The organism is Massilia sp. DJPM01 (assembly GCF_030348125.1).
Lineage (GTDB): Bacteria > Pseudomonadota > Gammaproteobacteria > Burkholderiales > Burkholderiaceae_D > Telluria_A > Telluria_A frigida.
Genome location: NZ_JAQOZV010000061.1, coordinates 1 through 43,942, shown reverse-complemented (window position 1 = coordinate 43,942; position 43,942 = coordinate 1). Strand labels below are relative to the sequence as shown.

At 61.0% G+C, this 43,942-nt stretch carries 41 protein-coding genes and 5 pseudogenes; 25 read left to right on the top strand and 21 right to left on the bottom strand.

What is annotated here, in order from left to right; genetic code table 11:
* The first annotated feature begins 218 nt into the window (after positions 1-218).
* Positions 219-1,640: an FAD-binding oxidoreductase gene (locus PO883_RS28560; RefSeq protein WP_289312776.1), complete on the top strand. Its 1,422-nt coding sequence runs from the start codon at positions 219-221 to the stop codon at positions 1,638-1,640.
* 279 nt (positions 1,641-1,919) lie between these two features.
* Positions 1,920-2,564 (top strand): hypothetical protein, encoded by a 645-nt coding sequence (locus tag PO883_RS28555; protein ID WP_289312775.1) that lies wholly within the window; start codon positions 1,920-1,922, stop codon positions 2,562-2,564.
* A 139-nt stretch (positions 2,565-2,703) separates the two neighbouring features.
* Here PO883_RS28555 and PO883_RS28550 read toward each other — a convergent pair whose 3' ends face one another.
* A complete protein-coding gene (locus tag PO883_RS28550; RefSeq protein ID WP_289312774.1) occupies positions 2,704-2,949 on the bottom strand; it encodes a hypothetical protein in 246 nt (81 codons plus the stop codon).
* A pseudogene (locus PO883_RS28545) lies at positions 2,946-3,557 on the bottom strand (transposase); the annotation flags it as partial. The pseudogene PO883_RS28545 and the gene PO883_RS28550, both read right to left, overlap by 4 nt.
* Positions 3,558-3,846: 289 nt before the next feature.
* On the opposite strand from PO883_RS28545, the gene PO883_RS28540 reads away from it, so the two are divergent.
* Together PO883_RS28540 and PO883_RS28535 are read left to right on the top strand one after the other, a co-directional pair.
* Positions 3,847-4,227 carry a hypothetical protein gene (locus PO883_RS28540; protein ID WP_289312773.1) on the top strand — a complete coding sequence of 127 codons (381 nt, stop codon included), beginning with the start codon at positions 3,847-3,849 and terminating at the stop codon, positions 4,225-4,227.
* A 189-nt stretch (positions 4,228-4,416) separates the two neighbouring features.
* Entirely contained in the window at positions 4,417-4,830 is a 414-nt protein-coding gene (locus tag PO883_RS28535) for a hypothetical protein (RefSeq protein WP_289312777.1), read from the top strand.
* Between the two features lie 8 nt (positions 4,831-4,838).
* Here PO883_RS28535 and PO883_RS28530 read toward each other — a convergent pair.
* Positions 4,839-5,326 (bottom strand): annotated as a pseudogene (locus PO883_RS28530) (helix-turn-helix domain-containing protein); the annotation flags it as partial.
* 499 nt (positions 5,327-5,825) lie between these two features.
* Here PO883_RS28530 and PO883_RS28525 point away from each other — a divergent pair.
* Both PO883_RS28525 and PO883_RS35245 read left to right on the top strand, forming a co-directional pair.
* Positions 5,826-6,725 carry a hypothetical protein gene (locus tag PO883_RS28525; RefSeq protein ID WP_289312772.1) on the top strand — a complete coding sequence of 300 codons (900 nt, stop codon included), beginning with the start codon at positions 5,826-5,828 and terminating at the stop codon, positions 6,723-6,725.
* A 279-nt stretch (positions 6,726-7,004) separates the two neighbouring features.
* A pseudogene (locus PO883_RS35245) lies at positions 7,005-7,758 on the top strand (IS5 family transposase); the annotation flags it as partial.
* Between the two features lie 130 nt (positions 7,759-7,888).
* Here the strand turns inward: PO883_RS35245 and PO883_RS28520 are convergent.
* The 8 genes and pseudogenes from PO883_RS28520 to PO883_RS28485 all read right to left on the bottom strand — a co-directional run bounded on the left by PO883_RS28520 (position 7,889) and on the right by PO883_RS28485 (position 16,877).
* Positions 7,889-8,605: an anaerobic ribonucleoside-triphosphate reductase activating protein gene (locus PO883_RS28520; protein ID WP_289312771.1), complete on the bottom strand. Its 717-nt coding sequence runs from the start codon at positions 8,603-8,605 to the stop codon at positions 7,889-7,891.
* 1 nt (position 8,606) lies between these two features.
* Positions 8,607-10,817, bottom strand: a pseudogene (locus PO883_RS28515) (ribonucleoside triphosphate reductase); the annotation flags it as partial.
* A gap of 127 nt (positions 10,818-10,944) precedes the next feature.
* Positions 10,945-11,535: an SCO family protein gene (locus tag PO883_RS28510; protein WP_289312770.1), complete on the bottom strand. Its 591-nt coding sequence runs from the start codon at positions 11,533-11,535 to the stop codon at positions 10,945-10,947.
* The gene (locus tag PO883_RS28505) at positions 11,532-12,329 is read right to left on the bottom strand and encodes a formylglycine-generating enzyme family protein (RefSeq protein WP_289312769.1); all 798 of its coding nucleotides are present in this window, start codon (positions 12,327-12,329) and stop codon (positions 11,532-11,534) included. Before PO883_RS28505 ends, PO883_RS28510 begins: the two co-directional genes overlap by 4 nt.
* A gap of 7 nt (positions 12,330-12,336) precedes the next feature.
* A complete protein-coding gene (gene nirK, locus PO883_RS28500) occupies positions 12,337-13,755 on the bottom strand; it encodes a copper-containing nitrite reductase (RefSeq protein ID WP_289312768.1) in 1,419 nt (472 codons plus the stop codon).
* A 119-nt stretch (positions 13,756-13,874) separates the two neighbouring features.
* Positions 13,875-14,255 (bottom strand): SirB2 family protein, encoded by a 381-nt coding sequence (locus tag PO883_RS28495; RefSeq protein ID WP_289312767.1) that lies wholly within the window; start codon positions 14,253-14,255, stop codon positions 13,875-13,877.
* Positions 14,256-14,274: 19 nt separating this feature from the next.
* Positions 14,275-14,532, bottom strand: coding sequence for a DUF2249 domain-containing protein (locus tag PO883_RS28490; RefSeq protein ID WP_167088708.1), 258 nt, complete (start codon positions 14,530-14,532; stop codon positions 14,275-14,277).
* A gap of 68 nt (positions 14,533-14,600) precedes the next feature.
* Entirely contained in the window at positions 14,601-16,877 is a 2,277-nt protein-coding gene (locus tag PO883_RS28485; protein WP_289312766.1) for a nitric-oxide reductase large subunit, read from the bottom strand.
* 178 nt (positions 16,878-17,055) lie between these two features.
* On the opposite strand from PO883_RS28485, the gene PO883_RS28480 reads away from it, so the two are divergent.
* On the top strand, positions 17,056-17,505 hold the full coding sequence (locus PO883_RS28480) for an Rrf2 family transcriptional regulator (protein WP_289312765.1): 450 nt from the start codon (positions 17,056-17,058) through the stop codon (positions 17,503-17,505).
* 15 nt (positions 17,506-17,520) lie between these two features.
* Here the strand turns inward: PO883_RS28480 and PO883_RS28475 are convergent, their stop codons facing one another.
* A complete protein-coding gene (locus PO883_RS28475; RefSeq protein WP_289312764.1) occupies positions 17,521-18,828 on the bottom strand; it encodes a hypothetical protein in 1,308 nt (435 codons plus the stop codon).
* A gap of 218 nt (positions 18,829-19,046) precedes the next feature.
* Between PO883_RS28475 and PO883_RS28470 the strand changes: the two genes are divergently transcribed.
* From PO883_RS28470 to PO883_RS28430, 9 genes are all read left to right on the top strand, one after another.
* Entirely contained in the window at positions 19,047-20,300 is a 1,254-nt protein-coding gene (locus PO883_RS28470; RefSeq protein WP_289312763.1) for a nitrate/nitrite transporter, read from the top strand.
* Positions 20,301-20,317: 17 nt separating this feature from the next.
* Positions 20,318-21,703, top strand: coding sequence for a NarK family nitrate/nitrite MFS transporter (locus tag PO883_RS28465; protein WP_289312762.1), 1,386 nt, complete (start codon positions 20,318-20,320; stop codon positions 21,701-21,703).
* A gap of 14 nt (positions 21,704-21,717) precedes the next feature.
* Positions 21,718-22,398, top strand: coding sequence for a Crp/Fnr family transcriptional regulator (locus tag PO883_RS28460; RefSeq protein ID WP_167088702.1), 681 nt, complete (start codon positions 21,718-21,720; stop codon positions 22,396-22,398).
* 12 nt (positions 22,399-22,410) lie between these two features.
* Positions 22,411-23,097 (top strand): carbonic anhydrase, encoded by a 687-nt coding sequence (locus PO883_RS28455; RefSeq protein ID WP_167088701.1) that lies wholly within the window; start codon positions 22,411-22,413, stop codon positions 23,095-23,097.
* A 95-nt stretch (positions 23,098-23,192) separates the two neighbouring features.
* Positions 23,193-24,353: a hypothetical protein gene (locus PO883_RS28450; RefSeq protein WP_289312761.1), complete on the top strand. Its 1,161-nt coding sequence runs from the start codon at positions 23,193-23,195 to the stop codon at positions 24,351-24,353.
* 238 nt (positions 24,354-24,591) lie between these two features.
* Positions 24,592-25,104, top strand: a complete 513-nt coding sequence (locus PO883_RS28445) for a hypothetical protein (protein ID WP_289312760.1) — start codon at positions 24,592-24,594, stop codon at positions 25,102-25,104.
* A 228-nt stretch (positions 25,105-25,332) separates the two neighbouring features.
* Positions 25,333-25,974, top strand: a complete 642-nt coding sequence (locus tag PO883_RS28440) for a hypothetical protein (protein WP_289312759.1) — start codon at positions 25,333-25,335, stop codon at positions 25,972-25,974.
* 167 nt (positions 25,975-26,141) lie between these two features.
* Complete coding sequence (locus tag PO883_RS28435) at positions 26,142-26,417, top strand: ADP-ribosylglycohydrolase family protein (RefSeq protein ID WP_289312758.1); 276 nt, start codon at positions 26,142-26,144, stop codon at positions 26,415-26,417.
* A gap of 73 nt (positions 26,418-26,490) precedes the next feature.
* Positions 26,491-27,018 (top strand): hypothetical protein, encoded by a 528-nt coding sequence (locus PO883_RS28430; protein ID WP_289312757.1) that lies wholly within the window; start codon positions 26,491-26,493, stop codon positions 27,016-27,018.
* Here the strand turns inward: PO883_RS28430 and PO883_RS28425 are convergent.
* The gene (locus tag PO883_RS28425) at positions 27,015-28,784 is read right to left on the bottom strand and encodes a methyl-accepting chemotaxis protein (RefSeq protein WP_289312756.1); all 1,770 of its coding nucleotides are present in this window, start codon (positions 28,782-28,784) and stop codon (positions 27,015-27,017) included. The genes PO883_RS28430 and PO883_RS28425 overlap by 4 nt on opposite strands.
* A 580-nt stretch (positions 28,785-29,364) precedes the next feature.
* On the opposite strand from PO883_RS28425, the gene PO883_RS28420 reads away from it, so the two are divergent.
* Positions 29,365-29,829, top strand: a complete 465-nt coding sequence (locus PO883_RS28420; RefSeq protein WP_289312755.1) for an ATP-dependent Clp protease adaptor ClpS — start codon at positions 29,365-29,367, stop codon at positions 29,827-29,829.
* A 93-nt stretch (positions 29,830-29,922) separates the two neighbouring features.
* Here PO883_RS28420 and PO883_RS28415 read toward each other — a convergent pair whose 3' ends face one another.
* Positions 29,923-30,333 carry a ribonucleotide reductase subunit alpha gene (locus PO883_RS28415; protein ID WP_289312754.1) on the bottom strand — a complete coding sequence of 137 codons (411 nt, stop codon included), beginning with the start codon at positions 30,331-30,333 and terminating at the stop codon, positions 29,923-29,925.
* A gap of 210 nt (positions 30,334-30,543) precedes the next feature.
* Here PO883_RS28415 and PO883_RS28410 point away from each other — a divergent pair, with 210 nt between their 5' ends.
* The 5 genes from PO883_RS28410 to PO883_RS28390 are packed head-to-tail and all read left to right on the top strand — an operon-like array spanning position 30,544 to position 37,927.
* Positions 30,544-34,254, top strand: coding sequence for a nitrate reductase subunit alpha (locus tag PO883_RS28410; protein ID WP_289312753.1), 3,711 nt, complete (start codon positions 30,544-30,546; stop codon positions 34,252-34,254).
* Positions 34,251-35,807 (top strand): nitrate reductase subunit beta, encoded by a 1,557-nt coding sequence (gene narH / locus PO883_RS28405; protein WP_289312752.1) that lies wholly within the window; start codon positions 34,251-34,253, stop codon positions 35,805-35,807. The genes PO883_RS28410 and narH overlap by 4 nt, the downstream gene beginning before the upstream one ends.
* Positions 35,807-36,472: a nitrate reductase molybdenum cofactor assembly chaperone gene (narJ, locus tag PO883_RS28400; RefSeq protein ID WP_167088690.1), complete on the top strand. Its 666-nt coding sequence runs from the start codon at positions 35,807-35,809 to the stop codon at positions 36,470-36,472. Before narH ends, narJ begins: the two co-directional genes overlap by 1 nt.
* Positions 36,473-36,482: 10 nt before the next feature.
* Positions 36,483-37,166 carry a respiratory nitrate reductase subunit gamma gene (gene narI, locus PO883_RS28395; RefSeq protein ID WP_289312751.1) on the top strand — a complete coding sequence of 228 codons (684 nt, stop codon included), beginning with the start codon at positions 36,483-36,485 and terminating at the stop codon, positions 37,164-37,166.
* Between the two features lie 14 nt (positions 37,167-37,180).
* The gene (locus PO883_RS28390; RefSeq protein ID WP_289312750.1) at positions 37,181-37,927 is read left to right on the top strand and encodes a peptidylprolyl isomerase; all 747 of its coding nucleotides are present in this window, start codon (positions 37,181-37,183) and stop codon (positions 37,925-37,927) included.
* Positions 37,928-37,946: 19 nt separating this feature from the next.
* Here PO883_RS28390 and PO883_RS28385 read toward each other — a convergent pair whose 3' ends face one another.
* From PO883_RS28385 to PO883_RS28360, 7 genes and pseudogenes are all read right to left on the bottom strand, one after another.
* A complete protein-coding gene (locus tag PO883_RS28385; protein ID WP_289312749.1) occupies positions 37,947-38,825 on the bottom strand; it encodes a hypothetical protein in 879 nt (292 codons plus the stop codon).
* A gap of 20 nt (positions 38,826-38,845) precedes the next feature.
* Complete coding sequence (locus tag PO883_RS28380; RefSeq protein WP_289312748.1) at positions 38,846-39,505, bottom strand: suppressor of fused domain protein; 660 nt, start codon at positions 39,503-39,505, stop codon at positions 38,846-38,848.
* A gap of 85 nt (positions 39,506-39,590) precedes the next feature.
* On the bottom strand, positions 39,591-40,082 hold the full coding sequence (locus tag PO883_RS28375) for a hypothetical protein (protein ID WP_289312747.1): 492 nt from the start codon (positions 40,080-40,082) through the stop codon (positions 39,591-39,593).
* A 62-nt stretch (positions 40,083-40,144) separates the two neighbouring features.
* Positions 40,145-41,116, bottom strand: a complete 972-nt coding sequence (locus PO883_RS28370; protein WP_289312746.1) for an NPP1 family protein — start codon at positions 41,114-41,116, stop codon at positions 40,145-40,147.
* Positions 41,117-41,177: 61 nt separating this feature from the next.
* Positions 41,178-41,411 (bottom strand): hypothetical protein, encoded by a 234-nt coding sequence (locus tag PO883_RS28365; protein WP_289312745.1) that lies wholly within the window; start codon positions 41,409-41,411, stop codon positions 41,178-41,180.
* Positions 41,336-41,521: a hypothetical protein gene (locus PO883_RS35240; RefSeq protein ID WP_373890111.1), complete on the bottom strand. Its 186-nt coding sequence runs from the start codon at positions 41,519-41,521 to the stop codon at positions 41,336-41,338. Before PO883_RS35240 ends, PO883_RS28365 begins: the two co-directional genes overlap by 76 nt.
* 25 nt (positions 41,522-41,546) lie before the next feature.
* Positions 41,547-41,858 (bottom strand): annotated as a pseudogene (locus PO883_RS28360) (transposase family protein); the annotation flags it as partial.
* 482 nt (positions 41,859-42,340) lie between these two features.
* Between PO883_RS28360 and PO883_RS28355 the strand changes: the two are divergent.
* The 3 genes from PO883_RS28355 to PO883_RS28345 form a co-directional block, all read left to right on the top strand.
* Entirely contained in the window at positions 42,341-42,625 is a 285-nt protein-coding gene (locus PO883_RS28355; RefSeq protein ID WP_289312744.1) for a class II lanthipeptide, LchA2/BrtA2 family, read from the top strand.
* A 91-nt stretch (positions 42,626-42,716) separates the two neighbouring features.
* Positions 42,717-43,241, top strand: a complete 525-nt coding sequence (locus PO883_RS28350; RefSeq protein ID WP_289312743.1) for a CPBP family glutamic-type intramembrane protease — start codon at positions 42,717-42,719, stop codon at positions 43,239-43,241.
* 38 nt (positions 43,242-43,279) lie between these two features.
* On the top strand, positions 43,280-43,942 hold a 663-nt coding region (locus PO883_RS28345; protein ID WP_289312742.1), incomplete at its 3' end, for a lantibiotic dehydratase.

The following is a 43,942-nucleotide window of genomic DNA, read 5'->3' as shown; positions in this document are numbered from 1 at the left end:
GGTCATTTGAACGTGCGCTGGTCAAATGCGAACTTGGAAAAAATCCGATATCGAGCAGGTATCAACCAACGCTACCCAATGGAGCACTTTCACGAACTTGAAACATGAGGACAAAGCGCTGAGCGGCCGGGTAACGATTCGGTGCTAGAGTGGTCTTCTTCACCACATTGCAAGCATGCGCGGCGCCGGTAAACGTCGCATCCTGCTTGCTACGCCCAATGTTTATGTCGACGACTCGCCGCACTTTCCTAGCCCAGGCATTAGGGTCTGCGGGGCTGCTTTCACTCTGCCACGTTTCGGTGCTGGCCCGGCCTACGTTCGGGATCTCCAACGTCAGCCAGCTGTACCGCGTCGAAGTAGCCCGCATCGTCGTCCCGTTGTCTACCGAAGAAGTAGCGCGTGAAGTCTTGGGATGGACAGGAAAAGTGGCAGTCGGCGGGGGACGATACAGCATGGGCGGCCAGACTGCCGTCGCCCTTGGGTTGCACCTCGACATGCGGCGGATGGATCGGTTACTGCACTTTGACCCGACAGCGCGCACGGTGAGGGTACAGGCAGGCATGACCTGGCGCGACCTGCAAGACACACTCGATCCCGCTGGACTGGCGGTGAAAAGCATGCAAAGCTTTTCGAACTTCACGATTGGCGGCGCCGTCTCTGTCAATGCGCATGGGCGATACACTGATACCGGTCCGGTAGGGAGCACGGTGCGATCGCTGCGCCTTGTGCTGGCCGATGGTTCGATCATCGACGCGAGTGCCAATGAAAACATCGAACTATTTCGCGCCGCTATCGGCGGATACGGCGCTATCGGCGTCATCACAGAGATTGAACTTGAATTGACGGAGAACTGCCGTATCGAACGCCTAGTTGTGCCGCTCAAGCTGGCAACCTATCGTGCGTACTTCACCCGTCACGTGCGCGATGCGGCCGATGTCATTATGCATAACGCAGACCTGCTACCGCCTCGTTTCGATCAACCAGTAGCCGTCTCGTGGCGCCGCACCGGCAAAGCGTTGACCGAATCGGCGCGTCTGGTCCCACGCGGCCTGTCCTATCGACTTAGCCAAAGCGCGCTACAAGTGGCCACCGAGGTGCCGGGCGGTGATCTCTTGGTCCGACACGTATTGCATCCTTTGTTTCGCTCGCAAGGCACGGTAAAGTGGCGTAACCACGAGGCCAGCCTGGACGTGCGCGAACTAGATCCACCATCGCGCGCAACTTCCACTTATGCCCTGCAGGAATACTTTATTCCAGTAGTTCATTTCGAGTCCTTTACCCGAGCAATGGCAGCGCTGATCCTTCAGCATCGTGCGCAAGTGTTGAGCGTATCTGTGCGACACGCAAACCCTGATCCAGTTCCACTTCTGCCATGGGCTAAAGAGGAAGTATTTTCGTTCGTGGTGTACTACAAGCAAAAGACCAATGCAGCTGCATGTGCCGCCGTGGGTGAGTGGACGCGGGCAATGATCGAGATGGCATTGCAGTATGGCGGACGGTACTATCTCCCCTATCAGTTGCACGCTACGAGAGCCCAATTTGCACTCGCATATCCCGAAATTGAAGCGCTCCGACGCTTGAAGCGGACGGTGGACACTGATGGAAAATTCTCAAACGCGATGTGGGCGAAATACCTCTGATTGGGCGCCGACCGAATCCCTACACATCTCGCTTAGCTTGAGCTATTCCAGCTTGACGATTGAAAGGTGAATTTCTGTTCAGGGCGGTATCGGCCGAGATTTGTCACCGCAGCGCAAGCGTCAAGTACAATTGGCAGGAATCGGCCAGAAGCGGTCATCGGGCACTTGACGGGGGCTAGTTCTTAAGAATTCAGCTCCATCGCCCCTACGACCGCAACCTTCGCGGGAAGTGGCGGAAGGTACCCATCGTTCGGTGACGGACGAGACGGCGTGTGACGAATGTTGAAGACCATGAGAAAATGCGCCCATTTTTCTCGTCATTTAGAGGCAACGATGCCCGGCATATCAATCCAGCTCGATGGAATCCACATCGCAACAATCAACCTCTCTGGAATGGATGTTGTGGATGTATCAGCTCATGGCGCGCTCGATCAGAATCCGAAAGCAGCGCTCGGCGCTATGGGAGGCAACTACGCAGAAGGCGGGTGCGGGCATCTGATCTGGGTATCCGATCAGACTCTATTGCCCGGTGAAGTGTTGAGCGTGAAGTTGAACGCGGCGTGCGATAGCTCGGATCAAGGCAAGACAATTCAAGAGCTTTTCCCTGATGACGAGCCATGCACCCAAACTGACTTTACGATCAACGACGAAATGGCCGCAGAAATACGTGCCCGGCCCAGGCTGCATGACGAATTTGCTGTGCAGGTCGAGACGTCACAAGGTCAGCGGGCGGTGGCAGTGAGCAACGAACACAACACAAGTTTCTCTTTCGGGGTGCTGTGGGATTTCACGCGCCCAACACAGGCACGCGTTCGCCTGACGACCCATTGCCTTAACGATGTGCTAGCACGACAAACTGGCACCAATCATTTCGAGGCCATCCTTTCATTTGGCGATAGCGCATCATTTATGCTCGCCCGTTAATTAAAACCTCGATTGGCGGACTTCGTTAAGGGTTGTCCGATGCCGGCCGCCGTCACGGGCCCGAACTGATGCACGCAAGCGTCACCGGCCGGCGTTGGGCAAGCCGCGAAGGAGGAAACCGCGGGATGGATCGTTGGCGTCAGCCTGTGCCACTGGCTATGGCGATTTGAATGGCGCCGCTATCCAGGTAGGTGTCAATTGCGGCGACCGATCTGTTGGCGATGACGCCCAGGATGCCTTTCATGACCGTGAAATGGCCGTCTGCGCCACGGTCGGTCGCGTGCAATCGAGTCGTCTTGACGGGGAAGATAAAGCGTCCCCGCATCGGCCTTGACCGACGGCCTGGGCGCTGCCCGTACGAACAAGTTTGGTATGCGACGTTCATGGCGGAGCGCCTTGATGTCGTGGTGGCGCGTGAATCGGATGGATCGGCAAGAAGATGGCTGTGATCGCCATCGGCGCGCCACAATGCCGGCAGGTGAACGTTGGCGCAATTCGTTCGGTAGCCTGTACTGCGGCGACGGGAGCTGGCACTTGCAGCAGTGCGCGCGCCAGCGCCAGGTTGGCCTTGCGTCCGGCGTTGGCAAGGATTCCGTAGTGGCGGATTCGGTGGAAACCTGTGGGCAGGACATGCAGCAGGAAGCGGCGCATGAACTCGCCAATGTCGAGCGTCCTCGTCTTGTGCATCGCGTCCTTGGCGCGATAGTCTTTCCAGCGAAACGTCACGCCACGTTCGTCCATGGCGACCAGGCGCCGGTTTGAGATGGCAACCCGGTGCGTGTAGCGCGACAGGTAGGCCAATGCCGCCTCGGGTCCGGCGAACGGGCGCTTGGCATGGACCACCCACTCGCAGTGCCGCAGCGGCGCCAGCCAGCGCGCGAGGGCGCTCGATTGCGCCAACGCGGCATACTCGCCGAACAAGCGGATCTGGCCGGCGTGGTGGGCCGTAGCCAGCGCATCCAGGAAGCGCCGCCGGAACAAGCGCCGGAGCACCGGTTGTCGGCCAGGAGCGGTCAGTGGTGCGCTATTTTTTGGGCGACGCCGAATCCGAGTTCACATGAGGAGTGTCAAAACATCGACGACATCAAACCTAAGTATCAGTGCCCAAGCTGGCATCGCGGCGTATTGAATCGCAGTGTGCCGTGCTGCTTATGTTGCCGCGACAGGCTACCCGTGGCCGTTCGCTTCAGCCCGGATGAAATCGCGCCATCGTCCGGCGATACTGCCTTTCAAAGACGCCCCTTGGAAGGAGCCCGCTTTGATGTCACCAGGGTCTGGAGAAATGATGATGCCTTCTAATAAGCACGATAACCGCGCTGGGCCGCTTCCTCCGAGCTGGCTGTTTTCATTAATCACAGGCGCACTGACGGTCGTCGCCGCAGTCTTTGGCATGTATCTCAACGCCTGCGGTGGGATTGGCGAAGCCATGGCTTTCACCTTGATTCTGTTCGTCCTTTTCATGCCCGCAGTTCCTCAGATACTGATCGGCGTGACTGCGATTGTGCTCGCGGTGACCCTCTGCGTGCGCTGGGCGTCGACAAACGTATGGATGAACGAGCGCATTAGCCTGCTCGTTTTTGTTTTGCCGGTTCTGGGTCTCGTCGTGGGAGTGATATACGGATGGCAAATACCCTCATCGAACGCTTGCGTGCTTAAAACCTGAGCGCGAGCGGCTGTTTCGTATGCGAGTTGCGTAAGCGTTTCACAGCGGGAGTCTCACATCAAAAATTACGGACAGGCTGTTGTCACTGTTGAAGATGAAGTAAGGCCTTCTGTTCTTTTTGAACAAAACGTCCGGTAAGGGGCGGGAAGCAGACCTTGACCTGGAAGATAAACGTATGGAAATTCACCTATGGTTGTCAAAATGATTGACTTCGCAACTGTTGAAATGGCCGGTGATGACTTCTGGGCGGATCATGAATCCGAGATCGTGTCAAAACAGTTGGAATGCTTTTCTGCCGCTGATTGGGATGCTCTTTCGTTTGAGTTAGGTACTCGAGGCGTAGTTTTCCAAGAGCGAATTGCGCAGCTTCTTGGCGAGCGCGATATCGGTCAGGCAGCAGATATCCTTCTTCCTATGGCGGCCTCAAAAGACCGCGAGTTGGCGTTAACCGCACGCGAGTCATTAAGAGGAATGAGTTTTCAAGTGGTAGCATCTGGGGCTTGCCGTTTGTCGGCCCAGGGAAAGCTGGCAACAGAAGTGATCGCCTGCGAATCGATCAATGAAATTCTGGATGCTATTGAACACAGGTCTAGCATCTTTTGATCCGGCCAGCGTTTGATACTCGTTTCATCGATGCCGACCACCTTGATCCCCGTCATCACGTCGCATCCACGTAGTGTTCGATCCGCCGCCACAGGCGCTTCGACGCCCCCCGCAATTGCATTGCCGCTTGCGCCACCGGCAGCGCCTGGCACAGCGACAGGGCCAGGGCTTCGAACAGCAGGGTGAAGCCGCTGCCGGGGCGCGCCCACGGTACTTCGACGAGCGAGGTCTTGCCGCAGACGCCTCAATCGACCCGCGGCACTTCGGCGTGCAGCCAAACCTCGAACTGGATGAAATCGAGATGGCGCCAGTCGCGCCGGATGCGGTCGTGGACCCCTTGCCCGTTCACGCCGCAGGCCGGACACGGTAACTTCTTCGCGTCGCAGGCCACCTCGAAGTCGATACGCCGCTTGGCAGTATCGAGCTCGACTTTGGTCACCGACCACGGTGCTTGCAGGCCTAGCAGTCTGTCGGACTTAGAAAACGAAAACGCGATGGCGCGCCTCAAACGAAAAAATATGAACTGCGGACACCATCCGAGGCATTTAAATGCCGAAATTCAGCCTAAATTTTCAGCAGTGGGGGCAAAATATTTCTTTTGTACCCATAGTCCGACAGGCTGCTAGCGTGCTTGTAAACAGGGCTTCAACGGCAATACTCATCAGGCGTTCTTTGTCTTCAAAATGGCAGTGCCCGCTATGGTACTAGAAGTCAAGTTCCATACAAAACGGCATAGAGCCAAAAAATCTCACTGGCTGAGCAGTTTATGCTTGTCATGTCAATTTTTTATTGCGTTTGAAGCGTATTTTTAAGGGGAATCCTCAACTTGGGTGGATTGCATCGGGGAGGGAAATAATCATATAATTCATTATATCAAAATAGCAATTTTATTGCGCAAAATGGCGTCATACTTGTTTTGTTAGAATTATATCAACTATGATATTTTTATCATTAATCTCATCAGGAAACCATCTAAGGTAAGGTAACGAACGACCATGAAGAAATCGATTCAGAAGAAAAGTCAGCTGGCAAATCACTCGACACGTCTGTCCAAATTTGCCGTATTTGGTTTCTCTGCCACGCTTGCGCTGGCAGGCTGCGGTGGCGGTGGCGGCGGCTCGCCGGCATCTCCGGTACCAACGCCAACGCCGACACCAACGCCGACACCAACGCCGACACCAACGCCGACACCAACGCCAACGCCAACGCCAACACCAACACCGACGCCAACAGGTAGCAGCAGCGCTTGCAGCTTCGACGGCAGCCCCCTCTTCGTTGCAGGCAATATCATTCAAACCGACGGCAATATGTACAATACCGATGGATCGATCATCGGCACCGAAAGGCACATGCTGACGATTGCCGACGGAACGAGTTTTCACGGTTCAAGTGGTTTGAAGGAACAAACCGACGACCTTACATTGACCTATTCCAGTGCCGTTGGCGGTAGCACATCGAACACCAAGAACAAGGCCTACAGTAATTTTGTTGGCGGTGAATTCTTTAACTATGGATTTACGTCTTCGACCACGCTTGCGGGAAATACCTCCAACGTCCTCACTTACTTCTCGCCACCGGCATCGACTGCACCGTTTCAACCGGCGTTGAATACACCGTACTCGCGCACTTATACGACGGTGACCGAGGTCGATGGCAAGGCGCAACCGGCATCGACGCAAACAGTTACCACGACATTTTCGGTGGAGCAGATCACAGTGCTCGCTGGCACTTTCCAAGCGTGCAAGCTCAAATCTGAAGTGTCGGGACCGCAAGCAAATGTGTACTATACGTGGACGGTAGGCAGTGGCCGCCTGAAGGGGATCACGCTGAAGCAGGCGGGCGGCGACGGTGTCAAGCGCTCGGAAGCCAAAGTCATATTGCTGAACGGCCAGTAACGCTAGCTTGACGCATCGATGGCGGGAATTCTGGCGGTCGCATTGTCAGCCAGAATTCCCGTCAATACGAGTGATTGCCAATTTTGCCAGGAAGCGCCAGTGCCATCGAGGCATGGTTGAATGAAAAATCCGGCACAATTTGCCAATTTAAAGATGAGAAAGTATGTTTTTGAACATTGACAATGCTGCTATGCCAATGAGGCTTGTGCATCGTCTTTCAAGTATTGACGCTTACTGTGTTTGCAGACGGACTGATTCCGTGACCCAAGCACTTCTTCTATAGCAGATCATCTCCCGGCACATAGCCGATCGCCGAAAGGCAGACGGCCACGTATCAATGACCGCGCCACCCTGACCGGGATCCTGTTTATCCTCAAGACTGGAATACCGTGGGAGTACCTGCCGTGCGAACTCGGCTGCGGCAGTGGCATGACATGCTGGCATCGACTTCACGAAGGGATGCGAGCCGGCGTTTGGCAGCATATCCACGAGGCGTTTCTGCGACGGCTCCGCGAGCACGACCAGATCATGTGGGATCGAGCTGGCGTTGACGCCGCCAGTGTACCGGCACCTGCCGGTGGCGAGCATGAGGGCCGAAACCCGGCAGATCGTCGCAAACCCGGCTGCAAACACCATCTGCTGGTGGATCAGCGTGGGCTATCGCTAGTTGCCCATATCTCGGGCGCGCAGGTGCATGACGCGCGTTTCCTCATCCCGCGCGTTGAGTCAATCCCTGCAATTAATGGGCTGGCAGGCCGTGCGCGCAAACGTCCAGGCAAGCTGCATGCCGATAGAGCGTACGCTTCGAGAGCACATCGGGCTTGGCTACGCCGTCGGGGAATAGCTGCATGGATCGCGCTATGGCGTGGAGTCGCGGGAATGGCTTGGCCGATGGCGTTGGGTCGTTGAGCGCACTTTAAGCTGGATACACCGCTTTCGCAGGCTGCGCATCCGACATGCGCGACGAGCAGGCATCCATCAGGCGTTCCTTGCGCTTGCCTGCTCGCTCATCTGCTGGCGGTATGCCGAACGGGTTTTGTCAGGCGTTCTTAAGCTCCGTCTTTCCCGCGCACAGGCGGGAATGACGGTTTCGCGGTCGGTTGTCGCAAAGCTGCTTGACCTGGCGGCAAAGGCTAGTTCCTGGAGCGGCGGGAACCGCAGTTCTATGCGGGCCGCAGCACAAACTTTTCAAAGCGCGCCGCAACGCGCTCAAGCGCCGCGGCGCCCATGACCGTAGCAGCCGTTGCGTTCAAGCTGGCGTCCGCGCAACCCTGCGCGCGGAAGGTCTGGAGCGCGTAATTGCGCACGCCGGCATCGGCCAGCGTCGTGGCCAGCGCTTCCACATCGGCCTCGGACAGCAAGGCCGGATGCAGCGTGGTCCTGCATTCATGCGCCACGCCGCTGTCGACGATCATCTCCAGGCAGGCGCGCGCCGGTTCGCCGCTGCCGAACACCCCCGTCACGCGCTGGTAAGCCTCGAACGGCGCCTTGATATCGAAGCCCACCCAATCGACCAGCGGCAACACCGCCTTCAACTGGCGCGGATAGATGCACGCGGTGTGCAGGCCGACCGCAAGCCCCATCTGGCGCACGACCGCCATGGCATCCGGCAGCGCCGGATCCATGGTCGGCTCGCCGCCGCTGAACACCACGCCATCGAGCAAACCGGCGCGCCGCTCCAGCAGCGCCATCACCGAATCCCACGACAGCTGCCCGCGCCGGCGCGGCTGAAGGTGCGGGTTATGGCAATAGCCGCAGCGCCACGGGCATCCCTGGATGAACACCGCGGCTGCCAGCTTGCCGGGAAAGTCGGTTGCGGTGAAGGCGGTCACGCCGCCCACCCGCAGCGCGCCGGCGCCCACGCTAGCTGCGCGCCGCAATGGCGCGCTCGGTGAACCAGGTACGCTCGTGGAACTCGCCCTTCTTGCCGGTATTGAAGGACGACACCGGGCGGTGATAGCCCATCACGCGGGTCCAGACTTCGCAGGGCTGGCGCTCGGCATCGGTCAGGGTGATGGTTTGGGGGGCGAGGAAAACGGCTTGGCTCAGGTCTGACATGGATGACTCCTTGGTTGGTTACGCAACTTCGCGTTGCTTGCGCGCGATCAGGTCAAGATCGCATTTGGGACAAAATGGATGGCTGCCGCCGAGGTAGCCGTGTTTCGGGCAGATCGAAAACGTCGGCGTGACGGTGATGTACGGCAGGCCGAAGCGGCCCAGCGCGCGCCGCACCAGTTCGCGGCAGGCGTCGGCCGTGGACAGCGGCTCGCTCATGTACAGGTGCAGCACGGTGCCGCCCGTGTATTTGCGCTGCAGCGGATCCTGCCGCTCCAGCGCCTCGAACGGGTCGTCCGTAAAGCCGACCGGCAGTTGCGAGGAGTTGGTGTAGTAAGGCATGGCGTCGGTGCCGGCCTGCAGGATGCCCGGATGGCGCTTGCGGTCTTCGCGCGCGAAGCGGTAGGTGGTGCCTTCGGCGGGCGTCGCTTCCAGGTTGTACATATGGCCGGTCTGGTCCTGGAACTCCAGCATGCGCGCACGGACATGGTCCAGCAGGCGCAGGGCGAAGGCGTGGCCCCATTCGCTGGCGATATCCTGCTCGCCCCAGGTGAAATTGCGGATCATCTCATTGACGCCATTCACGCCCAGGGTCGAGAAGTGGTTGCGCAAGGTGCCCAGGTAGCGCTTGGTGTACGGGAACAGGCCATTGTCCATATGCCGCTGGATCACCTTGCGCTTGATTTCCAGGCTGTCGCGGCCCAGGTCGAGCAGGCGGTCGAGCGCCGCGAACAGGCCGTCCTCGTCGTCGGCGTGCAGGTAGCCCAGGCGCGCGCAGTTGATGGTCACCACGCCGAGCGATCCGGTTTGCTCGGCCGATCCGAACAAGCCGTTGCCGCGCTTGAGCAGTTCGCGCAGGTCGAGCTGCAGGCGGCAGCACATCGAGCGGATCATGTTCGGCTTGAGTTCCGAGTTGAGGAAATTCTGGAAGTAGGGCAGGCCGTAGCGCGCCGTCATCTCGAACAGCAGCTCGGCGTTCGGGCTATGCCATGCGAAGTCCTCGGTGATGTTGTAGGTCGGGATGGGAAAGGTGAATACGCGCCCCTTGGCGTCGCCGGTCATCATGATTTCGATGTAGGCGCGGTTGATCATGTCCATTTCCACTTGCAGATCGCCGTAGGTGAACGGCATTTCCACGCCGGCGATGAACGGCACCTGCTCGCGCAGGTCTTCCGGACACACCCAGTCGAACGTCAGGTTGGTGAACGGGGTCTGGGTGCCCCAGCGCGAAGGCACGTTCAGGTTGTAGATCAGCTCCTGGATGTACTGCTTGACGCTCTCGTAACTGAGGGAATCGGCGCGCACGTAGGGCGCCATGTAGGTGTCGAAGGAGCTGAAGGCCTGGGCCCCGGCCCACTCGTTTTGCAGGGTGCCGAGGAAGTTGACGATCTGGCCGATCGCGCTCGACATGTGCTTGGGCGGTGACGATTCGATCTTGCCCGGCACGCCGTTCAAGCCTTCATTGAGCAGCGTGCGCAGCGACCAGCCGGCGCAGTACCCGGCCAGCATGTCGAGGTCGTGGATGTGCAGGTCGGCGCTGCGGTGGGCGGCGCCCACGGCCGGCGGATAGACGTGATCGAGCCAGTAGTTGGCGATCACCTTGCCGGAGACGTTGAGTATCAGCCCGCCCAGCGAGTAGCCCTGGTTGGCGTTGGCGTTGACGCGCCAGTCGCGCTGCTCCAGGTATTCGTTCATCGACGCTTCGACGTCGATCAGGCTTTTGCGGTCGCGCCGCAGGCTGTGGTGCTGCTCGCGGTAGACGACGTAGGCGCGCAGGGTGGCACGGTGGCCGGCCGCGAACAGGGCTGCCTCCACGGCGTCCTGGACTTGCTCGACGCCGGGGGTAGCGGTGTCCAGTGCGCACAGCGCGGGCAGGACTGCGTTCCAGGTCAGCAGGTGGGCGGCGGCGGCATCGAACTCGCCGCTGGCCAGTGCGGCGCGCTGCATGGCCGATTCGATGCGGGTGGCGTCGAACGGCTTGATGGCGCCGTCGCGCTTGCGGATGTGGGTGGGTAAGTGAAGCGGTGGAATGGTCATTTGCTCTCCGTGAAACACAATATGTGGTGCATGGAGAGAGATTATTGACTATATGTAGTGGGGTCAACGGCGTTTTGCGGCGATCGTGAAATCCTTGATCCAGGTTGGTTTTTGGCGTGCGCGCCGCCTATTTGAGCGCCAGCCGGATCTGCGCGACGAAGGCTGGATCGGGCAGGGGACTCAGTTGCGTGCTTGCCGCCAGCAGTTTGCCGCCGGCGTCGAGCAGGCACACGCGCGTGGTGTGGTTGATTTCGCCGTTGCTGACGGCGCGGTACTTGATTTGCAGCGCGCCGGCCATGGCGCGCGTCTGGGTTTCACCGGCGGCCACCGCCAGCCGGAAGATGGCGGGATCGAGCTTGTGCGAGCTGGCCAGGCGCGCCAGCGAAGCGGGCGTGTCGTACAGCGGGTCGAGGCTGACCATCAGTACCGCCAGGCGGCCGGGCGCGGGCTTGACCTGCTCGACCGTGCGGCGCAGGTTTTCGATGATGATCGGGCAGGCCGCGTTGCAGTCGCCATAAAACATGGTCACCAGCAGGGGACGGCCGGCCAGTGCACGCCAGTCGAACTGGCGGCCCTGGCTATCCTTGAGCGCTACCGGCAGGCGATACAGCGAGTCGGCCGGCAGCGGGTCGGCGCCGGCCAGCGGGGCCGCCAGTGCGACGGCGGCCAGGGCGCCCGCGCGCAGCAGGACGCGGCGCAGGGGATTGAAGCGGTTCATGGTGATTCCTTCGGTGTGGGTGCATCGTTGTCGGTGCCGCGCGCGCAGCGAAAGCCCAGGTAGCCGCCATCCTGCGCGCCTTCCATCGCGGCCAGCAGCGCGATGCGCATCAGCACCGCGTAGTTGCGCCGGTCGCCCAGCGAGAGGGCCGCGCCGCCGCAGTAATCGAGCTGCTTGCGCGGGTCCTGGGTGCGGCTGTCGGCGCTGACGAACAGCGCGCTGTAATCCTCGACCCATTCCCATACCAGTCCGTGCATGTCGTACAGGCCGTGGAAATTGGGCGCGGCGCCGCGCACGCCCGGCGGCGGCGTGCTGGCCGGATGGGCGTACCAGTTGAGGATCTGCTCCAGCCATTGCGGGTCGTCGCGCGCGTCGGCGCGGGTGGCATCGGCCGCAGCGGCGTATTCCCATTCGTGCCAGCGCGGCAAACGCGCACCCTCGCTGGCGCAAAAGGCGTTGGCCGCGTGCCAGCTGACGTTGGTCACCGGCGCGCCCGGCGCCAGCGCGCCATGGTCGGCCGCGCCGCGCCAGCCAGACAGGTAGGTGGACGAGGCCAGCACCGCCGGCGCCTGGCCGCGCTGCCATTGCGGATGCGCGAGCACGAATTGACGGAACTCGGCGTTGGTGACCGGCGCGGTGCGCATCGAAAACGGCGCCACGATGGCGGGTGCCTCCTTGCCGTCGGCCGGCAGGACGGAGCGCAGCACGCCGCCCGGCAGCGCCGCGTACTGGCCGGCGCAAGCCGCCGCGCACAGCATCGCGCTGCAGGCGAAGGCGGTCAATTGAGCGTTCATGGCAGGTTCAATTGGCTTTGACCTGGCGCATCTGCTTGACCTGCGCCGGCGTGATGACGGTTTTACCGGCATTCATGTCGGTGCTCACGTAGTTGATGACGGCGGCGACATCGTCGTCGTCGAGGTCTTGCGCCGGCATGACGGAGTTGTAATGCTCGCCGTTGACGACCAGCTCTCCGCTGCGTCCGTGCAGCACGATGTGCGCCATCTCGTAAGGACGCTGCTGGAAGAAGTCGGAATTGGCCAGCGGCGGGAAGACGCCGGGAACGCCTTTGCCGTCGGCCAGATGGCAGGCGGAGCAGGTGTTGTCGTAGACGGCCTTGCCGCGCACGCGCTGGGCGTTGGTGGCGGGCGGCACCGCAGGCGTCTTGGGCGCGGCGGGCGGCGTCTTGGCGCCGCCCAGGGCAGTCTTGATGCCCTTGCCGTAGATCTCGGGCCGATCGGGGCCGCTCACCGCCATCAGGCCAACCGCGCCCTTGTTGAAGGCGCGCGTGAGCGAGTGGTCGACCAGGGTCAGGTTGCCCGGTACTTTCGGCACGAATTCGAGGATGGTCGAGCCGCCTGCCGGCACCATGGTGGTCTGGACGTTTTCCTGGAAGTGGGTGCCGCCTTCGGTGTACACCTTGTCGAAAATGGCGCCGATGATGTGGAAGCTCGACACGGTATTCGGTCCGCCCACGCCGAAGAACATGCGCACCTTCTCGCCGGCGGCGGCGGTCAGCGCGCCGGGGCCGGTGAGGGCGCCGTCGGCGCCGTTGAACAGCACGTAGGTCGGCCGCTCGTCGATCGCCTTTTGCAGGTCGAAGCCCTGCAGGCCGGGCGCGCGGTAGGCGCCGGTGGTGTAGAAGTCGCCCTGCATCACGTAGTATTCCTTGTCGACCTTGGACATGCCTTCCTTCGGTTCGACCAGGATCATGCCGTACATGCCGTTGGCGACGTGCATCCCGACCGGGGCGGTGGCGCAATGGTAGACGTACAGGCCCGAGGCCAGCGCCTTGAAGGTGAAGCTGGCTTCATTGCCCGGGGCGATCAGGGTTTGCCCGGCGCCGCCACCGGGGCCGGTGACCGCATGCAGGTCGATATTGTGGGGCAGCTTGTTGCCGGCCAGGTTTTGCAGGTGCAGTTCGACGGTGTCGCCTTCGCGCACCCGGATCATCTTGCCCGGGACGGTGCCGCCGAAGGTCCAGAAGGTGTAGCGCGTGCCGGGGGCGATTTCGCGTTCGATTTCCTCGACCGTCAGGTTGACGACCACCCGCGCCGGGGTCTTGCGCGTGATCTGCGGCGGCAGCGCGGGTGGGGCGAGCAGTTCCTGCACGATGACGGGCAATGCCGGTTGCGCGGCAAAGGCGGGGGCGGAGCACAGCGAGAGAAGGGCGGAAGCCGTGGCCAGGCAGGTGCCGGCGAGGCGGAGAGGACGTGGACGCATGATGTAACCTTTTCTTGTTCTGTTGGGCGCCGCGGAGGCGGACGTCAACAAGATGCTAAGGTTTGCGTACCAGAAATTCCTTGATGTAGATTACAGTTTGGGGCAATCGGTTGTGGCGCTCAAATAACGATCAAGACCCGGCGCGTGAGCGCGACCGCGACGATGTAGGCAACCGTGAGCAGGGCCGCGCCGAAGGCGATGGCGCGCACCTGTTTGGGGCGCCCGGGCTTGAGTGCGACCGCGCCGAGCATGATGTACAGGACCAGCGCCACCACCTTGGCGCCCAGCCAGGGCTGCACGAACGGGTACTGGCCGCTCCACACCACCATGGCCAGGGCGCTGGCCAGCAGCACCGTGTCGACCAGGTGCGGGGCCACCTTGACCCAGCGCTGCGCCAGTTGCGCCGAGCCGCGCAGCATCCAGACGCCGCGCAGGGTGAACAAACCGATGCTGAGCGCAGCGCAGCTCATATGCAGGTGTTTGACGGCCAGGTACTCCATGCGTATTCCTTATATATGGTCAGGCGATCCCGAAGTCGATGATGATTTCGCCCGGCGCGCGCGCCACGTAGGCGATCGTCACGCCCGACCCGAAATGGGCCTCGATCTGCGCCAGCAGCGGCAGCGGATCGTGGTCGTTATAAAAGCGCATGGTCTCTCCCGGCTCCAGCGCGGACAGTGCGCCAAAAATGGCGGCGTGGCGAAAGCGCTTGGCGACGCCGCGCGCATCGAACGGGTACAGACCAATCGAAGCGGCCGAGATAACAGGGTGTGTCATGGTGATACTCCTTGGGTAGTGTAAACGAAGCGAACCCCGGCAGGAAGATCCCGCCGGGGATAAATGACTTACGGTTTGGCCGGTGCGACCGAGCCGACCACGTAATTGCTGCCGCGCGCGCCGGTGGCAAGCTTGAAGGCGAACAGCGCGAGGAACACGCAGCCGACCGAGAACACCACGTCACCCGGCACGCGCAGCCACACCAGCGTTTCCATCAGCTGCGAGTGGACCACTTCCGGCGAGCGCGCAAACCAGGTGCCGCGCGTGACGCTGGCCCAGGCCTGGTAGATTCCGGCCGGCAGCAGCGAGATGAAGACCATCATCGCCAGGCCGATGTTCAGGCTCCAGAACATCGGTGCGAGCAGCTTGTCGGACCAGGCGGCGCGCTCGGTCAGGCCGCGCAGGCAGAACAGCATCAGGCCGATGCCGAGCATGCCGTAGACGCCGAACAGCGCGGCATGGCCGTGCGCCGCCGTCATGTTCATGCCCTGCATGTAGTACAGCGCGATCGGGGTGTTGATGGCGAAGCCCAGCAGGCCTGCGCCGACCACGTTCCAGAAACCGACCGCGATGAAGCACAGGATCGGCCATTTGTAGGCCTGCACCCAGGGCGCCGCTGTCGAGCGCTGGTAGTTGCGCCATGCTTCGACGCCGATCATGGCCAGCGGTACCACTTCCAGCGCGGAGAACATGGCGCCGATGGCGATCACAAAAGTAGGCGTGCCGGTGAAGTACAGGTGGTGCAGGGTGCCCAGGATACCGCCGAACAGGAACACGATGGTTTCCAGCACGATGGCGCTGTTGGCGGTGGCTGCCGCGATCAGGCCGAGACGGGTGAACAGCAGGGCGATGACAGCGGTGGCGAACACTTCGAAGAAGCCTTCGACCCACAGGTGGACCAGCCACCAGCGCCAGTATTCGACCATGGCGTAGTGGGTGCGCGGACCCCAGGTCAGCGAGGTGGCGTAGAAGCCGCCGATGCACAGCGCGGCCAGGAACACCATGGCGATCAGGCCGCGGCTTTCGGATGGCGTGCGCAGGGCCGGCATCAGGCCGCGTCCAAGCAGCAGGACCCAGAACAGCAGGCCGACGAACAGCAGGATTTGCCACACGCGTCCCATGGAAGTGAATTCCAGGCCCTGGTTACCGATCCAGAAGCTGAAGTCGTTGCCCAGGTGCTGCAGGGTGCCGAGCCAGCCGGAGATGGTGGAACCGGCCACGATGAACAGCAGCGCGTAGAACAGCACGTTGACGCCGAGCGCCTGGTACTTCGGTTCGCGTCCGGAGATCGCGGGGGCGATATACAGGCCGGTGGCCAGCCAGGCGGTGGCGATCCACAGCACGGCGAACTGGGTGTGGATGGTGCGGCTGACGGTGAACGGCAGGATCTGGCCGAGCGGGATGCCGAAGAAGCTCTGGCCTTCGACCGCGTAGTGGGCGGTGATGATGCCCATGCCGACCTGCGCCAGTATCAGCGCGATGACGACGTAGAAGTATTTGCGGGTGGCGCGCATCGATGCGGTCGGCTTCAGGTCGAACAGCGGGTCGGCCTTGGGCGGCACCGGGTCGTCGCCTTCGTGGGCGCGGCCGTGGTAGAAGATCATGGCGGCGATGGCGGCGATCATCAGGATCACGCTGGCGATCGACCAGATGCCGGCGCCGGCGGTGGGGCCGTTGCCGACCAGCGGTTCGTGCGGCCAGTTGCTGGTGTAGCTGATTGCCGTTTCGCCGGGACGGTCGGTGGCGGCCGACCAGGACGACCAGAAGATGAAGGCTGGCAGGGCGTGCAGGTCTTCCGGCGTGACCAGGCTGCCCGAACTCATGGCGTACTGTTCGCGCAGGGCGTCGAGCTTGGGGTCGTTGCCGAACAGGGCGCTGTAGTGGGCGGCGACTTCACGCACCGCTTGTGCGCGTTCCGGCGAGAGATTGACGATGCCGGTGCGGGCATCCCAGGTGTTGGCGCGCATTTCGCGCTTGAGCCGTTCGCCCAGGGCCGCCTGCTGTTCGTAGTCCAGCTGTGCGAACGGTTTGCCGAATTGCTTGCCGGCGTAGATCTCGCGCAGGGCCAGCGCTTCGCGGTGCAGCCAGTCGGCCGACCAGTCGGGCGCGAGATAGCTGCCGTGGCCCCAGACGGAGCCGAGCTGCTGGCCGCCGGCCGAGAGCCAGGCTTGCTGGCCGCGCTGGACTTCGCCCTCGGCGAACAACACCTCGCCGTCGCGGCTGGTGACTTGATGGGGAATCGGGGGAGCGCTCAGGTAGATCTCGGTCCCGACCCAACCGAGAACGGCGAAGGACAGGACGCAGATGACCGCGAGCCAGGTCCATAGTTTGCGTGAGGCGTGCATGGCGTGGTTTCCTTGTTATTAGAACGGGGCGGTACAGTCCGCTCCGTTAAAGAAAGATTCTAGATACATCTATTTAAACAAGCAAGTTAAATACTTCTTTTCGTCAAAGCCGCGCCATCTGGATCAATAGATGTATACTGAATGCCTCATTTGACCTTCATCCAAGCAGCCCACGCCGATGCGACTGACCGCCTATACCGATTACACCCTGCGCACCCTGATCTACCTGGGCATGCACCGCGATCGCCTGGCCACCATCCAGGATATCGCCGACGTGCATGGCATCTCGAAAAACCATCTGATGAAGGTGGTGTACCAGCTTGGCCTGTCCGGCATGGTGGAGACGGTGAGGGGGCGCAACGGCGGGCTGCGGCTCAAGCTGGAACCGGGGCAGATCAATATCGGCGCCGTGGTGCGCCACAGCGAGACCGACTTTTACATGGCCGAGTGCTTCGATCCGGAGAATACGTCGTGCACGCTGGCGCCGGCGTGCGCGCTCAAGGGCGTGCTGGGGGCGGCGACGGCGGCCTATCTGCGGGTGCTCGATGGCGTGACGCTGGAAGACCTGATCGCGCACAGCGCGCGCCCGGGGCAACGGGCGGACCAGGCGATCATCGCCTGGAAGTAGGGAACCGGCGCGCGCCTAGCCCTGCGCGGTGTAGACCATCGCGAAACCGCCGCCCGGGGTACGGAAGTTGGTGGTCTGGCCCTGGTACACGCGCGCCGCCGTCCATTGCACCTTGCCGTCGTAGGTGTAGCTGCGGATGTCGAACTTGAGTTGATCGGGCGCGCCGGCGCTGCCGCCGGTACGCGCCGGCGGCGCCATGATGGCCTGCGCCACGTAGTCGCCATCGAGGATGTCCTGCCAGGCGCGCTTGGTCAGCTTGTCGCCGCGGTAGGCCGCGCGCCCGCCGTAACCGGCCACCGGCTTGAAGAACCAGTCGCGCCGCGTGCGCCACAGGCGCTCGGCGTCGCCGGCCCGCACCTGCTCCGTGTGCGGGATGCCGCTGAGCAGAATCGCGCGCGTGGCCTCGCCAATGCCCAGCGCCGCCAGCCTGGCATCGTCGGTCAGCAGCGCCAGATTGCGCTTGTCGGCGTACAGCGCGTGCGCGCGCGGATGCGGGGTGAGTACCACCGCGTTGACCAGGTAGGCGTCGCGCAGGGCCGCGTGGCCGGGCGCGGCGAGCATGAAGTCGGTCAGGCGGTTGTACACCAGGTCGACAATCAGGTCGCCGCGCCACAGGCTGCCCGCTTCCCAGCGCAGCATCGACGGGTCGACGATCAGCGCTTCGATGTCGTGGCGCGCGAACAGCTGGCGAAACAGCAGCAATTCCGGATACAGGTACTGGTTCTCCGGCTCGTCGTCGACGATCACGATGGTGCGCAGCGGCGCGCTGCGCCCGCCCAGGCGCCACTCGGCGCGGAACATCTCGACGATGGCGTCTTCCAGCGCCAGCGCGCGCGCGGCGCCGTTGCCGGCATCCTCGATCGCGCTGCATCCGTGGCCGGCGCGCGCCAGGGCCGCATTGAGCAGGGCACCGCCGGCGTTGGTATTGATTTCGATGAGGCCGACGGCGTCGTCGCCCAGATGGAAGTCGTAGCCGTAAAAGACGCCGCGCGCGCCCGGATCGTGGCGCGCGATGGGCGGCGCGTCGGCCAGCACGGCGTCTTGCCAGGCCGGCAGCGCAATCACTTCTTCCACCGCGCCGATCAGGCGCGCCATGCGCGCCGCCTGGCCGGGCGAGACAAATACCGGCAGCGCCGCGAACAGGTGGGGACAGCGTTCGCGGATCAAGGCCACCACTTCCGGTCCGTCGCTGTGCTGTTGCAGCGCCTCGGCCAGGGCGGCGGCGGAGGGGCCGGCGCAAAAGCAGCTGGCGTTGAGCTGGGCGGCATCGAGCGTGGCGCAGCCGGGTTCGCAGCCGGAATCGGGTGTCGCAAAGTCTTGCATGGGGCAGCCTTTCTTGTTCTTGGTCTGTTGTTATACCTCAAAACGCGCAAATGGATCGTTGATGCAGATCAATACAGCTTGCCCGCCCCATGGCGTCTAGTTCTTTTGGGCTAGCAGTCTAGCCAGATTGCCGTGGGAAAATCGCCCTCAGGCTAATAGTCGTGCTTCACGGCAGCACGTAAGCTTCCTGTATCAGGTCATCGGTCCGGGAGAACAACGTGTCTAGCAAGAACCAACAACAAATAGCGGTACTGGCGAGCAGCACTTTCGCCTTCACCATCTGCTTCGCGATCTGGATGATGTTCGCGGTGCTCGGGATTCCCATCAAGGCGCAGCTGGGCCTGAACGAAACCGAGTTCGGCCTGCTGGCGGCCACGCCGGTCCTGAGCGGCTCGCTGGTGCGGGTGCCGCTCGGCATCTGGACCGACCGCTACGGCGGGCGCATCGTGTTCTTCATCCTCATGCTGGCCACGGCGCTGCCGATCTGGCTGATCTCGCACGCCAGCGCTTACTGGCACTTCCTGGCGCTGGGCCTGTTCGTCGGCCTGGCCGGCGGCTCGTTCTCGGTCGGCACGCCCTATGTGGCGCGCTGGTTCGGCAAGGAGCGGCGCGGGCTGGCGATGGGCATCTTTGGCGCCGGCAATTCCGGCTCGGCGCTGACCAAGTTCGTGGCCCCGGCCATCATCGCCGCCTTCGGCTGGCAGATGCTGCCCAAGGTGTACGCGCTGGCCATGCTGGCCACGGCCGTCCTGTTCTGGTTCGGCACCTACAGCGACCCGGCCCACAAGATGCCGGCCGGCGTCTCCTTCGCCGAACAGATGAAGGTGCTCAAGGATCCGCGCGTCTGGCGCTACTGCCAGTATTACTCGGTCGTGTTCGGCGGCTACGTGGGCCTGGCCTTGTGGATGACCAAGTATTACGTCACCGAATACGGTTTCGACATGCGCCTGGCCGCGCTGCTGGCCGCCTGCTTTTCGCTGCCGGGCGGCGTGCTGCGCGCCCTGGGCGGCTGGATCTCGGACAAGTACGGCGCCCACAAGGTCACCTGGTGGGTCATGTGGGTGTGCTGGGTCTGCTTCTTCCTGCTGTCCTACCCGCAAACCAACATGATCATCAAGACCGTGACCGGCAGCACCACGCTGCAGATCGGCCTCACGCCAGTGATGTTCACGGTGCTGCTGTTCGTGGTCGGCGTGGCCATGGCGATCGGCAAGGCATCGGTGTTCAAGTTCATCGGCGACGATTTCAGCGACAACATCGGCGCCGTCTCGGGCGTGGTGGGCCTGGCCGGCGGCCTGGGCGGCTTCGTGCTGCCGATCCTGTTCGGCGCGCTGGTCGACCTGACCGGGGTGCGCTCGTCCGCCTTCATGCTGCTCTACGGCACCGTGTGCGTGTCCCTGGTGTGGATGCATTTCAGCTTCAAAGACAGTGCGCGGCCCGCCGCGCCGCCCCGGCTGGCCGTGGTCGCCTAATTTAAAGGAGAAATCAAATGAGTAAATATGTGATCGCCACCTGGGAGCCGGAAGTGCCGGCCTTCTGGCAAAAGAGCGGCAAGGCGACCGCCAACCGCAACCTGTGGATTTCGATCCCGGCGCTGATGTTCGCCTTCGCCGTCTGGATGGTGTGGAGCGTGGTCGTGGTCAACCTGCCCAATATCGGCTTCAAGTACAGCACCAACCAGCTGTTCTGGCTGACCGCGCTGCCGGGCTTGTCCGGCGCGACCCTGCGCATCTTTTATTCCTTCATGGTGCCGATTTTCGGCGGGCGCAAATGGACCACGATCTCGACCGCCTCGCTGCTCATTCCCGCCATCGGCATCGGTTTCGCGGTGCAGGACGTCGAGACCAGCTACCCGATCATGCTGATCCTGGCCTTGCTGTGCGGCTTCGGCGGCGGCAATTTTGCCTCGTCGATGGCGAATATCAGCTTCTTCTATCCCAAGGCGCAGAAGGGCTACGCGCTGGGCATGAATGCCGGCCTGGGCAACCTGGGCGTGTCGGCGGTGCAGTTCGTGGTGCCGCTGGTGATTACCGCCGGCGTGTTCGGCGCGTTCGGCGGCGAGGCGCAGCAATGGGTCAAGGGCGACGCGCACAAGGCCATGTGGCTGCAGAACGCCGGCTTCATCTGGGTGCCCTTCATTGCGCTGACCGCGGTCGCGTCATGGTTCGGGATGAACGACCTGGCCTCGGCCAAGGCCTCGTTTTCGGAACAGGCCATCATTTTCAAGCGCAAGCATAACTGGCTGATGTGCTGGCTGTACACGGGCACCTTCGGTTCCTTCATCGGTTACTCGGCCGGCTTTCCGCTGCTGATCAAAACCCAGTTTCCGGATGTGAATCCGCTCGATTACGCCTTCCTTGGCCCGCTGGTCGGGGCGCTGGCACGGGTGGTGGGCGGCATCGTGGCCGACAAGCTGGGCGGCGCAAAAGTGACCCTGTGGACCTTCGTCATGATGATCTTGGCCGTGGTCGGCGTGATCCAGTTCCTGCCGCATGGCGGCGTGGCCGGCAACTTCACGGGCTTTTTCTGGATGTTCATGCTGCTGTTTGCCGGCACGGGCGTGGGCAATGCCTCGACCTTCCGCATGATCCCCGTGATTTTCCTGACCGAGCGCCAGCGCGCCGCCGAGGGCAAGGGCCATGCCGCCGCGGAACAGGCGATTGTCGACGCGAACAAGGAAGGTGCGGCGGTACTCGGTTTCACCTCGGCGGTGGCGGCCTATGGCGCGTTCTTCATTCCCAAGTGCTACGGCACCTCGATCTCCCTGACCGGCGGTCCGGACGCGGCGCTGTGGGGCTTCGTCGGGTTTTACGTTAGCTGCATCGTGGTCACGTGGTGGTGCTACGCGCGGCGCAATGCGGACATGCCTTGCTGACAGCAGGAGCGGCCATGGAAAAGAACCGATTCTCGCCGCAGACCTTCCTGGCGCGGCTGCCGCTGTTCGATGCGATGTCGCCAAGCGAACTCGATGCCATCGCCGCCGGCACCAGCGAGCGCCATGCGGCGCGCGGCGAGATCATTTTCCAGCGTGGCGATACCTGCAAGGGCTTTCACCTGGTCATTTTCGGCCAGGTCAAGCTGGCCGCCGGGGTGGCCAACGGGGCCGAAAAGATCATCGAGCTGATCGGCCCCGGACATAGTTTCGGCGAAGCGCTGATGTTCATGGAAAAGCCCTACATCGTCTCGGCCACGGCGCTGGCCGATTCGCTGCTGCTGCATGTGACCAAGGAAGCGGTGTTCGATGGCATCGCGCACGACCCCGGTTTCGCGCGCAAGATGCTGGCCGGGCTGAGCCGGCGCATGCATGGCTTGATCTGCGACCTGGAATCGGTCGCCCTGCAGTCGGGCACCCAGCGTGTGATCGGCTACCTGTTGCAGGACGAAGCGACCGGGCAGGGTGCACAGCTGACCCTGCCGGTGAGCAAAGCGGTGGTAGCGTCGCGCCTGAACCTGACGCCGGAACATTTTTCGCGCATCTTGGGCGACCTGACCATGCATGGCCTGATCGGCGTGCAGGGACGCAATGTAACGATCATGAATATCGACGGCTTGCGCAAGCACGCCGGCTGAACGGAGCAGGCCATGCAAGACATCGAGAAGTTCGTACGCGGTTTCAGCCGCTTCCAGCAGCAGTATTTCAGCGAAGACCATGGCGTCTACGACACTTTGCGCGGCGGACAGCGTCCCAGCACCTTGCTGATCGGCTGCTGCGATTCGCGGGTCGATCCGATGCTGCTGACGGGCAGCGGTCCGGGCGACATGTTCGTGGTGCGCAATATCGCCAATCTGGTGCCGCCCTGCACGCCGGACGCGCCGCCCGGCGTCAGTTCGGCCATCGAGTTCGCCATCTGCAACCTGGAAGTGCTGCGGGTGATCGTGCTCGGGCATGCGCGCTGCGGCGGCATCCGCGCCTTGCTGGCGCCGCAGCCGCTGTCAGCGGAGCAGCGCGAAACCGGGTTTGTCGAGCGCTGGATGCGCATCGCCGAACCGGTGCGGGTGCGCGTCATGCGCGACCTGGCGCACAAGAGTTCGGAAGAGCGGCACAAGGCGTGCGAACAGGCCAGCATCTTGCAGTCGCTCGACAACCTGCTGACCTATCCGTGGGTCAAGCGCCGGGTGGAGGAGGGCAAGCTGGTGCTGCACGGCTGGTATTTCGATATCGACAGCGGCGCGCTGATGGCCTATTCGGCACGCCAGCAACAGTTTTTGCCGATGGTGTGCCCGATCGATGCGGTCAAAGGGCGGGTGCTGCCGGCCGGAACGCCATGACGGTGCGCTGTAAAGACACATGGCGGGTAAATGGCTTGCATGGATAATTTCCACGTGGCACACTTTATGATGGCCACTTTCCGTATCCGCCCCCCATGAAAAACAAACAATTCCGCGCCGCGCGGGCACTTGCGGCGATTTTTCTCTCCACTGCGGCGCTGGCGTCGAGCGCGGCGACCACGCCGACCACCGGCCAGTTCCTTCAAATCTTGCAGAAACAGATAGCCAGCGACGACAAGGATCAGTTTGCGGTCACAGGCTTAAACGCCGATGAGCACGGACGACAGTTTGCCGCGGCGATTCTGACCAAGCTGAGCGAGCAGAAAGCCTATCGGGATGAGCTGCAGGAATGGCTCATCGCCAATGCGGCGACCACGCAGGAAGAACTGGTGAGCAACTGGTGGCGACACTATCAGAAAATCAGGCTGGATTCGTTCGAATTTCTGGACGACCGCGATGTTTCCATTCTGTTTCGCATGCCGGGCATGCATCCGCTGTATGGGAGTGCCCGCCAGGGCTGCCAGACGCGTAGCCCTGATGAAACGTTAGCGTTGGTGCCGCGTACCCGTCATTCATTGATCGATGAACACAAAGATCGGCTTGCGGGTGTGATCGCGGCGGCGTATGTGCGCGAACTGGCGCGTATTCAACACCCGAGTCCGGGCGACCGGCCTGTGGGGCAGGTGCAGACAATGCGTGTCATGGCAGCGTTTAAAAGACTCGGAACGTCGTTACCGGCTGCCGATGCGGCAATTCTTGATAAGGAATATTCCTACGGCAAACGTGCTCCGGGTACACCGCAGGAGGAGTGCGACCACGCCTGGCTCGCTACCCATGCCATCCTCGACGCAAGCGTCAGCGATGCCAGCCTGTTGAGGCAGAGTGTGACGCATGCGGAATACTCGGCCGCGTTTGGCAGGCTGGCACCTGGGCGCGTGCCGCTGCGGGCCAGGCCGGGTTTTACCCCGGGCAAGGCGTTCGTCTCTCTTCCCGAATTACTCGAAAGGCGTAATGTGAAGGGCGCGGTGAGCGTGAAAGTCAGCGTGGACGAGGCTGGCAACGTTTCTGGCGTGGCTGCGGCCTGGAACAGTCTGATGCCGACCCATGTTACCAGTGCGAACGGGGAAACCTTCGCATCGATGGATTTGCTTTTGCCGGTATTCGACAAATATTATCGTGACGGGAAGTTTGCGCCCCATCTGGTGAATGGCAATCCGGTGCCATTTTCGTTTTCGCAAGAGGTTGATTGGAAATAGTTATTCGCTTGATTGATTTTCCCAGCGCCTGATGGATCGGTGAGCAGTCATGCCGCCGATAGCCACAGGCGGGCGTTGGCGTGCGGTTAATGTGGCGCAAACGGGCGCGTTGGACTCCACAGAATAATGGATGAGAGTGATTGGCGCACATCCCTTTTTGTATCAGGGAATTGCAGCGGATTATTCGCTTCTTGCATGGTGAACCCATGCATATCGCCATTATTTCAAGGAGTATATTATGTGGATCGGATCGATCGGGCTGGTCGCGGAGACCAAGGATGTTCCTCATGCCGAAACCGATAACCTGGTGCAGGCAAGCATATTAAGGAACGGAAAAGAAATTCGGGTGCTCAACCTCGATTATGCGGATGTGGATGACCATGAACGTGGCGACAGCCGTAGCTACAATTACAGCGGGCCGGCAAAATTGCCCCGCAGAAATGATCTGACGCCAGAATTGCCACCCGGCATAGGAATGATTCCGATGCCGTATCCGGGCTACGGAGTCGAGTTTTCGCAGGGACTGAACGGGCACCTGCAGATTCAACTGCGCATTAACGGCGACGACATGTGGATCAAGGATAACATCGATCTGTACGTCAAATTCATCCGCCTGCGCGCCACCAGTTTCGATACCCTGGCATGGCTGGAAGATACCGCCTGGACCTACATTGCCAGCTGGACCCAGGATGTGGCGCTGTCCACCGATGACGATGAAGGCGTGACCACCTGGACGCTGAATCTGGCCTAAAGCGGCCGTCTTGATCATGAGGGCGCGCATCGGGATGGTTTACTCATCCATAATGGCCGGGATGTTCCTTGTCCCGGCCATCTGCATGTCTCGGGATTTGAAATCGCTCATTGAAAATTCAACTTTTGACCAATCCTGCCGTTAATCATTAACGAGCACGGCGCACTGCCGTCTTTCGCCTATGAAGATCTAACGTTACGGCGTGCAACGCGCCAAGGAGGAGAGGTCATGAGCATTACCATTTCCAACACAACACCGTCAGGCGGCGCCACACCGATTGGGCCACGAGAAACCAGCCGCCGGCCGGCCGATAGCGCCCAGGCTGAAGGCAGCGTCAAGACCGACAAAGTGACCCTGAGCGGGCCGGACCAAGCGCCGCTGACCTATGGCGTGCCGCGCGCGGCGGCCGCCGCAGCCCAGGCGCCGCCAGACCTGGACGCCTTGCTGGCCGAGTCCGACCGCCAGGCGCAGGAAGTCATCAACCTGATCCTGCCCGCCGTCGAGCAGCAGGGGCTGAACCTGTCGAAGGTCGTCAGCGGCGAGCAAAAGCTCAGTGCCGACCCGGAAACCATCGAAGAAGCCAAGGCCGCCACCGCCGAAGACGGCGAGTTCGGCGTTGCCAAGGTGTCCGAACGGATCCTGAATATGGCCAAGGGCGCGATCGGCGACGATCCCTCCAAGCTGGCCGCGATCCGCGCTGCCGTGGAGGAAGGCTTCGACGAAGCCGCCGAGGCGCTCGGTGGAACCCTGCCCGAACTGAGCCAGAAAACCCGGGACGCCATCATGGCCACCTTCGACCGCTGGGAGAAGGATGGCATGTCGGCAGCCGCTCCGGTCAAGGCGGCCAATGATGCCTCCGGCGCTGCCTGAGTGCACGCTACGCTGAGCAGGCCGCGCCGGACAACGTCCGGCTGCGGTCGTCATCTTGCTTGATTTTAATTTCCTCTTGCCGTCTGCCAGCATTTTCAAGACAATCTGCGCTTCATTCGACGAGAGAAAACTGTACCGATGTCCTTTTTGCCCGCAGGCACGCGCCCATGACGCAGCGCCAGCCGACCTACCAGGAACGGCTCGCCGGCGGCATCGTCGGCCTGCTGGTCGGCGATGCACTGGGCGTTCCCTACGAGTTTCACACGCCTGCCGATATTCCACCGGCCGCCCTGATCGACTTCACGCCGCCGCCACGATTCCCGCGTTCACATCAGGGAGTGGCGCCAGGAACGTGGTCCGACGACGGCGCCCACGCATTATGCCTGCTGGCCTCGCTGCTCGACCGTGGCAGCCTCGACCTGCATGACGATCGATACGGTTAAGCGACGCAACATGCTTGGGTCGTCGTTGCATTCAGGAATATAATGTTGTATCGAATAACTAGCTGCCCTGCCAATGTCCGACATCCAGACCGAAGACCTGACGATCGCCACGCTCGTTCATTCCGATGAGTATGCGAAGCACTTCAAGCAAATCGCCATCATCCGGACCCACGCAATCTATGTGGTGAAACGCAAATATGGGTATGAAATGGCCCGCATTCCCCTTGAACAGGGCGCCACGATCACCTACGCGGTGACGTGGGCGCTTATCCCGATGCTGTTCGGTGCCTTGCTGGTGGCCGGCATTATTGCGATCTTCGTGTTCGGTTCGGTTGAAGCCGGCACTCGCATCCCGGTCGGCGCTCTGGCACTCGGGTCGATCTTTGGGAGCGTGCTCATCCGCGGAACAAAACGCCATTTGATTACCGTCCGCACCGGTGGACGCACCTACCGCTGGAGGTCGAAGGCCGGGGCCTTCAAGGACAAGATCTCCAGCACCGCGCGCGTCATCGCCTTTATGCGTGCGCGCAATGGCATACCGGCCGCGCCGCCGGGCGCTCCTGAGCCGGCGGGTGCGAGCGCCGCTGGCTTGTCGACCTAGTCGGAGCCGATCAGCACGGGCGGCGACTTCTTGCGGGCCGCGACGGCGCCATCCTGCCGCGCCGCGCGCATCCGGCCAGGCGCACGATATTGCTCGCCCAGCGCGTCGACCTTGAAGATATTGACCGTCTCGACCAGATTGCCGGCTTGCTCTTCCAGCGATTCGGCGGCCGCCGCAGCCTGTTCCACCAGCGAAGAATTGCTTTGCACAAGCGAGTCCATCTGGACGATGGCCTGGTTGACCTGCTCGATGCCCGATGACTGTTCCTGGCTGGCCGTGGCGATCTCGCCCACGATGGTGGACACGCGCTGGATACTGGCCACCACTTCGTTCATGGTCGCGCCCGCATGATCGACCAGCTTGCTGCCCAGGTCCACCTTGTCGACCGAATCATTGATCAAGGCCTTGATTTCTTTGGCCGCACCGGCGGAACGTTGCGCCAGATTGCGCACTTCCGACGCCACGACCGCAAAGCCGCGCCCCTGTTCGCCGGCACGGGCCGCTTCCACCGCCGCGTTGAGCGCGAGGATATTGGTCTGGAACGCAATGCTGTCGATCACGCTGATGATGTCGACAATTTTCCGGGCCGATTCGTTGATCGAGCCCATCGTATCGACCACCTGCGAGACGACCGCGCCGCCCTTGATGGCGACCTCGGACGCGGACGAGGCAAGCAGGTTGGCTTGCCGGGCGTTGTCGGCATTTTGCTTGACGGTGCTGGTCAGCTCTTCCATGGAGGAGGCGGTTTCTTCCAGCGAACTGGCCTGCGATTCCGTGCGCGCCGACAGATCGGCGTTGCCGGCCGCGATGTCGTGGGTGGCGGCCGAGATCTCGTCGGAACTGTCGCGGATCTTTTGCACGGTCTGTCGCAGGTTGGTGCTGATGGTGTTCATGCTTTGCAGCAGTTGGCCGACCTCGTCGCTGCGTTCCTCCGCCGTCTCACCGTTCAGGTCGCCCGAGGCGATCTTGCTGGCGGTATCGATCGCATGCGTGAAGCCAACCTTGATGTGCCGGTAGATCATGAGCACGGTGACCAGCGACAGGCACAGGGACACGCCAAGCACCGCAACGGCGACCCAGAACGCGGTATTGGCGCGGGCGGCGGCGATCCGCACTTCCTCGCCGGTGCGTTGGTCGAGCATGGCCAGGAACTCGTTGACCGGCGCCATGATGGTCGCCTTGTTCTTGTGGTAACTGGCGTCGTGCATGATTTTGCGCGCCATGTCCATGTCGGGTTCGCGCTTTTGGGTGAACTTGCCGGTGCCGTCGTCGAACAAGCCTTTGACGGCGTTCATGGCGATCACTTCGGTCTTGACCAAGCCATCCGAATTGTCCTGCGCCTGCTTGAGCTTGGCGAATTCCGCATCCGTGAAGCCCGCCTTGCGCATCAGGTCGGCCAGCGCGATGGCTTGCCCGTCCGGCGTCGGCTTGTCGGTCCCGGCGGCGACGAAATCCCAATAGATGCGCTCGTAGTGTTGCGGACGGGCCTTGGCGCCGTTGCGGATCGCAAGGATGTCCATGTACTGGCGTTCGTAGGCAGCGTCGCCCGACACCACGAAGGTGCGCGCGAGGCGGGTCAGGTCGTCGGAACTCTGGCGCAGCTCGTCGGCAAGCAGGAAGGACTGGTAGCGGTTTTCGCTGGCGCGCATGGTCTTTGCCTGCTCCCGCGAGACGCTGGACAGGGCTAGCAGGGAACATACCGACAGCGCCACGCTGACCAGGAAAAACGCGGCAAAAATGACCCGGATCGAATAATTCTTCAGCATGGGAGCCTCCGATGAGTTCAACATTGTTCTGTGAGATTCCCGGCAAGATGTCGCCGCCGTGACACCGCGATCAACTGCAGTGATAAATGCAGTAATAAATGCAGTGATAAATGCAGTCTCGCCAACTCATTGATCCATGTCAACAAGTTACGAAAGAAATGGGTTCGGGCCAGGTGGGCGGTGAGAGGGCGAAAACGGCTGCCGCTTGCGCGCTTCGCAGTGCCGGCCGGGTGCCGCAGGCGGGAACGCCACTCATTGTTTAATCTATTGTCATGAGGCGTAGACGCAACACGAGTTGTCGCTCGCCATCGTGAGGATGTTGCCGCGATGTTAACGGTCCACCCGGCTGCGCGCGGCGCAAACAGCCATCACCTTCGCACCAGCGGCACTAGCGATCCGGATTGAGCGGGAAGGTGGCCGAGCTGCACGGTACTCTGCGCATCGTTGCGGCTGATCAGCTTGCTGAAAGGGCGAAAGTCTGGCCCCGGCCTGGCCGCTGGCGTGCGCGTCTCGCGCAATGCATGCCGATATGGACCGCGAAGTTGGATGATTTGCTGGAACGAAGAATATTACCTAGCAGTTGAAGCAGGCGCTGTTGGAGGCGGCGGGGCGTGCTATCAACATGGCGAAGCCGGTCGATCTCGGCGTCTTTCTATTTGCAGTCGTCCACGATCGCATCGGCATTGCAGCCAGTGCCCTGGAAGAGCATGGCCTTGACCGCCACCGTCTGGCCTGCCGCATCGCGCACGGCGCGGCCATGGACGGCGCGGAGCGGGACGACGCGCTCGCGCCAGGCAGCGCTGAAGCGCGGCTGGTGATTTTCAACGACGACTACACGCCGATGGCATGCGTGCTCGAAGTTCTCGAATCGGTCCTGGCCATGTCCCCGGACCAGGCGCAGGCATGCATGATGCAGGTTCATCAAGAGGGACAGGCGGACTGCGGCGTGTTTCCGTTGGCAATTGCGCGCGCCAAAGTGGAGGAGGTCCTGGCGCTTGCGCGGGAGCGTTGCGAACCCTTGCGCGCAGGCCTGGCCAACGCCTGATAGGTCGCCCGCGAGCCCCGGCACGCCGCATGGCGCCGGGCGCGATCGCGTGATGCGCACTGCCGGAACGACCACGTCGCGACGCAGCGAACCCTATGCCGGCGCAAACTGGCGCAATTCGCCATCCCGCCCGAACGCCAGGAACTGCCCGATCTGGCCGGTGTGAATATAGGTCACCATCATATTGAGCGGTGCTTCCGCCTCGGTCGAGGCCGGCGGTTTGCCATTGCGGCCCGACATGGTGGTGACGAACACGATATCCCATTCCTTGCCGGTGTAGTTCGACTCGGCCACGAGGTCGGCAAAGCTGCCCAGTTCGTCGGTGGTCTTGTCCACGCACATGACCGGGGCCAGGGCGCCGCCCCTCCGCTCGGCGAAACCGGCGCGCTCGGCCGCGCCCGCCTCCTCGGGCAACTCCGCCTTGGCAAAGGCAAACAGCACGCGCTGCGGTTGCGGCTGGGCGCGCGCGGCTTGGATCAGGTCGTCATAACTGGTGATGTTCATTGCTCGTTCCTTCAGGTTCATGTGTCGATAGCGCATGTATACCGTATCTATCTGGCACCCTCTATAGCCACAAAGGACTAGACGAGCTAGTCCTTGTCGCCGCGCCGGACCACCTTCTTGCCAATATGCATCGTGACTACCGCTGCGTAGACTGCTTTCATCGGGTTGCGCCCTTGTCGAAGGCGCCGCTCTCATTCAAGCGGAGGCAGCATGAGTCATTTTCTGGATCGTCTGAAGTTCTTCAATCGCCCCAAGGAGACGTTTTCCGACGGCCATGGCGCCGTCGTCCACGAGGACCGTACGTGGGAAAACGCCTATCGCCAGCGTTGGCAGCATGACAAGATCGTGCGCTCGACCCATGGCGTCAATTGTACCGGCTCGTGCAGCTGGAAGGTGTATGTGAAGAATGGCCTGATCACCTGGGAAACCCAGCAGACCGATTACCCGCGCACCCGGCCCGACCTGCCCAACCACGAGCCGCGTGGCTGCCCGCGCGGCGCCAGCTATTCCTGGTACGTGTATTCGGCCCAGCGCGTCAAATACCCGATGGTGCGCGGCCGCCTGATGCAGATGTGGCGCGAAGCCCGCCTGACGATGGACCCGATCGCCGCCTGGGCTTACATCAGCCAGGACCCGGAACGCGCGAAATCGTACAAATCGATTCGCGGCCTGGGTGGTTTCGTGCGCGCCAACTGGGATGACGCCAACGAAATCATCGCCGCCGCCAACGCCTTCACCATCAAGAAATACGGCCCGGACCGGATCGTCGGCTTTTCGCCGATTCCCGCCATGTCGATGGTCAGCTACGCCGCCGGCACGCGCTACCTGTCGCTGATCGGCGGCGTGGCCCTCAGTTTCTACGACTGGTACTGCGACTTGCCGCCGGCCAGCCCGCAGGTATGGGGCGAACAGACAGACGTGCCGGAATCGGCCGACTGGTACAACTCCACCTTCCTGATGGTGTGGGGCTCGAACGTGCCGATGACGCGCACGCCGGACGCCCACTTCTACACGGAAGTGCGCTACAAAGGCACGAAAACGGTGGCCGTATCGTCGGACTTCGGCGAAATGGCCAAGTTCGGTGATATCTGGCTGGCCCCAAAGCAAGGCACCGACGCGGCGCTGGCGCTGGCCATGGGCCACGTCGTGCTCAAGGAATTCCACGCCGAAGGCGGTTCGGCATACTTCCGCGGCTACGCCAAGCAGTACACCGATTTCCCGATGCTGGTCATGCTCAAGGAAACCAACGGCGCCCTGGTGCCCGATTACTTCCTGCGCGCTTCGCACCTGGACAATAACCTCGACGAAACCAACAATCCCGACTGGAAAACCCTGGTCATCGATGAAGCCACCGGCGCCATTTGCGCGCCGGCCGGCTCGATCGGTTTCCGCTGGGGCGAGTCGGGCCGCTGGAACCTGGAACAGAAAGAGGGCACCAGCGGGCGCGCCATCGATCCGCTGCTCTCGCTGATCAAGTGCAGCGATGCGGTCGAGGAAGTCGGCTTTGCCTACTTCGGCGGCAAGGATGCCAGCGACATGCTGATGCGCCGGGTGCCGGTCAAGAAAGTGGTGCTGGCCGACGGCAGCACCGCGCTGGTGACCACCGTGTACGACCTGACCCTGGCCAACTACGGCATCGACCGTGGCCTGGGCGGCGCCAACGTTGCCACCAGCTACGACGACGACGTTCCCTACACCCCCGCATGGCAGGTCAAGCATACCGGCGTGAAAGCGGCCGACGTGATCACCGTGGCGCGCCAGTTCGCCGAGAACGCCGACAAGACCCAGGGCAAGAGCATGGTCATCGTCGGTGCCGCGCTGAATCACTGGTACCACATGGACATGACGTATCGCGGCATCATCAACCTGTTGATGATGTGCGGCTGCATCGGCAAGTCGGGCGGCGGCTGGGCCCACTATGTCGGCCAGGAAAAGCTGCGTCCGCAAACCGGCTGGACCCCGCTCGCCTTCGCCCAGGACTGGAACCGTCCGATGCGCCAGATGAACGGCACCTCGTTCTTCTACGCCCACACCAGCCAGTGGCGCCACGAAAAGCTGCACACGAGCGAAATCTCCTCGCCATCGGCTGGCGACGACGTCGCGCCGATGTCGCTGATCGATTACAACGCCAAGGCTGAACGCATGGGCTGGCTGCCGTCCGCACCGCAGCTGGAAACCAATCCGCTGGAAGTGACGCGCGCCGCCAAGGCCGCCGGCATGGACCCGGCCGCCTACGCGGTGGGCCAGATCAAGGCCGGCAAACTGAACTTTTCGTGCGACGACCCGGACAATCCGGCCAACTTCCCACGCAATATGTTTGTGTGGCGCTCGAATATCCTGGGCAGCTCGGGCAAGGGCCACGAGTATTTCCTCAAGTATTTGCTGGGCACCCAGAACGCGCTGATGAGCGACGAAACGCACTGCGTCAAGCCGCGCGACGTGAAGATCCGTCCCGCTGCCGAAGGCAAGCTGGACCTGGTCGTGGTGCTGGACTTCCGCATGTCGACCACCTGCCTGTACGGCGACATCGTGCTGCCGACCGCCACCTGGTATGAAAAGGATGACCTCAACACCTCGGACATGCATCCCTTCATTCACCCGCTGTCGGAAGCCGTGCAACCGCTGTGGCAATCGAAGTCGGACTGGGAAATCTACAAGGGCATCGCGGAGAAATTCTCGGAAATCGGCGGCGCATACCTGGGCACCCAGCAAGATCTGGTGCTGACCCCGCTGATGCACGATACCCCGGGCGAACTGGGCCAGCCGTTCGATCCGAAAGATTGGCGCGCCGGCGAGTGCGAGCCGATTCCGGGCAAGACCATGCCGAACCTGACCGTGGTCACCCGCGATTACAAGGACGTGTTCAAGAAATTCACCTCGATCGGGCCCCTGCTCGAATCGCTGGGCAACGGCGGCAAGGGCATCGGCTGGAAAACCGGGCATGAAGTCGAAGTATTGCGCGGCATCAACCGCACGGTGACGGAAGAGGGCGTATCGAAGGGCCAGCCGCGCCTCGACACCGCCATCGACGCCGCTGAAATGATCCTGTCGCTGGCGCCGGAAACGAATGGCCACGTGGCTGTCAAGGCCTGGGCCGCGCTGTCGACCATGACCGGACGCGACCACACCCACCTGGCGCTGCCGCGCGAACACGACACGATCCGCTTCCGCGACGTGCAGGCCCAGCCGCGCAAGATCATTTCGTCGCCGACCTGGTCCGGGCTGGAATCGGAAGAAGTGAGCTACACGGCCGGCTATACCAATGTGCACGAACTGATCCCTTGGCGCACCCTGACCGGGCGCCAGCAGTTCTACCAGGATCACCGCTGGATGCGCGATTTTGGCGAGGGGCTGTGCGTGTACAAGCCGGCCATCGATACCAAGACCACGGCGGCGATGCTGGGCGCTTCACCGAACGGCAACAAGGAGATCGCGCTGAACTTCCTGACGCCGCACCAGAAATGGGGCATTCACTCCACGTATTCGGACAACCTGCGCATGCTGACCTTGTCGCGCGGCGGGCCGCACGTGTGGATTTCGGAAGAGGACGCCAAAGATGCCGGCATCGTCGACAACGATTGGATCGAGGTGTTCAACGTCAACGGCACCCTGACGGCGCGGGCGGTGGTCAGCCAGCGCATTCCGGTCGGCATGACCTTGATGTACCACGCCCAGGAAAAGATCATCAACACGCCGGGCGCGGAAATGTCGGGCAAGCGGGGCGGGATCCACAACTCGGTCACGCGCACCGTGACCAAGCCGACCCACATGATCGGCGGCTACGCACAGCTGGCGTGGGGCTTCAATTACTACGGCACCGTCGGCTCGAACCGCGATGAATTCGTGTTGTTGCGCAAGATGAACAAGGTGGAGTGGCTGGAAGGCCCCCTGGTAGAAGAAAAGAATGGAGCACACGTATGAAGATCAGAGCGCAAATCGGCATGGTGTTAAACCTGGACAAGTGCATCGGCTGCCACACTTGTTCGGTCACCTGCAAGAACGTCTGGACCAGCCGCGACGGCGTCGAATACGCGTGGTTCAACAACGTTGAAACGAAACCCGGCATCGGTTACCCGAAGGAATGGGAAAACCAGGATAAATGGAATGGCGGCTGGAAACGCAATGCCGCCGGCAAGATCGAGCCGCGCCAGGGTGGCCGCCTGAAAATTCTCGCCAACATCTTCGCCAATCCGAACCTGCCGGCCATCGACGAGTATTACGAGCCGTTCACCTACGACTACGAGCGCTTGCAAAACGCGCCGCTGTCGGAAACGCCACCGACGGCGCGCCCGATCTCGGTGTTGACCGGCAAGAAGATGGACAAGATCGAATGGGGTCCGAACTGGGAAGACGACCTGGGCGGGGAATTTGCCGCCCGCAGCAAGGACAAGCTGTTCGACAATATGCAGAAGGAAATGTACGGCACCTTCGAGAACACCTTCATGATGTACTTGCCGCGCCTGTGCGAACACTGCCTGAACCCGACCTGCGTGGCATCCTGCCCGTCCGGCTCGGTGTACAAGCGCGAAGACGACGGCATCGTGCTGATCGACCAGGATAAATGCCGCGGCTGGCGCATGTGCATTTCCGGCTGCCCGTACAAGAAGATTTACTACAACTGGTCGTCCGGCAAGGCCGAAAAGTGCACCTTCTGCTATCCGCGCATCGAAGCGGGCCAGCCGACCGTGTGTTCGGAAACCTGCGTCGGCCGCATCCGCTACCTGGGCGTGTTGCTGTACGACGCCGACAAGATCGAAGCGGCGGCCTCGGTGCCCGACGAGCGCGACCTGTATCAGGCGCAGCTGGGCCTGTTCCTCGATCCGCACGATCCGGCCATCATCGAAGAAGCGCGGCGCCAGGGCATTCCCGATTCGTGGCTGGAGTCGGCCAAGAAGTCGCCGGTTTACAAGATGGCGGTGGACTGGAAAGTCGCCTTCCCGCTGCATCCGGAATACCGCACCCTGCCGATGGTGTGGTACATCCCGCCACTGTCGCCGATCCAGGCTGCGGCCGAGTCCGGCAAGATGGGCATGAATGGCATCTTGCCAGATACCAACAGCCTGCGCATTCCGGTGCAGTACCTGGCCAACCTCTTGACCGCCGGCGACCAGCCGCCCGTGATCCGTGCGCTCGACCGCATGCTGGCCATGCGCGCCTATATGCGCAGCAAGACCGTCGACAAGGTCGAAAACCTGGCCGTGCTGGAACAGGTCGGCTTGAGCAAGGCCATGGTCGAGGACATGTACCACATCATGGCGATTGCCAATTACGAAGACCGCTTCGTGATTCCGAGCAGCCACAAGGAAATGGCGGAAGACAGCTTCAACGAAAAAGGTTCGTGCGGTTTCAGCTTTGGCAACGGCTGCTCGGACGGCGTGACCGAGACCAGCCTGTTCGGCAAGAAAAAGCAGGGTTCGGCCATCTTCATGGCGATGCCCAAGTCACGCAAGAAAAAAGACGCCCAGGAGGCATGATGAAAACCAGTCAACACTACCAGGTGTTATCAAGCCTGTTGCTGTACCCGGAACCGGAGCTGATCGCGGAATTGCCGTCGCTGGCGAATGCGATCGCCCACTCGCCGGCATTGCACGCGCCGCTGCTGCCGCTGTTCGCTTACCTGAGCGACGGCGCCCTGATCGACCTGCAGCAAAACTACGTGATGACGTTCGACCGCAATCCCTCGCACTCGCTGCATCTGTTCGAGCATATTCACGGCGAATCGCGCGACCGCGGCCAGGCCATGGTCGACCTGATGGAAGAGTACAAGAAGCACGGCTTGCACATGACGGGCGACGACTTGCCCGACTTCGTGCCGCTGTTCCTCGAATTCCTGTCGCAGCAGACCACGGAGGAGGCGGCCCGCCTGCTGTCGGACGCGGTGCACGTGCTGGCCCATATCGGGCGCAAGCTGGCCGCCAACGGCAGTCCCTACGCCGGCGTATTCGCCGTGCTGGAGCATCTGAGTCCGGTGGCGGCCGAGGAATTGAGCGAGCCGCCGGTGCGCGACATGGACGAGGCGCTGGAAACCTTCGGGCCGGGCATGGACGGGGTCGAACCGCTGCTCAAGCCGACCGGGGCACCCGGCACGCATCCGATCAATTTCTACCCCCGCACGGCGCGCGCCGCTGCCAGCGTGTAAAGGAAGCATCATGGACTACCTTCATCAATTTCTGTTCGGGATTTATCCCTACATCGCGCTGGCGATCTTCCTGCTCGGCAGCCTGATCCGTTTCGACCGCGAGCAGTACACCTGGAAATCGGAATCGACCCAGGTCCTGCACCAGGGCAGCCTGCGCTATGGCAGTGTCCTGTTTCACATCGGCATCATCGGCCTGTTCTTCGGCCACATGGCCGGGCTGCTCACGCCCGTGTGGGTGTGGGATACGCTGGGCGTGAGCCACGGCCTCAAGCAACTGGTGGCAATGGTCGCCGGCGGCGTGATGGGCCTGCTGTGCCTGGTCGGGATCGTGCTGCTGCTGGTGCGCCGCTTCAGCAACGAGCGCCTGCGCCATGCCACCACCTTCAAGGACAAGATCGTGCTGCTGTGGATCCTCGCAACCTTGCTTCTGGGACTGTCGTCGATCTACGTGTCGGCCGGCCACATGGACGGACACACGATGGTGTTGCTGATGAACTGGGCACAGCACATCGTGACCTTCCGTGCCGATGCCGCCGCCTTCATCGCCGACGCACCGCTGCTGTTCAAGCTGCATCTGTTCATGGGTATGTCGCTGTTCGTCATCTTTCCGTTCACCCGCCTGGTGCACGTGTGGAGCGGATTCGGCGCGCTGACCTATCTTGGCCGCGCTTACCAATTGGTACGTAGCCGTTAATCGGGAGAATCATCATGGGTATTTCAGTCAATGGCGTGGACATCGACGACGTCGCGGTCGAGCAAGAGTTGCCGCATCATCAGGGGGCGGATAATCCGCTCAAGGAAGCGGTGCATGAGCTGGTGCTGCGCACCTTGCTGCTGCAGCAGGCCGAGACGCTGGGGATCACCGGGGGCGACGATGACGCCCGCATCGAGGCGCTGCTGGCGCTGCAAGTGAAGGTGCCCAAGGCCGACGAGGCCGCGTGCACCACGTGGTATCGCAACAATGCCCAGCGTTACACCAGCGGCGATATGGTGGAAGCGCGCCATATCCTGTTCCAGGTGACGCCGGGGGCGCCGCTGGAATTGCTGCGCGCCACCGGGGAAGCCGTGCTGGAAGAGTTGCAGGCGCATCCGGAGCGGTTCGACGAGCTCGCTACGCAGTATTCGAATTGTAGTTCCGGAAAGGTGGGCGGCAGCCTGGGGCAATTGTCGCGCGGACAGTGCGTGCCCGAGTTCGAGCAACTGGTGTTCCGGCTGCGCGAAGGCGAGCTGGCTGGGCGCTTGCTGGAAACGCGCTTCGGCTTGCATATCGTGCAGGTGCTGCGCCGGGTGGAAGGGCGGCTGTTGCCGTTCGAGGCCGTCAAAAGCGAGATTGCGGCCTATCTCGACCGCCAGTCGAGCCAGCGCGCAACCCACCAGTATCTGCATATTCTGGTTGGCCAGGCGCAGATCGAGGGCTTGAGCATGGAAGGGGCCGATAGTCCGCTGGTGCAGTAAGCTGCGATTCCGGGGCTCGCTAACGGGCCCCGGATGCATGCCGGATGCCGGCCTTGTCGATCTTGCACAGCCATTTGGCGTCCGGACACCACCGTGGCGGCTCCGTCACCGGTTCCGCATGGCCGTCGGCGACAAGATCGTCGACACGGCCTTGCTCGTCGGTATCTTCATCGAAAATGGCGACGGGCATGCCCCGATAAAATGAGATGAGCGCGCCGGACGAGTCGGTCTCCTCGTCGCGGCGGGATAGGACAACGAGGTTGTAGTCCAGCATCTCTCCCGAATCGACACGGATGCGTGGACTCCGGCCGGACGCGGACAGCTCATCCGATGTGGCCTGCCGCCGTTTCGCCTGCACGGCATCGGGCGCTCGCGCGAGGGCAACGGGGGCAGGGAGTGGGCCCAGATCGTCGTTGCGTGCGTAGGTTATCCCGCTTTGGTCATATGGCTCGCCAGCGCATCCTTGCACATGGAAGCAATCCTGGCACTCCAGCACAAGCTGCCCGCTTCCGACCGCCTTGAACAGCATGAAATCGGAGGGGCCGCACACAGGACAACGTTGCTCGACTTGAATAACGAGTAACTGCTCCATCGCATCGTGAAGAATGCCTTCGATCGAAGCGAGGTGGGTCCTGACTTCATATTGCTCGATGGCGGTTTTGAAGTGACGGAACGCCTCATCTCTCATCGCCGACTGTTTGACGGGATAATCCACCGCCTTCATGCTGAAGTATTGCGCGAAGCGGCGACCGGAAAACGGTTTGCTGCTGAACTGGGCGCGGTATTTTCTGAAGCCGGCGACCAGCGTGGCAAAAATGCGTTCCGGCTCGGCACTGTCGTCCAGCTTGAGCAATTGATCGCGCAGGTCGTGCCATTGGTTCTTCATCAATCTGCGCATCAATCTATCCTGTGCGGCGCTTAAACATAGGGGCGGCGCGCCGGGTTGAAGACGTGCGGGTGATCGTTGTCGTCGAGCAGGTCGAGAAATTCGCCGAGGCCTTCCTCGCTGTTTTTGGCCAGGGCATACTCGCTGTCGGCGATCAGATGCACGCACAGCGTTCCGATGTGATGACCATCGTGTTCAATATGCTCGAACAGTTCGCGGTCGGTGCGGATGATGGGCGGCAGGAACAGGAAGGTCTTGAATGGGCAGCCCTCCAGCGGCGCGGCCGGCAGCGGTACCGTGTGGCCCTGGCCGAACCAGGTGCGGTCCGTCTCGGGCAGCTTCGCCAGCCAGCGCAGGGTGGAAAAATAGGCCGGGTCGAGATCGGGCACGTACCAGACCAGCTCGCTTGCCAGGGATTCGTCCACCTCTTCATTGTGCGGGCCCGTCATGAGCCGGTCGCTCATGCCCGACGTGACCAGCACGTAACCTTCCTGATCCTCGGCATCGACGTCGCACTCTGCGACAAAATTGCGGCCGAATGCATAAATGTTGACGCGGAATGCGCGGTCCTCGTCCAGGTCGATGTGATCTGGCTCGCCGAGTTCGTCGGCCATGGCGCGCAGTCGCGTGGCGGCCAGGGTGTCGTCATTGGCTTCGGCAAGGCCGAACAGGATGTCAGATTTTTCGGCCATGGCTCGCTTTGTTAAAGTGTCGATGGCTCGACTATACAACGCGAAAAGCAAACCGTCGATGGCCGCTGCGTGGCGTGCGCGTTACTTAAAAATCAAGGTAGGTAAAACCGATCTCCCATGGCCGCACGACAGGGAAGCGCCAGATGATTTCGTGGGTGCTCGTCGCTGCGACACAATGATCGACCACCCGCACTTCATAAAATGGATTCGACACACTGAAACACGCTGCCCAGACCAGCCCGCGCGGGTTCACGACCGCGACAAAACCTTCGTTCCCCATCACCCCTTCGCCGCAGATCGCGTAAGCCTCGGTGCCGATGATGGGCGCCCGATGAATGTAGGGAGTGACCTCGTTAAAATAGTTCTCCGGATTCCCCGCAAAACTGTCGATCGATGTGAGGCCAGCCGGACGAATGTCGTAGCGCGGACGCCTGTCGACGTAATCCTCGGTTTCCTCCAGCGCGAGCATGGTCCCGTCACCGGCGATGATGCCGATAAAATCGGGTAGTGAATCGGTCTTCCAGTGCCCGGCAATGGTAGGGTGAAAATATTGGGCGTTTAAATCGATGTTGAGCATAGCGGGGGGGATAGGGAGTGGTTGGCGGCGTCACGGCTGGGCGACGCCGCCCCTGGGTGCTTCTATTCCCGGATCTGAAGGTAGGTCTTCGGGTAGTTGGCTTTGAATTCGTTGGCCCTGGTGCTCCACACATCGTCCAGCGAAAAGGAGGCATGTTGCCAGAAGGCGTCGCTGCGCGGCACGTTGCTGTTGGCGGCGTTCGCAAAGTCGCTGTCGTTGCGCGTCTTGAACGAGGCGCTGCCGAAATTGGACGCTTCCAGCGCCAGGCGGTAATCCCGGTTGGCCTGGTAGCGCACGGTTTCGTCGCTGTTCCAATCGGGCACCGCGCTGTAATGGCTGATGATGTCCGGCGCGTAAAATTCGCCCCAGTTGCCGAGGAATTCGACGCGTTTCTTGTCTGCGGCATTGGCGAAGCGGAAGGCGTGGGTGAGGGCGCCGTCCTTGTGATAGACAACCAGCGGGTGGCCGTTCTGGGTCTGCAACTGGCCGATGGCGCGCGTGGTATATTTTCCGTGGGCGCTGGTGGAGACATGCGAAATGAAGTCGGCCTGGTCGTTCACCTTGCCGGTCCACACGATCACCGTTTCCACGTCATGCCGGTGGCCGCCGAGGAAGCTCAGGCCGATGGCCTGGTCTTTTTCAAAATACAGTTCGTAAAAGTGGGCGCAGCGTTCGATCTTGTCGGCACCTTCGACGCTGGCCCTGCATAGTTGCCGGTGCACGGTGTTGGCGTAGACGGTCCAGTCGGCATCACGGCATCCTCCGTGGACCGAGCCGGTCGCGCTCTTGCCCGGGTTCTGGCGCAGATGCTCGTTGCGGTGGAATGGCGTGGCCGCGTAGCAGCCATCCGAATCGAAGTCGAACGCCGGATGGAAATTCCTTACCTGCTTTTCATTGTATTTGGTAATCGCCGCGTTCCATTTCGGGAAGTCGTCGGCATGCGCCGCCAGCACGTTGAAGGCGATGCAGGATGCCAGCGCGGCTTTGCACCATGCTGATTTGTTCAAATTGACGGAGATCGCTTTTCTTTTCATGGGGTGCGCCTTTAAAAGATTGCCAATGTCGCGGGAAGGTCGGGTGGACCGCTGGTAAACACTACAGAGTATTTATTACCGTTTGTTGACTTGAACATGCTTTCGCGGGCGGCGCGCTGTGAGCCAAGCCCTGCGTAGGTAGGCGAGGGCGACGAAGTTCTTCACGGTTCAAATCCACGCGCGACCAGTTTGAGTTGACCTGCTGGAGCATGCCATTCATCACCTCGACGTAGGCGGGCAAGCGATACATCGTGTTGATCTGATCCACGCTCCAGTCGGTATGGTCCTTGCGCATGCCCTTGATGCTTTGCGCTCCGTTCCCATCGCTGCGCGCACGAGGCGGGGCTGGTCGCGCATCTCTTCGCGCCGCACTGCATCCATCGCCTCGTTAGCCAGGGCGATCACATGAAACCGGTCGAAGCTGATCTGGGCTTATGGCAGAACCAGGGCGTGCCCACGACGCCTCCACCATCGTAGTCTTGCCGCAAGCACCGCAATCGACGCGCGGCACGTCGGCGTGCAGCCACGCCTCGCCCTGGAAGAAATCGAGATGGCGCCAGTCGCGTCTGACCCTGTCATGAATGCCTTGCCCGTTCACGCCGCAGGCCGGACATGGCAACGGCTTCGCATTGCACGCGACCTCGAAATCGATCCTCCGTTTGGCCGTGTCGAGCTCGACTACTTCCTACGGCGATTTCAGTCCCAGCGCGGAGGTCAACAGCGCTTCGACATCAACACTCATTGCGCATTCCTCCAATTAAAACAACGGTCATTGCTGTGTACGGCCACATCGCCCAACGCGTCTACATAGCCGTCGCCACGGCATGCCATGTCGAGGGCAATGCCCCAGCGTATTGGCCCTGCACAGCCTCAAGGGTTCGCTTCGCCGGTCTGCGCTTCGCGCACCCCGCCCTTGACCCTGTTCCGAGCCTCGCCGTATCGAAGTCCAGGGAAACGCAAGATAATGATGAGCCAAGCATTCACAGCGCTAAGCTGACATGGTAGCCGAAGTGAACTTCCGCTCAAAACGGAACTAGGCCACTTTAACTCTGCACCCACAAACAGTCGAGAAAATACATAATTTTTATTGAACTCTTTAGAACTTACTTAGTCATACACTTTACCATGTGAACAGTAGATGCAATACGTCTTTTCACTTAAGTGAAGGCACGTTGACTTTCTGCATGGACCTAAGGAACTAACTTATTACGAAAGGAATTTATCATGACGACTATGCCACGCGAAATCTCTCTGACGAAGACAGTACCAGAAAAACTTGCTGTCAATAAAAAAGTCCTCAGAACACTGAACCTCAATGAAGCCGAAGAGGTATCAGGAGGGCGGGAAAGAACCAATGGCACTGCTTGCATTGTTATAGGCATATCGCTACAAATATGCCCGACGGAAAGTTGCAGCGATGTCTGCGGCTCAGGCGGAACACCTGATGCTGGTTGCACAACTGGCGGCGGGGAAACCTATAATTGTGGTGGCGTAACTTACGAATGTTGAGCAACCGGCGGGTTGTGCGTAAATAATGTTGGTCTACAGAGTCCGGATATAATTCTGGTCATAAGAGCGGCGCGCCCGCATTGCCTCACCATTGCAGAAGATCGATTATCCATTTAAATTGGATGGTGTTATCGTGAAAAGAAATCCTCCTATTCTAAACTTAGCGATGTTGATAGTAGCATCCGTTCTGTTAAGCTCGACGCTTGGAGGAGTCACGGCTGTTTTGCTCGCGGAAATCATGTCGCCGGAGAAATTTGGCGAAAATGCCGGCAGGGCGATATTCGCAACCAATTCACTGGTAAAGATATTTCTATCAGCCATTATTTTCACCCCGCCAATCGAAACATTTCTAGTTCAAACCATTCCTATCGAAGTTATTCGACGGATAACTGTGCGAACTGCCCCGCCAATCCTCTTTAGCACAGCGCTATTTTCTATCGGGCACTATCTCAATGGCGGACTCATGCATGGTCTCATAACACTGGTCACCGGTGCAATTCTGAGTACGCTTTATCTAACCCTACGCAAACATGGAGCTCTTATCAGCTCTTTGTCGGTGATTGTGGCGCATAGTCTGCATAATCTCATTATTCTAATTTTCGTTTACACTTTCTAAAATTATGAGTTTATGCAAGTAAATATAAGCGAGTTCTTATGAAGAGTAAATTTCTAACTGATCGATACGCCGTGGTAAGGCGCCCAGCCCTTAGCGAGCAATGGCTTGACAGTATAACTCAGCAATTACAGCAAAAATCCGACTTGTCAACCTCCGATATTGTTCGGGCGATCATGGCAGTGCCAAACGTAGAGAGCGCGATGGAAATCGCACACCCGGAATTAAACTCAAAACTAAAATCAGCGGAACTGGTTAATAAAGACCCGGCGCTTGCGATTTCGCTATATAAATATTTTTGTAGAATGGCAACAAGATGTACGCCGTATTCCGCGTTTGCGGCGGTATCGCTTCTCACGGAACACGCTTACGAACGTCCTTCCAACGGTACTACACTCCACATGCTGGAGCTTGATTGCGGAATTTTGTATCAGTACGAGCAGCTATTGAAAAAAAATGCCGTACTCAGCGTGGCTACAAGAGCGCGAATAAACCCAACAGCATACCTGGCGAACGATAATGTACGTTTTTTTGAGAGGAAATTAAACGGCGAAATATTCAACTCGCAACTCGCCTCGATAAGCCGAACTTCCTATATAGATGCGATATATATGAAGTTAAGCAGACCTAGCAACGTGGACGAAATATTAGCTGCTCTTTCTCGTGTCGACCCTAAAATTCAAACTGCGGAATACCTTATCTTT

Bases quoted from the DNA above. Each gene is read 5' to 3' on its own strand.
- narI (WP_289312751.1), top strand. From the start codon at position 36,483: ATGGACTACCTTCATCAATTTCTGTTCGGGATTTATCCCTACATCGCG.
- PO883_RS28370 (WP_289312746.1), bottom strand. From the start codon at position 41,116: ATGAAAAGAAAAGCGATCTCCGTCAATTTGAACAAATCAGCATGGTGC.
- PO883_RS28450 (WP_289312761.1), top strand. From the start codon at position 23,193: ATGAAAAACAAACAATTCCGCGCCGCGCGGGCACTTGCGGCGATTTTT.
- PO883_RS28505 (WP_289312769.1), bottom strand. From the start codon at position 12,329: ATGAACGCTCAATTGACCGCCTTCGCCTGCAGCGCGATGCTGTGCGCG.
- PO883_RS28410 (WP_289312753.1), top strand. From the start codon at position 30,544: ATGAGTCATTTTCTGGATCGTCTGAAGTTCTTCAATCGCCCCAAGGAG.
- PO883_RS28550 (WP_289312774.1), bottom strand. From the start codon at position 2,949: ATGAACGTCGCATACCAAACTTGTTCGTACGGGCAGCGCCCAGGCCGT.
- PO883_RS28495 (WP_289312767.1), bottom strand. From the start codon at position 14,255: ATGGAGTACCTGGCCGTCAAACACCTGCATATGAGCTGCGCTGCGCTC.
- PO883_RS28460 (WP_167088702.1), top strand. From the start codon at position 21,718: ATGGAAAAGAACCGATTCTCGCCGCAGACCTTCCTGGCGCGGCTGCCG.
- PO883_RS28535 (WP_289312777.1), top strand. From the start codon at position 4,417: ATGGTTGTCAAAATGATTGACTTCGCAACTGTTGAAATGGCCGGTGAT.
- PO883_RS28455 (WP_167088701.1), top strand. From the start codon at position 22,411: ATGCAAGACATCGAGAAGTTCGTACGCGGTTTCAGCCGCTTCCAGCAG.
- PO883_RS28365 (WP_289312745.1), bottom strand. From the start codon at position 41,411: ATGCGCAAGGACCATACCGACTGGAGCGTGGATCAGATCAACACGATG.
- PO883_RS28375 (WP_289312747.1), bottom strand. From the start codon at position 40,082: ATGCTCAACATCGATTTAAACGCCCAATATTTTCACCCTACCATTGCC.
- PO883_RS28560 (WP_289312776.1), top strand. From the start codon at position 219: ATGTTTATGTCGACGACTCGCCGCACTTTCCTAGCCCAGGCATTAGGG.
- PO883_RS28355 (WP_289312744.1), top strand. From the start codon at position 42,341: ATGACGACTATGCCACGCGAAATCTCTCTGACGAAGACAGTACCAGAA.
- nirK (WP_289312768.1), bottom strand. From the start codon at position 13,755: ATGCGTCCACGTCCTCTCCGCCTCGCCGGCACCTGCCTGGCCACGGCT.
- PO883_RS28445 (WP_289312760.1), top strand. From the start codon at position 24,592: ATGTGGATCGGATCGATCGGGCTGGTCGCGGAGACCAAGGATGTTCCT.
- PO883_RS28425 (WP_289312756.1), bottom strand. From the start codon at position 28,784: ATGCTGAAGAATTATTCGATCCGGGTCATTTTTGCCGCGTTTTTCCTG.
- PO883_RS28490 (WP_167088708.1), bottom strand. From the start codon at position 14,532: ATGACACACCCTGTTATCTCGGCCGCTTCGATTGGTCTGTACCCGTTC.
- PO883_RS28380 (WP_289312748.1), bottom strand. From the start codon at position 39,505: ATGGCCGAAAAATCTGACATCCTGTTCGGCCTTGCCGAAGCCAATGAC.
- PO883_RS28435 (WP_289312758.1), top strand. From the start codon at position 26,142: ATGACGCAGCGCCAGCCGACCTACCAGGAACGGCTCGCCGGCGGCATC.
- PO883_RS28415 (WP_289312754.1), bottom strand. From the start codon at position 30,333: ATGAACATCACCAGTTATGACGACCTGATCCAAGCCGCGCGCGCCCAG.
- PO883_RS28385 (WP_289312749.1), bottom strand. From the start codon at position 38,825: ATGCGCAGATTGATGAAGAACCAATGGCACGACCTGCGCGATCAATTG.
- PO883_RS28390 (WP_289312750.1), top strand. From the start codon at position 37,181: ATGGGTATTTCAGTCAATGGCGTGGACATCGACGACGTCGCGGTCGAG.
- PO883_RS28465 (WP_289312762.1), top strand. From the start codon at position 20,318: ATGAGTAAATATGTGATCGCCACCTGGGAGCCGGAAGTGCCGGCCTTC.
- PO883_RS28440 (WP_289312759.1), top strand. From the start codon at position 25,333: ATGAGCATTACCATTTCCAACACAACACCGTCAGGCGGCGCCACACCG.
- PO883_RS28555 (WP_289312775.1), top strand. From the start codon at position 1,920: ATGTTGAAGACCATGAGAAAATGCGCCCATTTTTCTCGTCATTTAGAG.
- PO883_RS28510 (WP_289312770.1), bottom strand. From the start codon at position 11,535: ATGAACCGCTTCAATCCCCTGCGCCGCGTCCTGCTGCGCGCGGGCGCC.
- PO883_RS28485 (WP_289312766.1), bottom strand. From the start codon at position 16,877: ATGCACGCCTCACGCAAACTATGGACCTGGCTCGCGGTCATCTGCGTC.
- PO883_RS28480 (WP_289312765.1), top strand. From the start codon at position 17,056: ATGCGACTGACCGCCTATACCGATTACACCCTGCGCACCCTGATCTAC.
- PO883_RS28475 (WP_289312764.1), bottom strand. From the start codon at position 18,828: ATGCAAGACTTTGCGACACCCGATTCCGGCTGCGAACCCGGCTGCGCC.
- PO883_RS28540 (WP_289312773.1), top strand. From the start codon at position 3,847: ATGATGATGCCTTCTAATAAGCACGATAACCGCGCTGGGCCGCTTCCT.
- PO883_RS28430 (WP_289312757.1), top strand. From the start codon at position 26,491: ATGTCCGACATCCAGACCGAAGACCTGACGATCGCCACGCTCGTTCAT.
- narH (WP_289312752.1), top strand. From the start codon at position 34,251: ATGAAGATCAGAGCGCAAATCGGCATGGTGTTAAACCTGGACAAGTGC.
- PO883_RS28525 (WP_289312772.1), top strand. From the start codon at position 5,826: ATGAAGAAATCGATTCAGAAGAAAAGTCAGCTGGCAAATCACTCGACA.
- narJ (WP_167088690.1), top strand. From the start codon at position 35,807: ATGAAAACCAGTCAACACTACCAGGTGTTATCAAGCCTGTTGCTGTAC.